Here is a 57,671-nt window from a genome sequence, read left to right as displayed (position 1 = left end):
GAGAAGTTGATGCTGGCTCATCGAGTAATTCTGACAATGAAGTGCTGGACTCTTGATGAGATAGTACGGCTGGTTCATTGAGTAATTCTGATAAGGAACCAGTGAACTCATCTGTTGGTAGTTCTATATCGAATACTATTTCTGGAAAATTGGGGACTGAGGGATAAGGAGTATTAACAACTGCGACAGGTGCTTCTGTGTCCCATACTACTTCGCCACAGTCAAGAGCAATTGTTTCAGCGGAAGTATCCAGGTTATTTGTATTACCTTCGATAGTATTGGTTTCTTTTGCAGTTACGCTTACTAGACTACTTTCTAAAGTTTCAGCTTCTGTGAGAGTGAGATGTTCTTCTGTATTAGATACGATTGTGGTTGTGTTTTGAGCTAAGTGAGATGTGCCATTAGTTATGGCGGCGTTATTCACAGGGGGAATAATGCTGTATTCATCTGATGTGCTTGGTGGAATAGTTGTGCTGGAAATAGATGTTTCCAGGCTATCTTTCGATCGCTTTCTTTTTCGTAACCACCAAGTTAAAAAGCCTCCTAAACCAACAACTGGCAGCAATGATAACAGCATCAAAAATATTACATTCCGATTATTTTCCACCGGATTCACAAACTGCTGCTCATTACCTGCATTAGCTGTAGTATTGGGTACAGGTATAGCCTCTGGCGTGACGCTTGTAGAAGTTTCTGTAGTTAACATTTGTAATGCACTAGCTGCGATCGCAGATGCTTCTGCATCTCTAGCTGCATCTATTGTTTTTTGACCTACCGGTGCGGTTGTAAAGCCGAGAAAGCTGGCTACTGCTGAACTGGGATTTTGCTTGTAAACATATACTAACGGCTGGGAAAAGGGATATTTAGAACTATCTGGTGAGATTTCCTGTACTTTTAAAGTTCGCACATCTTGCAATTGTGAAACTTGATTAGCTATCACATAACTGATGCCGTCTGTACCCAATTGTTTAATAATTTCGGCAGTTTTATCTTCGCTTACTTGGATAGCATTAGCACCCGTGGAAAATTCGCCGGACTTAAAAACTGGATAGTCACGAAAGGAATTACGAGTATCACTAGTTGAGGGATGATCAATAAACCGAATTTTGCCGGATTTCCCTCCTAGTTCTGACCAGTCAGTAATTTCTCCCCGGAAAATTTGGGCGAATTGTTCACTAGTTAAACTTCCTTGAAAGGGATTGTTTGCACCAACTATAATCGCAATTTTTTCTCGACGTAAACGCACTTGCTCTAAACCTTGCAGTTTTTCTTCTGGGGTTAGTCCGCGTGCGATCGCTGCTATATCAATTTTGCCATCTAGCAAAGCTTTGAGTGCAGCATCAGTACCATTGACTCCCAATTCTACCTGCGTACCAGAAAACTGTTTTTCAAAGTTATCTTTCAAGCTTTGGTTGATTGTCGCCAAGTTTATGGAACCATCAATCCTTACTATGGTTCCATTCTCCACTGTTTGCGGTTGTGGGAACGTGTTAACATCAGCTGCTGATTCTGCCAATACAGGTGCTGACACCAATAGATTTGCTGTCAGTGGGGTGGTAGCTAAAGCCAGCGATAACGCCAGACGAATGATTACACTATCTTTTTTTTCTTCTTGCCACATATGCCCCTTATCAAGGTAAAAGAAATAGTCAAGCAGGCTATTACTCAAGATGTTCTTTTTTATAGAGAAGACGGGCTAATTATACATCTTTGTTATCGCTATCCCCAGTAACTATAGCAGAGTGCTGAATCCTGTGAGGGGTAGCGTGGCGTTTAGCCAGTGCTGAGTATAAAGTTATTTTTTGTAAGGCTTTGAGTAACCAACACTGTTCTAACATTTAGTGACTACAGTTACAAGTTTACTTAAATAAATCTATACTCCTGTCTATGTGATTTAATATGACAACAATATTTCAAGTTGTTGATTTTGAGTAAGGATTCAGGATACAGAATATTTGATATTAGCAAGGAACAGGGAAAAAAAGAGAAAAATATTCTCCCTTCTTCTGACTCCTGAATTCTTACGATTTTGATTTTGATGATGATTTTTTATCACCATTTAAAGTCTACACTTCGGTTTTCAAAAGGGATGAGGTTTAATTTGCAACTTTACCATGAGGACGCTGAATAATAGTTTCCACTACTCGTCGCTTCACCTTGGGATCAACTCCTACTAAGCGCACATATTCACCACTGTATTCAGTTAAACAAGATTCCAAAGTAGAAATAGCATCTGATTCAGCATCAATCTGAATATTATCGCAACTTTGCCAAGAACCAGTGCGGAAGCGGCGTTCATCTACGTGTTCAACGCCAATTTTATAACCTTGGGCTAAAATTTGCCGGACTTGTGCTTGTGTATCTAAGCTTAAATGGGTAATTGATGTTGCTGCTTGTGGAATTGGAGGTTGAATACTGGGTGTTTCTGTTAAATTTGACCTGGGTTGAGAAGCTGTCCCTCGATTTAAACGATTATATTCATCAACCAAATGAGAAGTTTCGACTCGTTTTTGTTCACCTACCATTAATTTACCGGACTCGATTAAATGCGATAGGTTGAAATTAGGCTTTTTAAACTCAGGTGGCCCTTCCAAACTGTTAACTACCCGCTGGGATATTTGCTCAAAACCAACTTGATGAATAAAATTGCGGATTTGTTGATCATAAATGCGCGATCGCAAGGAACTAAAAAAATCAATGGATTGATTTGCAAAAACATCAACTAACTCTTCAATTTCCCGCTGCGAAAATCCATCAGGTGCAAAAATTCCCCCCACTATCCCCACTTTGTCGTCACGGTTGGGTTCCCAGTAGAATTTCTCCATTCGTCCATCACGAATCAATGGAGCATAAAGGGTGCTAAAGTCATTACCTGTGACAATAATCGGTACACGATGCAAAGGAGTTGAATCATAACTTCCAGGTAACTGCACATCTGTAGGATTATCAGCGATATTCATCAGTGTGGCATTTACTAACTGGGTATTAACAGTGTATTGAGTACCTTCGTCAAAACGTCCAGCACCTGCATCTAAATCATTAATCATTAATACACACATTTTGCCGCGTACCTTGATTAATTCTGCTGTTTCTCGATAACGCAGACGAATTAACCGTGCTGGATCTCCTGCATCTGGACTTTCTAATTCCCCTCCAGATATCAAAGTTACTTCAATACCCATTTTTTCAAAGGCTAACTCACACTGAAAAGTCTTCCCTTCTCCTTTGCGTCCATGAATACCTAAAATTAAGGGAACTCGCACACCAGGAAGATGTAAGAAATTTTTGGTAATGTGAACAGCAAGTTTATCAAGAAAGCTGGGAGCGATATAGTAACTCATAAAAATTATCACTAGCGATGGCTTATGAGAATCATCGTAAGTTTTTTTGGCACATATTGTTTATTTATCTTCGGCAGGATAGGGAATTTGGTACAAATATAAGTTTTCCCGATTTGTATAATTAAATCCAATCATACTTTCAATTAGGTGGTGGAATAAAATACTGATATCGGCTAATGCTTCCAGAATTGTAAGAATTCAGGAGTCTGGAGTCAGGAGGAAGAGGAAGAAGAATATTTTTCTCTTCTGTTCCCTATTCCCTGCTATATCAAATATTCTGTATCCTTACCCAGAATTGGACAAGAAATGATGATATTATCCAAGAATAATCAATTTTAGCTATATGTCTTTTTTCGTTGCCAAAATGCTGTAATGTAATTAATAACACTTTTATAACAGGAAGAAATGGTTATTAATATGCAGATAAAGAAACTGGTGATTGCATCTTCTATCTTAATAACTAGTCTGACTTTACCTAATAGTGCAATCGCACAAAATCGTGGTACTCCAGGTAAATTTGATTTTTATGTACTAACTCTTTCCTGGTCTCCTGATTATTGCGCTAAAAATGGTAATCGTGATCCACAACAGTGCAAACCAGGGAAAAAGTATGGTTTTGTCTTGCATGGTCTTTGGCCACAGTACCAAAAAGGTTATCCGGCTAACTGTTCAACTGAAAAATTGCCACCATTAGTTAAGCAAAAGTTTAGAGGTTTGTTTCCTAATGAAAAACTTTTTGATCATGAATGGGAAAAACATGGAACTTGTTCAGGGAAAAAACCTGTAGAATATTTAAATTTATCTAAACAGTTAAAATATTCTCTTGCTATTCCTACAGCTTATAATCGTCCTGACAAACCTTTTCGTACTACAGTTCAAGATTTAAAAACTGCTTTTGTGAGTGCTAATAAGAATAAATTTACTGCTAATGGAGTAGCACCTTATTGTTCTGATTCAGGTCGTTTTTTGCAAGAAGTTTTCTTTTGCTATTCTAAAGATGGTAAACCTGGTATTTGTAGCGAAGAGATTTTGAGACGTTCTCGAAAAAGTTGTGGACAGGCTAATTTTTTGGTGAGAAATGTTAGGTAAAATTGAGGGTGGGGAAACCTCACCCCTACAAGTTTGGTATACTAAAAACGGGTTAAAAGTGTCATTCTGAACGAAGTGAAGAATCTCCGAGATACTTCGCTGCACTACGTTACGCTCAGTATGACATAAGTCCAAATTTCACCCGTTTGCAGTATAATTTACTAACTTTATCTAACTGATACAAGGGACTTGCAAATAAAAAATATTCCAAAAATAATGCAAAATTATCTTAATTATTACGAAATATTACAATTATGTCCTATATTGATATTTGCACCTGTGTTTTGGGTGTCTATCTGCGTATAACTGTAAAATTATTTACACCCATGAATCAAATAATCTGGATAGCACGACACGCCAACCGACTGGATTTTGTCAACCCTGATTGGTTCCTCACAGCGGAAAAACGCTATGATCCACCTTTATCAGATGATGGCATGATACAGGCAGAACAGTTAGCAAACAGACTCAAAGGTGAAAAAATATCCCAGATATTTGCTTCTCCATTTCTGCGAACAGTGCAAACAGCTCATGCGATCGCAGAAATTCTAGATTTACCGATTAAACTAGAAACAGGTTTAAGTGAGTGGTTGAATCCAGAGTGGATGACTGAAGAACCAGAAAGACTCTCAACTCTAGATTTAGCAGCATTATTCCCCAGAATTGACACCAGTTACACGTCGCGCATTGCGGCACAATATCCCGAAACCCATGAAAAAGTGCGAGAACGTTCTGGACAAACTGCAAGATGTTTAGCGTCTGAGTTCTATCCAAATGATATCCTACTAGTAGCGCATGGTGCTTCGGTGCTGGGTGCAGCGATGGGATTAGTAGGAGAAATTGCCAAAACTGAAGTTAAAGCTACTTTATGTTCTTTAGTGAAAGTGGTGCGACAAGAATCAGAATGGTTGCTAGAACTAAAGGGAGACACTTCCCATTTAAGCAAAATAGAGGAAGTAGTACGATTTGTTTAAATCTCTAAATTAGGGATTTTAAATTAATGGCAACTTGATACTAAGCAAAAATAACTAACTGACTGATATTTTTTATGACCTTGTTATTAGCAGGAGACATCGGCGGGACGAAAACAATTTTGCGATTGGTGGAATCCTCAGACTCAGCAGCGTTAAATACCCTGTATGAACAGAGTTATCGCAGTGGGGATTTTCCCGATTTAGTGCCGATGGTACAGCAATTTTTGGCAGCAGCTAAATCCTCCACACCAGAAAAAGCCTGTTTTGCGATCGCAGGACCAGTGGTAAAAAATACCGCCAGGTTAACCAATTTAGCCTGGTTTTTAGATACAGAGCGTTTAGCCCAAGAACTAGGAATACTGTCCATCATTCTGATTAATGACTTTGCGGCTGTGGGTTATGGCATTTTCGGTTTAACTAAACAAGATTTGCTGACTTTGCAAGCTGGTAAACATCAACCAGAAGCGCCAATAGCAGTTATTGGTGCGGGAACTGGGTTAGGACAAGGATTTTTAATCAAACAGGGGAATCAGTATCAAGTTTTTCCCTCAGAAGGTGGACACGCAGATTTTGCACCCCGGAAGGAGTTAGAATTTCAACTTTTAAAATACCTTTTGGATAAACATGATATTCAACGAGTTTCTGCGGAAAGAGTAGTTTCTGGGTTGGGAATTACTTCAATTTATCAATTTTTGCGCGATCGCAAAGTAGGCATCGAATCACCGGAAATCGCCCAAGTTGTCAGAAAGTGGGAACAAGAAGCAGGACAACAAGAAAAAACTGCTGATCCTGGTGCGGCTATTGGTAGTGCAGCCTTAGCTAAGAGCGATCGCATTTCCGAACAAACCATCCAACTTTTTATTGAAGCCTACGGTGCAGAAGCCGGAAATCTAGCGCTGAAACTATTACCCCACGGTGGATTATACATTGCTGGTGGCATTGCCCCTAAAATCCTGCCTTTGATGCAAGATGGTAGTTTTATGTTAAATTTTACCCAAAAAGGCAGAATGCGCTCCATCCTCGAAGAAATCCCTGTTCACATTATTCTTAATCAACAAGTAGGATTAATTGGTGCTGCTTTGTGTGCCTCTAGGTTATAAATAGCAGCAACAGTGAAAACCGCATCTGCGAAGGCTACAAATATGACTATCAAATTTTTACTACCATTTATTGCAGCCACTTTATTATACAGTGGTTATGTTTCAGCCGAGGCGCGTCAACCTAAACCAGTGGCTTCTCCTACTAAACCACCTGTTCCTCAAGTAGTGCAGCCACCATGGAAGATATTCACTCCCCCAGACAAGAGTTTTCAGGTATTAATGCCAGGAAGACCAAAACCGAAAACTCAAATTCAAAAAACCTATATGGGAGAAATAAAATTAGAAATATTTGTAGCCCAACCACCAGAACAGGAAGTTGCATATTTAGTAAGTTACAATGAATTTCCTTATAGCTATGCTCAAATGACCAGCCCGCAAAAAATATTGAGTCAAGCCCAAGCTAATACATTAAAAGCTACTCAAAGCAATTTAATTAGTCAGCGTAATATTCGCAGTTCTAATGGTCATCCAGGTAAAGAAATTCAGTATATAGATTCGGCTGGTAAGGTAACAACAAATAGGATGTATGTTGCTGAAGGCAGACTATATCAAGTCATGGCAATAGTTTCTAAAAAACAGCGTCCGACTTTAACTAAAACCATCACAGGTTATTTGAATTCCTTTCAGTTAGTTTTGAGAAAGTGATATAGCAAGTGACTGAGTTGAAGATATCCTAAAAATCACCCTCAGATTATAAATCTGGGGCTATACAAACAAAGCCCGCCTGCGCGGGCTAACTCTATAAATGAGATACTGAATTATCTAATCTAAAATTAAATTATTTTAAAGCTTCGTTAAAATAAAATCACCTGCTGTCACAATATAAATTTATGACTTACAGCCCTCCCAAACTTCTCACTTTCGAGCAATTTCTAGTTGAGTATGGAGACAACTCTCGTTACGAACTCATTGATGGAGAAGTGCGTGATATGGAACCAACTGGACCTCATGAAGAAGTTTCAGGAAATATTGCTGGTCGAATTTATGCTGAAATTCTTCGTTCTAATTTAAACTGGTTGATTCCAAAAACTTGTTTAATTAAACCACCTGCTGCGGAAGCAACAGCACTCCGTCCAGATGTTATTGTTCTAGATAAAACAAAACTTAGCCAAGAACCACTTTGGCAAAAAGAGCCTATTATTTGTAATGGCAATACTATTCAGTTAGTTGCTGAAGTGGTGAGTACCAATTGGCAAGATGATTATGCCAGAAAAGTTGAAGAATATGCTTTTTTGGAAATACCAGAATATTGGATTGTAGATTTTCGTGGTTTGGGTGGTTTGCAATTTATCGGTAATCCCAAACAACCTACTTTCACAATCTGTAAACTAGTTAATGGAGTATATCAGCAGCAACAATATCGCTTAGGAGATGCTATTTTCTCTTCTCTGTTTCCCAATTTACAACTCAAACTCGATGATATTATGTCGTAATAATTCGTAATTTTAAGATCATACAAGCCCATAACTTTTAGTTTTGGAAACTCAAAAAATATGTTTAAAAAAGCTGAAAAGGTGAAAGTCTTCTCTCACCTTTTTTTACAAATACAGAAATTATCTAGGTGATGGAGATGTCACTGCTTTTGGTTTTGCACGTTCTTGTTGATAAAAACGGACAACTTTCTGCACATAATCACCAGTAAAACCTTGATTGCAACCTGTATAAAGTCCAGTCATCCACCAACAAGCTGCACCACGTACAGCAGCAGTTTCATTATTATTTGTAGCTTGAAACTGATTAGTTAATTCACGTTTTGTAATGCAAGAAATAACTTGACGGGCTATTTTTGGATCATTTTCAAACTGAGTCGGTGTTAATTCTTTTTTCAGACAAGTTTTTGACCAACCTTTGAGAGTTCCTGGTTTAACTTGCCATGCACTGTAATAGCCACTATTTGGCTTTTTTGTCTGGGGTGCAGCAAGTCGCAAAGCTTCTACCATTGCAGCAACTTGGCTATCAGAAACAGGTTGTTGTGCTTGGACTAATAATGGTGAAAATCCTAAACTGATCATAACTCCGGCGAGTAGCGATCGCGCTTGGCGTGCCGAAGGCAATCGCATTGGTTTGTTAATCATGATTTTGTAATTATTTTGGAAATTCTAACAAATCTTCTATATCATCAGCTTGAGTTGGTAATGCGGCTGTTAAAACTTCGCTACCTGATTCTGTAACTAAGACATCATCTTCAATGCGGATTCCACGCACATCGGCAAATTGTTCTAAGCGTTCCCAATTGACTAAATATTGATATTGAGAACGAATTTTCGGATCATTTAAAATGGCTGGAACTTGGTAAAATCCCGGTTCAATGGTGACAAGCATTCCCGGACGGAGAGGACGATTCAAGCGTAGATAACTTAACCCAAAGCGGCTACTCCTTTTTCTCCCCTCATCATACCCTGCTACATCCCCCAAGTCTTCCATATCATGGACATCCAAACCCAATAAATGCCCAATTCCGTGGGGAAAAAACAACGCATGAAGATCCATTTTCACCAAATCTTCCGGTTTCCCTTGCAAAATCCCCAAATCGACTAAACCTTCTGCGATCGCAGTTGCAGCTAAAAGATGAATTTCTGCATATTCCACACCAGGGGCTATCTTTTCAATACAAGCATCATGAGCCGCTAAAACAATATCATAAATATCCCTTTGGGTAGATGAAAACTTCCCAGAAACAGGCCAAGTACGGGTAATATCAGCAGCCCAACCTGTCTCAGTTTCCGCACCCACATCAGCTAAAAGTAAATCCCCTGGTTGTAGCGAGTGATAATAATGCCCATTGTGTAAAACTTCACCATGTACCGTTACAATACTAGTGTAAGCAGTCGTCATATTATGACCCATAATTACTGCTTCCATTGCTGCACGGACTTCCGCTTCTAGCTTCGCTTTCGGTGTCGCAGCCATACCCGCCTTATGTGCTTGGACACTCACAGCCGCAGCTTTGCGTAATTCCACTAATGCTGCTGCATCCTGGGTGAGACGTAGAGAAACAATAGCTTTAGCTAAATTTAAATCAATTCCTTCAGGTTGATTGGTCGGTAAAACCCATCTATCGAGTAATTGTGTTTGTTGTGTCCAAGTTGCCGCATCTTGTACCGACAAAGTAGCCGCATTTTCTAAATAATCTGCTAATTCTGCCATTGGTCTGGCATCATCCGCACCTATTTTTGCAGCAATTTCTTCACGAGTAGGGGTTTCACCGTGCCAAAGGGCGCTACTGGGTTGGGGGTCATCTATAAATAGTTGTAGATTGCCACCTTCTAGACGAATAGCAGCATTTTGGAGAGAAATTCCCGCAAAATAAAGGAAATGGCTATTAGCGCGGTAGGGGAAGGTATTAGCAGGGAAATTGCGGGGACTGCTACCACCAGACCAAAGAATAGCAGGAAAATCAATCAGTTCAGCTAGTTTTTGACGACGTTGACGGAGGGTTTCAGGTAAGGTAGTGTCTTGGTTGTGCATAAATTCAAATTCTGAGTTATGACTTAATTAACAAAATATACATTTCTATACTTTTAAAACATCCTCTTAATACACCTCATCATGTGTACCAATATCAATTAAAATGATCATCTCCTTAAAATAGATTCTACATACTAAACTATATGAAAAAAATTATTACTCAAGTCGATGCTTTTACCAATGCACCATTTAAAGGCAATCCTGCGGCTGTCTGTATTTTAGCAACTCCCCAGCCTGAGGAATGGATGCAAAAAGTCGCTCAGGAGATGAATTTATCAGAAACAGCTTTTTTAGTGAAGCAAGATGATGGTTTTAATTTACGTTGGTTTACACCGACTGTAGAAGTTCCCCTTTGTGGTCATGCAACTTTAGCCAGCGCCCATGTACTATGGTCTGAAGGGCATTTATTACCTGATGAAATCGCACGGTTTTATACTAAAAGTGGAGTACTAATTGCCAAGTTACAAATACATTGGGTTGAGTTAGATTTTCCCGTTAATCACTCTCAACCCGTAGAAGCGCCAGCAGAACTAAGCCAAATTCTGGGAATACCTTATAAATCGGTTTATCAAAATTCTTTGGGTTATTTAGTAGAAGTGGAATCTGAGGAATTAGTGCGAGAAATGCAACCCAATTTCCAGCAGATGAAAACCTTACCTATTGCTAATTTTATTGTTACTAGCATAGCCAAGTCCGGCTCTGAGTATGATTTTGTCTCTCGCTTTTTTGCGCCGGGTTTAGGGATTAACGAAGACCCTGTAACTGGTGCGGCTCATTGTTGTTTAGCACCATTTTGGCGGGAAAAATTGGGTAAAGATAAGTTCTTGGCTTATCAAGCTTCTAGTCGTGGTGGGGTGGTAAAAATTAATTATCCAGGTGAAAATCGTGTTTTTCTTTCTGGACAAGCAGTAACCGTTTTGCGAGGTGAATTAATTACAGGTTAATTTTCCAGTCAGCTTAAACTGAGTTTTAGAATAAGATTATAGCAGTTTTGTCTTCCTTCGCCTCTATGCTTGAGATAAAAAAATGACCACTAAACAGACAAGTAATAGAAATTTCTTCCAAGCTGGTAATTGGCCTATTGAACAATTACCTGGACTAAACCAAGAAGAACAATCCCAACTCCAAAATTGTGGCATTACTACCACAGGAGAACTAGTGAAACAAGGAAAAACCCCAGAAGCAAAACTAGTATTGGCAAGTAAATTACAGGTAAATATTCAAAATGTCAATAAATGGTTAGCTTTGGCTGATTTAGCTCGTATTCCCAGTATTGGTACTCAATATTGCGGTTTATTACTCCATGCTGGTGTGATTTCTGTGGCACAATTGGCGGAAATTCCCATTCATAGATTACATAGACAAGTTATGCGTTTACAAGTAGCAACATTACAGCGTCGTGATTTATGTCCTGCGGTTGAGTTGGTACAACAATGGAGTCAACAAGCAAAAATTTTGGCCAGTGTTAAGTTTTGAACGGAATACTACAGAATGCATAAGCATTGACATTCTACATTAACCGTATAAATCCTCACTGCCTACATCTTTTTTAACAGAAAAATTGACAAAATCTAGGAATTGTGAGGTCTCCATAGCAATACCCTGACTTCAACCAAAGTCAGTCAATGAAACAGCCTTGGAGGTTAGGGGAAATCTCGATACAAGCGTCGCGAACGCAGAATGTGTAGTTACCATTTAGTAAAGGTTTCCGACTTTGTGAAAGGTTGGTTTATTTACGCCGTGCTGTACTAGTTAAAGAATGAAATAAATTTCAGTAAATTCCGGTATTTTTCTTAAATGTATTTTCGTAGAATTACCATGAAAGCCAAAATAGTTATGGTGTGAAAATTAGGTATTTCTAGAACAGCTTTTTATGAATTTCTGGCGAAATATCCACAAATAACTTTATGTAAAACTGCTGTAGCACTACCCAATAGATCATGCTATTATTTATATATGATTAGATATATTTATCTAAAAATATGAAAATACCGAACAATAAAAAAACACAGAATATTAGTTCTGATTTTGAAGAATGTTTTTCTCAAATCTCTCCAGAAATAGCAGTTACCTTTACAAAAGAACAAATTGAAGCCATTCAAAAAGGCTTTAGTCACCGTGAATGGAAACAGCATTCTTTAGATTTGCGGATATCTGTTCCTATTCCACTAATCCGTTTTTATTTAGTGCTATTAGCAGGTGAAGAACGCAGGTCAAAACAACGCTGGCAATATGAAAAACAGTTATATCCTTTTTGGACTTTTGGTAATATTTTATTTTTAATGGCACTCTCATTTATTTTTATAGTTGGGAGCATTTCAACATTATTTTTAATGAAATCTTTGATTCCTAAGCAATCAAATTCAATCTTTCCTACCTCATTACCTTGGATACAAAATGAAACTCAATGTAAAAGAGCTAACAAAAATTGGAGTGATGATAGATGTTGGGATAGTGAACATAATCCTACATTTTGAAGCAAAAATCTAATCATTAAAAATTATCAAACATAAAATCATAAAATGTTTAATAAACGTTCAACTCAAAATCATTTGCCAAATGATCCTTTCGTACAAAAAATTTTAGCTCGTATTCCTGCTCAAACAGCCGCAACTTTCACTGATACTCAACTAACAGAATTAAAAAGGGTATTTATAGACCGTGTTAGTAATCCATCACCAGTAGATATAAGGCTTTCTATACCATTTTTTAAACGCAGATTTTATCTAGTATTATTAATAGGTAAAGAAAAGCGTTCACAACAACGGTTAAAAAATTCAAATTTTCAAATTGTCAATGGGTTTTTAAGCACAATCTATAGTTTAGCTATCATTAGTTTTCTCCTGGGTATGTTGTATTATATAGGAAGAGAATTGAAAATTAATGCCTTTCTATATGACCAAGTACAACATATTAATAGACCCTTTCAGAGATAAACTATAAGTATAAATAAATTGGGGGTTTTCGGATTTTTGACATAGCCTATTAGTAGGTTTCATCAGATTTATAAAGTGTGTAAATTATTGTCGAATTAATTATTGAGTCTGATGCGCTTTATAAAACACTGAACCCCAGATTTCATATTTGGTTGATTGGATAAATGCATAATTACTAGACAATACCTTTAGCAAAATAAGAGTCTACAAAATTTTTGCCAAATAAACCCATATATAAGCGTTTGGCTATACTTACAGCAATTCCCAATATTCTGAGGTACAAGAACCCCAGGGCTGTTTCATTCCCTAAAAGGCTCTGATTTACAAGCGTCCAGGTCAAAAAAATCAGGTGATTACAAATCTGATTAGACCATAAAATGGCGATTGCACAGAAATTTACTCGTTGAAATGGTAATTTTTTGATTACTAACTTCCCCAAATTTCTCGCTCATACTGTTGACAAAATCTCTACCTTATCGAATGAAACAGCCCTGACAAGAACCCCACTCCCAACCCACAGTGGAAAACCGAGTGTTCACTCCATTCTCAGTGAAGGTAAAGAATTTATCATTGAAGTTCAGGTATAATTATTGTCGATTTTGATAAATAACTTCAGGTATTAGATAATTCTAAGTATAGAAGCCTTAAGGATTTAGCAATATGGTTAGCACTCTTGTCAACATTCCCGGATTTCGCATTATTGAAGAACTCTATAATAGTTCCAGAACCATAGTATGTCGAGGGTTCCGAGAGACTGATTCATTAAGAGTAGTGATTAAACTGCTGAAAAATCCTTATCCCAGTTTTAGTGAATTGGTACAATTTCGCAATCAATATACTATTGCCAAAAATCTCAACTCACCTCTAATTATCCAAACTTATAGCCTTGAACCTTATCAAAATGGCTATTTTTTGGTAATGGAAGATTTTGGAGGAATTTCTTTAAAAAAATGGAGATTGATCGCAAGAGAAAATTCTTTACAGGAGTTTTTAACTCTAGCGATTTCACTATGCAATACATTAGATATATTATATCGAGAGCGTATTATTCACAAAGATATTAAATCTGCTAATATTCTCATTAATCCTGAAAGCAAACAAGTTAAATTAATCGACTTTAGTATTGCATCTCTACTACCAAGAGAAACGCAAATATTAATTAATCCTAATGTGTTAGAAGGGACACTAGCTTATATTTCTCCAGAACAAACAGGCCGAATGAATCGAGGAATTGACTACCGCACAGATTTTTATTCTTTAGGTGTGACTTTCTACGAATTACTTACAGGAGAATTACCTTTTTCATCGAATGAAGCAATGGAATTGGTGCATTGTCATATTGCTAAAGCAGCACCATTAGTACATGAAATTAACCCGCAAATTCCATCAGTAATTTCCAAAATTGTCAACAAATTGATGGCTAAAAATGCCGAAGACAGATATCAGAGTAGCTTAGGACTGAAGTTAGATTTAGAAAATTGTTTACATCAGCTACAAGAGACTGGTGAAATTCAGAGTTTTGAAATTGCCCAAAGGGATCTGTGCGATCGCTTCATTATCCCCGACAAACTCTATGGGCGAGAAATTGAAGTAAAAAGCCTCCTGCAAGCCTTTGTTCGCGTAGCATCTCCCCAGGAGATAGTTGGTCAAAGTACAACAGAAATGATGCTGGTAGCTGGGTTTTCCGGGATTGGTAAAACAGCAGTTATCAACGAAGTTCATAAACCAATTGTGCGGCAACATGGTTATTTTATCAAAGGTAAATTTGACCAATTTAATCGCAATATTCCTTTCAATGCATTTGTGCAAGCCTTCCGGGATTTAATGGAGCAATTATTAACCGAAAGTGATGCACAGATTCAGCGATGGAAAAATCAGATATTAGCGGCTGTAGGTGAAAATGGACAGGTAATTATTGAAGTCATTCCCGAATTATCAAAAATTATTGGTGAACAACTATCTGCTACAGAATTATCAGGAACAGCAGCACAAAATAGATTTAATTTATTATTTCAAAAATTCACTCAGGTCTTTACCAGTGTCGAACATCCTTTAGTAATATTTTTAGATGATTTGCAATGGGCTGATTCAGCATCACTGAAGTTAATGCAGCTATTGATGGCTGATACAAATCATCTGCTTATTATTGGTGCATATCGTGATAACGAGGTAAATCTAGCACATCCATTAATGTTGACTTTGAGTGAAATTCAAAAAAACCAAGCAACGATTAATACAATTAATTTAGCACCATTAAGCCAAGTACAAATAAATCAATTAGTTGCCGATACCTTAAAATGCTCTGAAAATTTAGCATTTCCTCTTTCTCAGTTAATTTTTCAAAAAACTCAAGGAAATCCGTTTTTTGCTACCCAGTTTCTCAAATCATTGCATCAAGAAAATATTCTTCAATTTGATGGGAAGTTAGGCTTTTGGCAATATGATATTGCAGAAGTCAAAACTCAAGCAGTTACAGATGATGTTGTGTCTTTTATGGCATTGCAATTAGGCAAACTCCCGCCATCAACCCAACAGATATTGCAGTTAGCAGCTTGTGTTGGCAATCAGTTTGATTTAGCAACTTTGGCAATTGTTTCTGAACAATCGGAGATTGAAACGGCTGCTGATTTATGGAAAGCATTACAAGAAGGATTGATTTTACCATTTAGTGATCTTTATAAGTTTTATGTCGGGCAAAAAAACCAAGCATTTACTCAAGAAAATTCTCAGCCTGTTACCTACAAATTTTTACATGATCGCATCCAACAAGCTGCTTATTTATTGATTGATGAACAGAAAAGGCAAGCAACTCATCGAATGATTGGGCAACAATTACTGCATCATGTTCCTTCACAACAACGGGAATCTAGAATTTTTGAGATTGTCAATCAGTTAAATGCAGGGATGGGAATACTCACTCAACAGCCTGACAAAGATGAATTAGCCAGACTCAATTCAATTGCAGGATGCAAAGCAAAAGCAACAGCCGCTTATGAAACTGCATTAAAGTATTCAACAATTGGATTAGATTTATTAGTCCCTCATGATTGGCAAAGCCAAGATAAATTACTGCTATCACTGTATGAATTGGCCGTAGAAGCAGCTTATCTGACTGGTAACTTTGCACAAATGGAACAGTTTGCTGAAGTGGTGTTAGAGAAAACTACTTCATTATTGGATCAAGTCAGAACCTATGAAGTTAAAATTCAAGCTTGCATGGCTCAGAATCAGCAGTTAGTAGCCTTAAGCATTGCCAAGGATGTTTTGCAGCAATTAGGTGTTGATTTGCCAACGCAGCCAACAACCACCGATATTGGGCAGGGACTTCAGGAAATACAAATACTTCTAGCAGAAAAACCCATTGAGACATTATTGGCACTACCACAGATGACTGCATCTGCACAACGGGCGGCTATGCAGATTCTCTCTAGCATTATTTCTGCTGCCTATCAGGTAGATCCAGCCTTACTACCCTTTGTGGTGTTTGCTCAAGTTAGGCTGTCCATACAGTATGGGAATGCGCCTGAATCAACTTATGGGTATGTCTTTTATGGGCTGATGCTTTTGATCTTTGCCGGGGATATAGATTCTGCTTATCAGTTTGGCAGACTAGGCATAAATTTATTAGAACATTTAGATGCTTCTAAGCTGGCAGCAAAGACCATTTTTGCATTTAACTGTATGCTAAGACATTGGAAAGAGCCGATCAAAAATGGCTTAAAAGACTCTTTCCAAGCCTACCTGATTGGCTTAGAGACTGGTGATATTGAATATGCTGGATTAAGCCTTTGCAATTGTGGCTTGATTGGGTTGTTTAGTGGGCGGGATCTGCGGCTACTCAATCAGGAAATGGAGGCGCATTACAAGGCTATTGAGCGACTACACCAGTATGGAGTTCTATCTATACAAAGTCTTTACTACCAGGCAGTTCTCAATTTAATTGAAGCTCCTACGGAACCTTATCTCTTGCGAGGCGATCGCTATGATGAAGAGAAGTTAATTCCATTACACATCAAAAACAGTGAATTGACGATGCTCTACCAGTGTTATGTCATTAAGCTGCTACTCAGTTATCTCTTCCAAGAATATGAGCAAGCTTTAGAAAATATTAATTTGGTAGAAAAGTATGTAGGAGCAGGACCAGGACTACCTTTTTTGTCAATCTTCTATTTTTATGATTCACTGACTCATTTAGCTATTTTTGCTAATGCTACTGAACTAGAGCAGGCTACGATTCTGGAACGAGTCAGTACAAACCAGGAAAAAATGAAGTTGTGGACATATCATGCCCCAACAAATTATTCCCATCGCTATGAGTTGGTAGAAGCAGAACGGTATCGGGTGTTAGGTAATAAAAAAGAAGCTATAGAAAAATACGATCGCGCTATCTCTCTGGCCAAGGAAAACGAATACATCAACGAAGAAGCCTTAGCCAACGAACTGGCGGTCAAGTTCTACCTCGACTGGGGTAAAAAGCGCATCGCTCAAGAATACATGATGAACGCTTACTACGGCTATGTTTATTGGGGTGCTAAAACCAAAGTCGCTGATCTGGAAAGACGTTATCCCCAACTGCTGTCCCTCATATTACAGCAAACCCATTCTCCTCTCTCTACTAGCGAAACTATCTTTGCCTTAGAGACTATCACATCCACCATTTCTACCACTGCCAATAGTGGTGGTAGTGTCTCAGATTCTCTGGACTTAGCTGCTGTTCTCGAAGCCTCCCAAACTATTTCTGGCGAAATCGAACTAGAAAAACTACTATCCTCGTTGCTGGCAATTGTCATCAAAAATGCCGGGGCTGATAAATGTGTATTAATGTTGTTGCGAGACGAACACCTGTTGATTAAAGGGTCAATTAGCGTGGGGATAGAGCCAGTTGTTTTGCAGTGCCTTCCTGTTGAGGACAGTCAGGATATTCCCCTAAAGTTGATTTATAAAGTCAAGCACAACAGGCAAACGGCGGTGATGTGGGATGCAACCCTTGATCCGACCTTAGCAAATGATCCGTATATCGTGCGTCAGCAGCCCAAGAGTATTTTATGCAGCCCAATTTTGCATCAAGGGAAGTTGCTGGGCATTTTATATCTGGAGAATAATTTAGCAACGGGGGCATTCACGAGCGATCGCATCGAACTCTTAAATCTACTTTGCGCTCAAGCTGCTATTTCCTTAGAAAATGCCCGACTTTATCAGCAATCTCAAATTAAGAATCAAGAGCTAGAGGAATCAATCCGAAAACTCCAAGCCACCCAAGTCCAACTACAATCATCCCAGGAGTTCTTACGATTGGTGATCGATAATATTCCACAATTAGTCTTTTGGAAAGACCGTAACTCCACCTTTTTGGGTTGTAATCTCAGTGCGCTTCAAGCTACAAATCTCCAGTCACCAGCACAGATTGTAGGTAAAAATGATCATAACTTTTTTATTCAGGAAGAAGCCGACTGGTATCAACTGTGCGATCGCCGCGTCATGGAATCAGGAGAAGCCGAACTCCACATCATCGAAACCCAACTAAGAGCCGATGGCATTCAATACTGGCTCGACACAAACAAAATTCCCTTGTGTGATTCAGACAACAACGTCATAGGTATTTTGGTGACAATCGACGATATTAGTGATCTCAGACGAGCGGAAGCAGAGCGAAAAAAAGCTCAAGAAGAACTACAGGAAAAAGAGCAGTTTCTGCGTAGTATCTATGATGGAGCCGAAATTGTAATTTTTGTCGTGGATGTATTGGCAGATGGTAACTTCCACTATGCCGGGTGGAACTCTGCCGCAGAAAAGATAACTGGAGTTCGTAGCGTTGATATTGTAGGGAAAACTCTCACAGAAGTCATGGGAGAAGCAGAGGGTAAAAGGTTGCAACAACTGTTTACCGAGATTGTCACAACAGGGCAAAAGGCTGCTTATGAAGAGCATATCAACTTTCATGGACAGGAAAAATGGTGGTTTGCCAACCTCAATCCCATCAAGAATTTAGAGGGGCAGGTTGATCGGATTATTGTCACAACATTTGATATTAGCGAACAGCAAGCTGCACTTCGTGAACGCAAAGAAGCAGAACTTGCCTTACAACAAAAATCCCAAGACTTAGAACAAGCCCTAAGCAATCTGCAAAAAGCCCAATTACAAATGGTGCAAAGTGAGAAAATGTCTGCATTGGGTAATTTAGTAGCGGGGATAGCCCACGAAATGAATAATCCTCTGGGCTTTATTTATGCTAGTCTCCAACAAGCTAAACCCATCATCTCTGAAATTTTTGAACACTTGAAATTATATCAAAAAAGCTTTCCCCATCCAGGTGCAGAAATTCTCGACCATGCCGAAACAATCGACTTAGATTATAGCTTAGAAGACTTTCCTAAAATCATAGATTCGATGACAATAGCCTGTGATAGGCTAACAAATATCAGCACCAGTCTTCGCACTTTCTCCCGTGCTGATAAAGATTACAAAGTACCATTTAATATTCATGAAGGTATTGATAGTACCATTCTTATTCTCAAACATCGTCTCAAAGCTAACGAAAAACGTTCCGCTATTGAAGTGATTACAAACTACGGTAATTTACCTCAAATCCAATGTTTTCCTGGTCAATTGAATCAGGTATTTATGAATATTCTTGCCAATGCCATAGATGCATTAGATGAATCAAGCCGAGGATGGGATACTGAGACAATAGGAGAAAATCATAACAGAATTATAGTTACAACCTCAATCGAAAATCAGCAGGTAAAAATCACTATCGCTGATAATGCTAAAGGGATGAGCGAACAAACCAAACAGAAAATATTTGACCACTTATTTACAACTAAGAGCATAGGTAAAGGTACAGGATTAGGATTAACGATTGCCAAGCAAATTATCGAAGAAAAACATCAAGGTAGCATCACTGTCAACTCCGCTCCTGGGGAAGGTACAGAGTTTATCATCTGCCTATCTGTATTTCATCAGCTCTGAACCAAAGGTTTGCGAAGCGTCTCCTGACTCCTGAATTCTTATACTGCAAACGGGTGAAATTTGGACTTATGTCATACTGAGCGTAACGTAGTGCAGCGAAGTATCTCGGAGATTCTAGAGCCTACGGCACGCTACGCGAACACTTCGTACCCTACGGGAAGCAAGCTACAGAATGACACTTTTAACCCGTTTTTAGTATACCTATTGACTTTATCAATACCTTGTCCATTTTTTGTAGGTTGGGTTAAGCGACAGCGCAACCCAACGCATTTGTTGGGTTATGCCTCCGGCACACTATGTGAACGTACCTCAACCCAACCTACAAATCAAGGTATTGTTTATTGGTTAAGATTCCTTCACTAAAACTCCATTGAGGAAAATATCAGCGAGTCCTTCGGCCATTTTTTGCATTTCTTGGGGTGATGCGTTAGGTTCCAGGAGTGTATTATCGGAGAAGCCAGCGATCGCAAACATTCCTAAAAATACCTTAGCCACTAGTTTGGCATCTGTTTGGCGATAGATACCTTTATCCATTGCTGTTTGGAAGAAAGCTTCCGCTACATCCGTCATTTTATCAATAACTTCGGTTTGAATGCGATCGCGCAAATCTGGATGAAACTGCACCTCCATGAAACAAACTCGCATCATTTCCACATTTTTCTGCATATTCCACATTCGCCGACGCATCACCTGAGCTACAGCTTTATAACTACCCATTTCACTCAATTCTGTCAACAAATCTGTGAGAATTTCCACCCAGCCACTAGTTGCTACTTCGACCAAAATCGCCTTTTTATTAGAAAAATGACGAAACAGAGTACCCTCAGCTACACCTGCTGCTTGTGCTAAATCGCGGGTGGTTGTACCATCAAATCCCTGAGCAGCAAATAACTTTTGCGCCGCTTGCAGGATACGGGTGCGCGTCTGCGCCTCTGACGGTGGGGGAGAATTAAAAACTCGCATAATAATAGTAGTTATTGCTATATCTCAGGAACACGACTTGTAGCAATATTGTCTAACGTTTAGCCCAAAAAGCCTAAAAAGCTTAATACAAGATTAACGCTCTGTTTTTTAATTAGTCGATTTCTCAAGAAGTGTAACTTTACTTTAATTTTTGCTATGAACCATTGGATTTTAGATTTTAGATTTTGGATTTTAGATAGGTTAATCGGTGATGCGAAGAGTTCCCAGTCCTCAGTGTTACGTCGTCTGTTAGCAACTGCTTTGGCATTGATGATATTCTGTTGGGGCTTAATGCCAGAAGTCGCCATAGGGCTGCAATCTCAGCAAACTTCAATTCAACCTTATTTAGATCGGGTAATTAAGCAGTTAACAGAATTTCGTCTTGATAATGGCTTAAAATTCATCATTTTAGAACGACATCAAGCGCCAGTAGTCTCATTTCTCACCTATGCTGACGTTGGTGGTATTGATGAACCAGTAGGACAAACAGGTGTAGCGCACTTTTTAGAACATTTGGCTTTTAAAGGGACAAAGCGCATTGGCACAACAGACTACAAAGCCGAAAAACCATTACTAGAACGCTTAGAACAGCTAGATAAAGAAATTAGAACTGCTAAAGCTGAAGATAAAAAAGACGATTTAGCGAAATTGCAAACTGAATTTAAATCAGTAGAAGCTGAAGCAGTCAAACTAGTTAAACAAAACGAAATCGGACAAATTGTTGAGCAAGCAGGGGGTGTAGGTTTAAATGCTAATACTTCTAGTGAAGCTACCCGTTATTTTTACAGCTTTCCTGCTAATAAATTAGAACTGTGGATGTCTTTGGAATCAGAACGATTCTTAGATCCTGTATTTCGGGAGTTTTATAAAGAAAAAGATGTAATTTTAGAAGAGCGACGAATGCGAGTAGAAAATTCTCCCATTGGGATGATGATAGAGAAATTTAATGATACTGCTTTCAAAGTTCATCCCTACAAACGCCCGGTGATTGGTTACGACGAAGATATCCGCAACTTAACACCGTCAGATGTGAAAAAGTTTTTTGACACTTACTATGTTCCTAGCAATTTAGCGATCGCTATTGTCGGCGATGTTAACCCCACAGAAGTCAAAAAATTAGCACAAGTTTACTTTGGCCGCTATCAAGCTAAACCCAAACCACAGCAAAAACTTTCCCCAGAACCAACGCAAACCGCAACTAGAGAAGTTACCTTAGAGCTAAATACTCAACCTTGGTATTTTGAAGGTTATCACCGTCCCGCTGTCACCCACCCCGATAATGCAGCGTATGACATCATCAGCAGTTTATTAAGTGATGGACGCACTTCACGACTGTATAAGTCTTTGATTGAAAAACAGCGTTTAGCATTGGCTGCTCAGGGTTTGAGTGGCTTTCCTGGAGATAAATACCCCAATTTGATGTTATTTTATGCTCTCACGTCTCCTGGTCACACAGTCGATGAATTAGCTATGGCTTTGGGTAAAGAAATTGAAAAATTGAAAACTGAACCTGTCTCTGAAACCGAGTTACAGCGAGTGAAAACCCAAGCCAGAGCAGGTTTATTGCGGAGTCTCGATTCCAATATGGGTATGGCCAAGCAGTTGTTGGAATATGAAGTAAAAACAGGTTCTTGGCGAAATTTGTTTCAGCAGTTGGAAAAAATTGCCGCAGTGACTCCTGCGGATATTCAGCGTGTCGCACAACAGACATTTACGCCGGAAAATCGGACAGTTGGTAAATTGTTGTCGAAGAAAGCATAGGACTTTACGGAAAAATGAACCGCAAAGAAGCGTTCACGAAGTGTCTCGAAGAGAAGAGCGCGTTTGCGTAGCGTGCCGAAGGCATAGGTAAGAGGCTTGAAAAGAGATTTTGCGTAAGTCCTGTTACTCCCTTCCCAATTTAAGATTACTGAATCTTCCTTCTTCCTTCGCGTCCTTTCCTTCGGAACGCTGCGCGAACGCGCCTTCGCGGTTCATTATAATCCATATTTTTTAATAGAAAAAGAGTAGAAAGATGAAAGGTAAAAAATTGAAATTTTCTAAAAATTGGCGTTTTATTTCGGTTTTGGTGATTGCTTTACTGTTGACGTTTAATTTTTCTAGAGTAGCGACAGCAGCAGCGAAACATTATACAGATTTACAATTTGCACCTTTACCAGAGGTGAAATTACCAAAGTATGAACGGTTTGTATTAGATAACGGTTTGATTGTCTATTTGATGGAAGATCACGATTTACCGTTGGTGAGTGGAAATATACTTGTAAAAACCGGCAGCCGTTGGGAAACAGGTGATAAAGTTGGGTTAGGAGAAATTTTTGGTTCGGTAATGCGGACTGGTGGAACTCTCAAACATTCGGCTGATGAGTTAAACGAGATATTAGAACAAAAAGCAGCGGCTGTAGAAACTGATATTTCTGAAACTTCTGGTAGTGCTAGTTTTGACAGTTTAACTGAAGATGTAGAAACGGTGTTTGGGTTGTTTGCTGAGGTATTGCGAGAACCAGCATTTGCTCAAGAAAAATTGGATTTGGTGAAAAGTCAGGCTCAGGGTGGTATTGCTCGACGCAATGATAATCCTAGTGAGATTGCGAGTAGGGAGTTTAAAAAATTAATTTATGGTCAAGATAGTCCTTATGCACGCACAGTAGAATATGCGACATTGGCTAAAATTTCCCGTGAGGATTTGCTGAAGTTTTACCAGGAATATTTTCATCCTAATAAGATGATTTTAGGCATTGTGGGAGATTTTAACTCTACCAAAATGCGATCGCTCATTCAAAGCAAATTAGGTGACTGGAAATCTGATTCCCAAATTGCTACAACTCAGTTACCGCAAGTATCACCAGCTAATTTAGGCGGTGTATTTATGGTTAATCAACCCCAACTCACACAGAGTAATATTCTCATGGGACATTTGGGCGGAAAGTTCGACAGCCCCGACTATCCAGCCTTAAATGTCATGAATGGAGTTTTAAATGGATTTGGGGGACGTTTATTTAATGAAGTGCGATCGCGTCAAGGTTTAGCTTATAGTGTATACGGCTCCTGGAGTCCCCGCTTCGATTATCCAGGAATGTTCATCGCCGGCGGACAAACCCGTTCTGATGCTACAGTCCAGTTTATCAAAGCCTTACAAGCAGAAATTCAGCGACTGCAAACTCAAAAAGTCACAGCAAAAGAACTAAATTATGCCAAAGAATCAACACTTAATTCCTTTGTATTCAATTTCCAAGACCCCAGTCAAACATTATCCCGATTAATGCGTTACGAATATTACGGCTATCCCGCTGATTTTCTGTTTACTTATCAAAAAGGTATCACCGCCACCACCACAACAGATGTGCAAAGAGTAGCCAAAAAATATCTCAAACCAGAAAATTTAGTGACTTTAGTAGTGGGTAATCAAACTGCCATTCAACCTCCATTAACCCAGTTAGCAGCCACGGTGACACCAATAGATATCACAATTCCCCCTACTGCAACCCAAGCAAATAACTAAGGAATCACCAAAAAATCAAGTCCCCAATTTTGTAGAATGGGTATCCTGCCCGTCCTTGATCATTAGCGAGCAAGGATGCCCACACCACAAGAAACTTTGATGAAATCTTGGTGTAGTTTGATAATTTTATGATCGCTTACATACCAGGAACAAAAGTTAAGGCTACTGGAGTCATAACTGGCAGGTAGTCAGGGAAGAAAGCGATCGCACATTGGCAGTGCATAAAAATGGATTAATTTCAGTCTGTTTAATAAATGGCTATTAATCAGACTTAATTCTTTACAGATTTTTACTGTATCCAGTAGCCTTAATCAATTAGTTTAAGTTCTCATTCCCAAGGTATTTAGTATGATTCAAGAAAATTTTGAGCAAAAACAACAATTAGATCCAATATTTAAACACTCACAATTTCAACAAATTATCAAAGCCATTATCCTGGGTAAATATTCTTGGGCTTGTATTTTATTCCTTCATTTTTCTGGATATGATCCTCAAGACTACATACCTCAAGAAACCTACCATAAATTACTCCAAGAAAACTTTATTTTAACTGAAGTAAATCATCCTCCAACTCATCATAGAAAATTAAAATTTCCTCGCCTTCATCTTGGGCGGACAATCAATGCCCACCCTATAAATTACTCAACCTTTGCTGACTTACTAAAAATGCGATAGTACAACCATGTACTCAATTCTTTCACCGGAAACAGCAAATAGGTCAGCGGGTTTACAGTCACAATAATATTTCTAAAATCCCGTTTGGCTAAAAACACAATACCCTTGGCAACTTGGGTTGCTGACATCACACCATAAGGATTGAGTTGACTTTTAAATGGTCCTAAAATCAACTTGCGAATTACACAAACCCCGTCTAACCGCTTGAGAGTAATAAGATCACCTAACGCTCTTTTGCTGAGTTCATACAGGGGACTCAAGGCTGGAGAAACCTCTGCTTCTGAGGTATTCACCCAAATTTCCTTAGTGGCTTTAGCTTCTGGACCTGTGACGGTGGTAGAAAATATATCTATCAACCGCAAAGCTGAAAAGGTATTGACTTGATAGGAGTTTTGAATTGCATCCGAAGTGCGATCGCTATAAACGTTCACTCCATGATTGATAATTAAAATATCCACTTTATCTAGGCTTTGTTTCAGCTGCGCTTCATTACCCAATTCCCAAGCCAGCACTTTTAACCCAGTTTGTGCCTGTATTTTATCAGGATTGGTACTTAACGCTACAACTTTAGCATTGTGTTTGAGTAATTCCCTTACCAAAGCTTGTCCTAAAGCACCTGACGCACCAGTTAAAGCAACGGTTTTACCTTTGAGGGAAAGTCCTGTTCCTAATATTTTATCCACGAGAGGAAAAACACCACTGTAATAAGCGTTAACATCATCAAAATGATGTCGCCAATGGTAAGTTCGATTTACCAACCAAACAGAAGGAATTTTTTCTAAGGGGCCGGGTAAATGATTATAGTCTGTATCTATAGTCCCTTGGAAATATCGCAAAGACGCACCATACAAAAAAGTTACCGCATACGCAACTCCCAACCATAATCCCCATTGCTGGGCAACTAAGGCTACTGCTATTAACATAACCACCAGTATAATCGACTCGACTATATCGTGATACAACTGGGAATCTATGTAAGCCTTCTGGGAAACTAAGGTTAAATCCCGACGGTAAGCCGCATGGTGCTTATTATGCCATTTAGCCAGCCAGGTGACTTGGTGACACAAAGCATGGTAACTATCTCTTAATATTTCCGTCAGCAACAGGGAACAACACCCCCAAAGAGTAAACTGTACACAGGTATTTATTAAAACCCAGTCCATTGTTAAGTTTTCAGCCAGTCTCATCACGTTTTTATTCACACAACTTAATAAAGATGGTATATTATTTAGTCCTTAAAAATGTAACCCCCTAAAGAAAAATTCTGATATTGACTGAAAGATGGAAAAGACTATAAAGATTTTTTGAAAGCAGTGATGAATAATGATCTTTCTCAGAAGTGTTCAATAAGTACAAATGATAATTAAAAAATATTTAGTGTTATTCAAAAGAACTTTAAATTTATTTATAGCCAGGAGAAGAACTGCAAAAATTATGAAGATAGTTATATAGTTCTCGAAATAAAGGACATTTGCGTTGCACTTCGTCTGGACGAATCTCTCTTAACAAATCGGGTGTATGAGATTTTTTAGAGAATGGTTGTAATTCATTATTAATATCTTCCTCGAATTTTGTTGAATCAATTAATGCATCTGAAAGTTTTTCTCGACAAGAATTTTTATTTTTATCGTATTCACTAAATGATTCTGGATTATCAAAAGGTATTTTCCTTTTGGTACTCAACCACCAACGCATCCTTTCATGTCTACTGCGGAAATCTGGATGTTTAGCTATTGTGTTACTCCAATCTGCAATAATCCAAGACTCTAATTCAGGTGCAGCAAAACTAATAAGTTTATTGATATTATCACATTCTGGAATTTTGCTTATTGCTGCTAAATATTGTTCTCTTATTGCATCTAATATTTTTTCTCTATCCATATTTTTATATTTTTCTGTGTCTGTATCTCGACAATCCAAATCATCTAATACTAAAATCAAATCACATTTATTTTGTTTATTTTGTAAAGCTATAGATAATTGTTTAGTGATTTGCACAATTAGACTATTACCCGTACTACCGTAACTAACTACTTTACCAGGCTTAGGACCCAGTTTTTGACGTATTGGTGTGTAGCGTTTAAATCTACAACCAGGAAAGTTTTTTTCTAAAAATGGAATTAGTCCTGCAACTTCGGACTCACCACCACCGGCAAAAACCCATACTACCACGGCCATCCTCCAACATTAGGATCACCAACACGATATAAATCCCCTAGTTCCCATCCTTCTTCCAGACTGGGACTAAGGATTTCTTTTGAAAGTGTTTTCATAGTAAAATGGGATTTATCTTCAGAGTAAAAACAATAAACATTTTCTAAACAATCTGTGAAATGATCTAAAAGATCAGGGCTGTGTGTAGTAACAATTATTTGAGTTTTTCTTGCTGCTTGTTTAATCCATTCAGCTAAAATCCGCATCCATGAAACGTGCAAACCTAATTCTGGTTCGTCAATGACTAACAATGAAGGAAGTATAGGAGAATATAATATAGTAGCCCAACATAACATTCTCACAGTTCCATCTGACATTTCACTCAGATAAAATGGTTCTTTACTATCTTCAAAATACCATTCTACTGTTAAAGATAAGCGACCAGAACGGATAGAACGAAGACGACGAGTTTTAGGTAATATCGACTTCATCGCTTGATTAATACTATCTTCAAAGTCGATATTTTCCTGAATTAAATTCTCTAAAACTAAAGGTAAGTTATCTCCTGATGTAGATAAATAAATATCACTTCCTCCTATTTTTGGTTCTGAGGTTCTAATTTGATTTAAATCCATATTATTGGCATTATAAAATTGCCATTTGGAAATAAATTCTACTAATTCTCGTCTCTTTTTATAGGCAGGTGTCCTTTCAGGTGAATATTTGCTATATTCAAGCAATTTCGGAAGTGTAGTCAAACCTAAAGAATTAGTGGGTATGTTATCTAATGGTTGCAAGTTGAATTTTATTGTTTGTCCACTACCATCATCAAATGTTACATCCCCTTTACCTATTTCTCTGTCATGAAATTGATAGTAGTAAAAAACTCCTGAAGGTGGTAAATCTCCTGTCTTTAAATTTCGTCCACCCAATAAAGACTCTTGCGAAATAATTACTTTATTTTTCTCTCTTTCGGCAAAAAGAGTTAAAGTCAGCATTATGCTAAATTCTTCATCGCACGGTGATAAATTGTGAGAAAAACAATATTGAAAATTAACACGGGCAGGACTTTCAACACTATTATCTAAAATTCTATCAGCCCCTAATTTGCCAACTGCATCCTCAAAGCTGGTGACACCACGACTTTCATCGGGAATAGTGGTTAAACAATCTCTTAAAAATTTCAAGCAACTGATAAAATTGCTTTTACCTGAACCATTAGAACCTATAAAAATATTGAGGCTATTTAACTTTACTGGCAGAGGTAAAGACAAATTTTTATAATTTTTAGTAACAATAAATTGCAGAATAGGTTGATTCATAATTTTTCAAACTTATCTATATCTAACTGGCGTAACTACTTAGAGACTTCCAAACAAAAGATGATCCCATAGTTTTGATAGCGTAGCGTGACGTAAGTCATGGGCAGAGGGGAGGAAAAGTTGTTTTGATTCTGTAAAATTGGATCATCTTTTTTGTGGAGTTCTCTTACCTAAATAATCAAAGCAGTTTGACTTGTACACAAACTTATTTTTAATCTCCCCTTCTCCCTCTAGGATAGAGTAAACAAGACTGGTTGTTTCCATCAAAGATATCTCCTTTCAAGTGGAAGCAGGGGAAATAGTGAGTTTATTCTCTCATTCTCCCACCCACATCTATATATAGTGTAATTTCCCATTCACCCCTTAGAACAATCAAACAGATGTAATCCCAAGCGTTGCGACAGTTCCTCACAAACTTTCACTCCCCGCACACTGTTACCCCGCACATCTAACAGCGGTGAAAACACTCCTATCCCCATTTGTCCAGGAACAACAGCAATAATTCCCCCACAAACGCCGCTTTTTGCTGGAATACCAACATTGTAAGCCCATTCACCAGCAAAGTTATACATCCCACAGGTGTACATCACACTCAAAATATCTTTGATATAACGGTTGTCCACCGCTTTTTCTTTAGTAATGGGATTCATACCTTTATTAGCGAGAGTAGCCGCCATCACAGCCAAGTCTCGACAATTAACCATCACAGAACATTGTTGAAAATATAAATCCAGGGATTCCTCAATATTTTGGTCAATCATGCCAAAATTAAGCATCAAATGCGCCATAGCACGATTGCGATGTCCTGTACTGCGTTCTGAAGTAAATACAGATATATCTACAAATACATCCCGCCCAATATAGCGCCGATACATATCTAATAATCGGTTTAAACGTTCAGTTGGTCCAGAACCTTTAATTAAACTACTAATAGCGATCGCACCCGCATTTACCATTGGGTTATAAGGTCGCTTCGATTGCTCATCTAAAATAATCGCATTAAAAGCTTCCCCCGTCGGTTCTACCCCCACCCTAGTCAAAACATAATCCCGTCCATGATCTTCCAAAGCCTGACCATAAACAAACACCTTGGAAATTGATTGAATTGTAAATAGTTGCTGAAAATCCCCAACTTCATAAATTTGACCATCTACAGTCACAATACAGATGCTAAATAAATCGGGGTTTACCTTCGCTAGTTCGGGAATGTAATTAGCTACTGTACCTGCTTCCAGGGACTTGTAATGAGAATGCAAATCTTTGAGAACTTCTAAAAATGGTAATGAAGCTATTTCTAAATCTCCAGAGTTGGCCATAAGGCTGATAACTTGCTAATAGATATTATACTTGACTTTCTAGTGAATAACGATAATGTAGGTGATTTTTGATACACCCAAGATTTGTTTTTATTCACTGACGAGAATTTTTATTCTCCCATCATGACTTTTTTTTTGACAAGAAAAAATACTTAAGGAAGTGATAGCGGATTTTATTCCTGTAAATATACTGGAAAATTTTATTTTAAATAATACTCTTAGTATCTAAGTCGATCTCGCAATCTGTGTATTAAATATAACCAATAAATTACCGTCGCTTTAGTCTAGTTATCTCAGATGATTTTTTTAGATAATCATCAATTGATTAAGTTTAGCTGAATTTTCATACTCATAACTTCATTAAGCATAAATACTTAAGCGCGAAACTTAAAGATATAATTCTTAATAAAAATCCTATTGAATACTGGTTAAATATAGCACCTCAGTACAGTTGATATCTAGCGACTCATCAAGATAGTAGCCACCTCAATAAATCATCGCCTGATATTAATTCTTCATAAGAAATTATTGACGTTCCGAAAAAAAATGTTACAAAGCCAAAAACCTGATTTGAAAAAGGTTTGACCTGAAAAATCCACCTGGGAATTGGAAGGTTGGAGAAAACCCTACGCTAAAACCCTGATCCCCAAGCCAAAAGGTTCATGTTACTCTGTTGCAGTTATAAACAAAAAGTGAAAGCGGAACAGGTTCGAGTTTTAGGGAATATCATAATCACTTGTGAAAAACCCACCAATTATAAAACTTCAGTTCTATAGTCGCTTTAAAAATCGGAAGCATGAATCAAAGACATTTGTGGACTACTGCCGCCTTGTTTCTGACCGTTTTGGGTACGCCCTCAGTCGGTCTGGCTCAAACAACTGAGGAAAAGACTCCAATTTCCCAAGCATCGGCTCTAACTGATGTAGAGAAAGTAGGAGAATATCAATCCCCAGTACAGAAACCTACCTTGAATGCTGTGAAAACGGACATTCATCCTCACAGTATTGGAGGCCGTCAGGCAGCAACCCTTTACATCCGGAATATTCCTGTTCTTACCTTTCTGAGTTCTGCACCAGTTACTAATGCAGAAACCAAAGTTGGTGCAGTTGGAAATGGAAATGGCGTAAAGTCATATGCCCTTGTTTCTAATAATTCAGCAAAGGTAGCCAGTATTGGGAACGTGATAGATGTGAGCAAATCTCCTAGCTCCATTGCCGATGACCCAGTTCAAAGAGCTAGTGTGGTAGCATCGAGAATCAATCAGCTGATTCAGAATAATGTAGATGCCAGCCAGATTACCGTAAGTTGGAAAACAGCAGACAAATCTCCAGTTAATCATAAAGCCCAAGACAAAGAACTCTCTGTTAAACAGCAGCTAGATCGCTACACCATTAAATTTGATGGTCAAGAATTGGTGGAAATCAATCAAGGTACGCAACTAGCAGATAGCACTAAAGATTTAGCACAAGATGCCTTGCAAGCAACCAATCGTCTAAGAAGACTCATTGGTAATGCATCTCCTATCAGCAAAATTGCTAATTTACCAGTTAGTACATCAGCATTGACATCAAAGCTGCCACAACAGATTGCCCGTGGATTTAAAATCAACTTCCAGGGTATAGCTTCTTGGTACGGTTATGATTGGGCTGGCAGAAAAACTGCCAATGGGGAGAGATTTAATCCTGAAGCAATGACAGCAGCTCACCGCAGTTTACCTATGGGGACAAAAGTTCGTGTGACTAACACTCGGAATAATCGTTCTGTGGTTGTGCGAATCAATGATCGAGGCCCATACATCGGTGGTCGAATTATTGATGTTTCTATTGGTGCAGCCAAGTTATTAGGGATGGTTGGCAGTGGAGTTGCTCCAGTGCGTATTGATATTCTGGGAAGGTAGCCTCTTTTCTAGTCCTTTTTCGCTTTTCACTTAAATGCCTCTAGTTCAACCATCTCTTATACTGCAAACGGGTGAAATTTGGACTTATGTCATACTGAGCGTAACGTAGTGCAGCGAAGTATCTCGGAGATTCTAGAGCCTACGGCACGCTACGCGAACACTTCGTTCAGAATGACACTTTTAACCCGTTTTTAGTATACCTCGATTATGGCTTGTGCCATGCTCCGCTATCAGATATAAACTAACGGGGGAGAGGATAGATAAGAACTAGGGGTATTTTGTGCGCCTGCTGACAACAGTTGCAGCTTTACGCTGTTATTTAACCCAACGTCGCCGCAAGGCGGCCAGACTTACTTCTACGGAAAGCAATCTGATGCTTCCAGAGGAGCTATTAATTGATGATCAAACTACTTGGTATTTGACAGAAGTTGGTTTAGTCCCAACTATGGGAGGTCTGCATCAAGGTCATTTCAGTCTCATTGAACGAGCTAGGCAAGAAAATTCTACGGTGATTGTCAGTATTTTTGTTAATCCCTTGCAATTTGGCCCAAAGGAGGATTATCAACTCTATCCCCGTACTTTAGAGCAAGACCAAAAACTTTGTGAACAAGCTGGAGTGGATGCGATTTTTGCCCCTACTCCGGAAGAAATGGGAATTGCTCAGAATATTACACAAGAAACTTCAGTTACACAAGTTATCCCTCCATCTGGTATGATAAATAGCTTGTGTGGTAGTTATCGGCCTGGTCATTTTCAAGGTGTGGCGACGATTGTCACCAAGCTTTTCAATTTGGTTCAGCCTGACCGAGCCTACTTTGGTCAAAAAGATGGTCAACAACTGGCAATTATTAAACGGCTAGTGGCTGATTTAAATTTGCCGATAGAAATTGTTGCTTGTCCAACGGTGCGGGAATCTTCTGGCTTGGCTTTGAGTTCTCGCAATCAATATTTGACTGCAACGGAAAAAGAGCAAGCTACGGTGTTATTTAAAGGCTTGCGGCAAGCTGAGGCGGCGTTTCGTGCTGGCGATCGCAACAGCAGCCAGCTGATAGCATTGGTGTGGCAAGAAATCGCAAAGGTCAGCACTATCTATGTGGAATATATTGAATTGGTTGAACCGAATACATTGATGTTTTTAGCAAAAGTTGAGGAGGAAGGAATGCTGGCGATTGCAGCCCGTCTTGGTTCTACACGTTTGATTGATAATACCATCTTGCACGATGTCTATGACGGGCTACGGGAACCGATCATCGCCATTGATGGTCCTGCGGGTGCTGGTAAATCGACAGTGGCTCGCCAAGTAGCAAACCAGTTAGGTTTAGTGTATTTAGATACGGGCGCTATGTACCGGGCTATTACTTGGCTAGTGCTACAAAAAGGTGTTGCTATTGATGATGAATGTGCGATCGCTGAATTAGCTAACCAGTGTAAAATTGAACTTACTCCCAGTCAAACCCTGCAATCTCCTGTACAAGTGTTGATTAATGGTAATGATGTCACTCAAGAAATTCGCACCATTGAGGTAACATCACAAGTTTCAGCCATCTCCGCCCAAAACGCAGTTCGGAAAGCACTAGTCAAACAACAACAAATCTGGGGTAAACGAGGTGGTTTAGTAGCTGAAGGCCGGGATATCGGTACTCACGTCTTCCCCGATGCCGAAATAAAAATCTTTTTAACTGCTTCTGTTGGTGAACGCGCACGTCGTCGTCAGCAGGACTTTACAAAACAAGGTCAACCTGAAGTTAGTTTAGAACAGTTGGAACGAGATATTGCAGAACGCGATCGCAAAGATAGCACTCGCAAAATTTCTCCCTTGCAAAAAGCGGCAGATGCAGTAGAAGTTCAAACAGATGGACTCAGCCCTTCGCAAGTAGCCACCCAAATCGTTGATTACTACCAAAAACACTGTACAGAATCGTAACTTTTGTATTTTTTCTCCTTGGCTGTTGATATTGAAATCGAACAAATTAAATAGGTTACGAGCTATCAATTTGCATCTGTGGGTTTAGCAATGCTAAACCCCTAATTTTGAAAACTATTTGCCAACAAAATATAAATCGTTTATAACTGCAAAGATGCAAAGATAATAATTTATTTAAGACTAATTGATTAAATATAGCTTTTTGATACTATCAATTATTTAAATAATTATTCATCTAACTAAAGATAGATTTTAAATATATCAATTTATATATAAAACTAACTCGCTAAAAACTCAGTAATTAGCTCAATAGGTAGAAATAAAATCCCTGCAAATAATTATAATTATTTATAGTTAGTCCGCATCACATAAATAGAGCATACACCACTTCCCGGTGTTATGAAGTACAAGAACCCAACCCCCTCCCCGCAAGCGATGAGGGGGCTAAGATGTACCTCATAAGAGCGGAAACCGCTGTATCTACAAAAGATTAAAGAATTAACCTGTTTTTAATCTCTCCTTGAGTAGAAGCAACTATACTAAAAATGTGTATATTTGAGACTAAAAGGTTTATGGTTATCTGCTCATAGCGCCTAATTAGCTCCGCAGATGAAGAATTAGAACGTTCTATTGAAAATCATAAACTTGGCAAAATTTGACTTACTGGTCGAACTACTTTGACTGAAGTTTCATTTTGGTAGTAAAATGACTAAGTTAAGTTTTATATCCCAATATAAGGATATAAAATTGAATCAATACAAAACCTGTAGTTTTCTAAATTTAGGCAATAGCTTTAAACTAGAAAACAGTAAAGAGAGGATTTCAAAATATGGCATTTTCACAACTTCCACTACCCTTCGACTTTAACGCTTTAGAAGCTTATGGCATGAAGGGTGAAACCTTTGAATATCACTATGGTAAACATCACCAAGCTTATGTAAACAACCTCAATAAGCTCACCGATGGTACAGAACTTGCTGATAAGTCCCTCGAAGAAGTAATTCAAATTTCTTTCAAAGACTCCTCTAAAGGTGGTATCTTCAACAACGCTGCTCAAGTTTGGAACCATACCTTCTTTTGGAACTCTTTGAAACCCGCTGGTGGTGGCGCACCCACAGGCGCACTAGCCGCTAAGATTGACAAAGATTTTGGTAGCTTTGACAAATTCAAAGAAGAATTTTCTACTGCGGCTTCAACTCAGTTTGGTAGCGGTTGGGCTTGGTTGGTTGATGATGGTGGTACGCTGAAGGTGATGAAAACACCAAACGCAGAAAACCCACTAGCGCATGGTAAAAAAGCACTTCTCACCTTGGACGTTTGGGAACACGCTTACTACATCGACTACAGAAATGCTCGTCCAGCATTCATCAAGAATTATTTGGATCAATTGGTTAACTGGGAATTTGCTGCTGCAAATCTAGCTGCTTAATCAACCGTTGATAGAAAGCTTTCATTGATATTCCCCATGCCTAACCAGCAGGGGATTTTTAATCAAGCCATCTCAGACGTTTATGCCTCATATGGCTTGATCCCCTGTTATTGGTTCAAATCCTCAAAATTTAACTCTCCACAGCGTGAAAGTAAAATTGGGGTGCAATTTGATCAAATTTACTACAACTTGCTCGCCTGGTCTTTAAACCACCGTTGACTAGTTTTATGGTTAGTTGGTGGTTTTGCCTTGATTACCCTGATTTCCAAAGGCTTTATTCCCAAACTTGACCAGGGCGAGTTCAATATAGTCTCTACTTCTGCCTTGCCTAGTGTTCCTGATCCCCGACTATTGGCGCAAGCAGGACAAGAACAACGAGGAGAACCAGGAAGGCTACCGGAACAAGGAGAAACGAACATAAGAGGATAAAAAAATTCCTCTTCGGCTGCGGCGATTCCGGCTTTATCATCTCCAATTCCTATCCAATTCCTATTCCTATTCCTTTAAATGATTCTCTGGATGTTGCGAAGAAACTGGAATTAGTGGTGAGAAAGTCTCCCGAAGTGGAAACTGTGTTTATTATTGTAGGTTCCCGTGTAGGTGAGCCGAGTGAAGAGAAGCTTGATGTGAATCTGAAAAAAGACAGAATTATGACAACAGCTGCACTGTAAGACCAACTGCGCTACTATTGGCATTGCGATCGCACTCCATGAGTCCATCATCCACAACGCAGGATATAGTCATTTACAAAAATGTCCAAAATGTAGGCCATTAATGTAGCATGACAAATGATTGTGTCAGCGGCAGGATGATTGGTTTTCCAAGATGGAACAGACTAATAGCTCAAAATCAGCACGCGAAGTTTTTAATATATCCAGATGGGCAATTAAATTTTCGTGGTTGACGGTATGTTTTTGGATAGCGGTGACAGTAGCGGGCGTTCTCGCTTTCGGTTCTCTCAAATACGCTTTGTTTCCAGATATTACCTTTCCGGTGGTGGTGGTAAATGCCCAAGCACCATTAACTTCGGCTTTAGATACAGAAACCAAGTTAACGAAACCATTGGAAGAAAGCCTCAAATCCCTGGCAGGAATTGAAAATATCCGTTCCTCAACTTATCCGGGGCAAAGTGCTGTTAGCCTGTTGTTTGCAGTTGGTACAGATTTAGAAACATCTACTCAAGAAACTACAAACGCACTGAAGGGGTTAAAACTCCCGGAAGGAGCTAATTATCAGATTATTCCTTTAAACCTGAATGAGTCATCAGTCATTAGTTATGCCATTGAGAGTCAGTCAGGAAATTTGAGTGATTTGCAAAAATTGGCCAATGATAAAATTTTACCTGCGATCGCAAAATTGCCAGGAGTTCTCAAAGTTTCACTATTAGGCGCTGCTCCAAAATCACCTCCTCTCAATCCCAGTAATGCCTCTACAGCTTTAACCGGGGGAGCAAATTTAGTCAGATTTAATGGTCAAGATGTACTCGCATTTCAAGTCATCAAGCGTGGTGATGCTAACGCCTTAGAAGTAGTCAATCGAGTCGAACAGGAAGTAGAAAACCTGCGTTCTACCTTAAAAGATGTCAAACTTACCCTAGCGGCTACCCAAGCAGAATATATCCGCCAAGCCACCAAATCAACCATAGATGCGTTGATAGAAGCCATCATCTTGGCAGTAGTGGTAATTTTCCCATTTTTATGGAATTGGCGAGCCACATTAATTTCTGCATTGGCAATTCCCACATCGTTGTTAGCGACGTTTATCGTCATGGCGATTTTCGGCTTCAACCTAGAAACAATTACGTTGTTAGCCTTAGCTTTAGTGATTGGTAGTGTCATTGATGATGCCATCATTGATGTAGAAAATATCACAAGGCACATCGAAGAAGGTCAAAGTCCCCGTGAAGCGGCCTACTCAGCTACTGATGAAATTGGCTTAACTGTCGTCGCCACAACTGCCACATCTGTTGCTGTTTTCTTACCTATTGGTTTAATGGGTGGAGTCGTCGGGCAGTTTTTTGAGCCGTTCGGAATTACGGTTTCTGCTGCCTATATTGCTTCTACATTGGTAGCTCGGACTTTATCACCTGTTTTATCTATTTATTGGCTCAAACCTGTTCAGAAAAATTCCAAGAACGGAGAATTGAACCGCAAAGAACGCGAAGACAAGAGTGTATCCAAGAGTTCTTGGGTAAGTCTTGCAAATATTGGAGTTTATTTTACCGACGCTTATCGAAATTTACTCTCTTGGTCTTTGAACCATCGCAAAATAGTTATTGCCTTAGCCGTACTCAGTTTTATTGCGGGTATTGCCATAATTCCCTTTATTCCCAAGGGTTTTATCCCCAAACTAGATCGCGGTGAATTTAACATTACCTACACTGCACCTCTGCCGAAAATACCGGAAGGCAGGGGAGCAGGGAGCAGGGAGCAGGGGGGAAATAACTTCCCAGTCCCCAGTCCCCAGTCACCAATACCTATTCCTAATCCTCTCAATGACTCGCTGGAGGTGGCGAAAAAACTAGAAGCAGAGGTGAGAAAATTCCCAGATGTGGAAACAGTTTTTACTACTGTCGGTTCTCGTGGGGGTGAGCCAAATAAAGGAACTCTCTATGTCAAACTCAAGGAAGATCGCACAATTAAAACGGCAGAATTACAAGATCAATTACGCCAAACTTTACCTAAACTTCCTGGTGTGACTACCAGTGTGGAAGATATTCAATTTGTGGATACTGGTGGAGAAAAACCTTTACAGATAGCACTTCGCGGTAATGACCTCAAAGCTTTGAATCAAGCTGCTAAGACTATTAAAGACCGCATTACCAAAATCCCAGGATTTGCAGATGTCACAGTTACGGGAGACACAGGCAATGCAGATCAGGTTTTTCAAATTGAACGGCTAAACCAGGAACGGGTAGCATACATCAGTGCTAATTTGGGTCAGGGTTTAACTTTGGGTGATGCTACAGATAAAATTGTTGCGGAAGCGAAAGGAGTTTTACCTGTTGATATCACTTTAGGTTTAGGTGGAGATTCTGCCCGACAAAACGAGGTTTTTGGTAGTTTTATTTCAACTTTGATTTTATCGGCTTTGTGTATCATTGTTGTGTTAATTCTACTATTTAGAAGTTGGGTAGATCCTTTGGTAATTGGGGTTTCTCTACCACTGGCTGTGGTGGGGGCGATGTTAGCATTACTCTTGACTAAGAGTGATTTTGGCATGATTTCGCTAATTGGGTTTGTGTTCTTGCTGGGACTGGCAAATAAAAACGCTATTGTTTTGGTTGATTACATTAATCAGTTACGCCAAGCAGGTTTAGAACGCAGGGAAGCAATCCTCAAAGCTGGGCCAGTCAGACTCAGACCAATTATGATGACCACTGTATCTACTCTTTTAGGGATGTTACCCATCGCTTTGGGTTTTGGTGCGGGTTCAGAATTGCGATCGCCTATGGCTGTGGCTATTGCTGGCGGTTTGGTGACTTCTACTATCCTCAGTTTGATTGTTGTCCCAGTTGTTTACGCGATTCTAGATGATTGGTTTCCCAGAAAGAAGATGACTCAATAACAGCTTTTAGGGTGCGTCAATTTTGGCTCTTCATTACTTGTAAATAGGTTATGGGTTAAAAATTACCTTGACCCCAATGAAGAAAAACTACAGTTTTTATCTTAGATGAGGTTTAGATTATCTTAGATACTTAAAAACGATTCCAGTTAGACTTTATGGATAACACGCTGCAATTATTAACCCCTGTACAACTTGGTACGTACACCTTACCGAATCGTTTGGTGATGGCTCCTTTAACCCGCTGTCGTGCTGCGGCTGGCAACGTTCCCTACGAACTCCATGCCACCTACTATGCACAACGAGCAACTGCTGGACTGATTATTTCCGAAGCATCCCAAGTCTGTCCCCAAGGACAAGGTTATCCCGCTACCCCCGGCATCCATTCCGCTGAACAGATTGCTGGTTGGAAAAAAGTTACCCAAGCGGTTCACGACAAAGGTGGTCGCATTTTTCTGCAACTCTGGCACGTTGGGCGCATTTCCCATCCTGATTTTCAGCCAAATGGTGAATTACCCGTTGCCCCTAGCGCGATCGCCCCAACAGGAGAAATCGGAACCTACGAAGGCATGAAACCCTACGTCGCACCCCGCGCTCTTGAATTAGAAGAAATCCCCAGCGTGATTGACCAATATCGTCAAGGTGCGAAAAATGCCCTCGAAGCAGGTTTTGACGGCGTTGAAGTACATGGTGCAAATAGTTATCTGATTGATCAATTTTTGCAAGACTGCACCAACCACCGCACCGATGCCTATGGCGGCTCAGTGGAAAATCGATCGCGCTTTTTGATGGAAGTTCTGGAAGCCGTGATTGAAGTCTGGGGTAGCGATCGCGTTGGTTTGCGATTATCTCCTTCCGGCAGTTTTAACGACATGGGCGACTCAGACCCCAAGACTCTCTTCAGCTATGTCGTGCAGGAACTCAACAAATTTAACTTAGCCTACCTGCACCTCATAGAACCCCGTCTCAATGCGAACCAAGATACCCTAGAAAATCTCAGTAGCGACCTCACTGCTGGTTTTTTCCGTCCCCTGTTTAAGAGCAAAATTATTGCCGCTGGTGGATTAAACCGTGAAATTGGCGAACAAATTATCTCTAAGGGCGAAGCTGATCTAATTGCCTATGGTCGCATCTATATTTCCAATCCTGACCTTGTGAAACGTTTTGCTCTGAATGCGTCGTTAAATCCCTACGATCGCAGTACCTTTTACGGCGGCACAGAAAAGGGCTACACCGACTATCCCTTTTTAGAAGAAGCGTAAAGTTATGACCTCGGAGTGCCGATTTTAAGAGTTGCTCTAGCTTGGTGATTGTAACTACCCCTGTTAAGGGGTACTGTCCCCTTTTAAAAAATTCCAGTTCTCAACCTTCACGAGGTTTAATTGGAAGGATTTTAACGTTTTCAAATTTCAGAAAAATTTGTTTTCTGAGATTTAAAACTGTTGATTTTTTGCTATTGAGTATAAACCGATTTCATCACCAAATCTATTTGTTGTAAAAGTGATTCTAAAGTTGAGGAATTATTTAAAACCACATCAGCACGCGCTGCTTTTTCAGCAATAGATAATTGACTATTAATTCTAGCTACAGCTTGTTCAGTAGTTAAATGATTTCGCTGAATTAATCTTTCTTGTTGCTGTTCTGGTGAACAAAATACAACCCAAATTTCATTAACTAAATTCTCTAAACCAGCTTCAAATAACAGAGGAATAACTAAAACTAAGGTATTTGCAGATGATTCATTAATAGCTTGAGAAAAACAATTCCTTACATAAGGATGAATTAAATTTTCTACCCAATAACGTTCTTCTGGCTGATTAAAAATAATTTCTCCCAGTTTAGAACGATTTAAATTACCATCTGATAACAAAATTTCTTGGCCGTAACGTTGGGAAATTTGTGTAATGATAAGTGAACCAACAGATACTGCATCTCTAGCATAAATATCTGCATCTAAAATTGGTAAATTATAAACAGTAGCTAAATAATTAGTCACTGTACTTTTACCTGTAGCTATACCACCAGTTAAACCGATTAAACGTTTTGTCATTAGCCATTAGCAAAAGTCTTTCTCTAATCCTCAGTTCTTAATACCCAATTACCCTTTCGACCATTTTATAATTGCCTTAATTAAACCATCTACAGTATATTCCTCAGCTTCAATATCGACACGTCCAAATAAATTAGAGCAAATTTTAGAAGTTTGTGGTCCAATAGAAGCAATGCAAATTTCGTCGAAATAAGGTGTCATCCCATTTGTCAATTTACTAGTTGCTAATAAATAGAAAAACTGCACAGTTTTAGAACTAGCAAAGGTAATTACATCTAGGGTACGATTTTGCAAAGCTAATTCTGCTGCTGGGGGAATACTCTGGGGACAACAAGATTCATAAGCAGGAACTTCGATAACTTCTGCACCTTTTGTGGTTAATTCTTTAACTAAAAGTTCTCTACCCCCGGTTTCAACTCTAGGAAATAAAATCTTTTTACCTGCTAAGTCTTCAGGAAAGTTGTCCACTAAGGAGTCAGCGATAAAATGAGGAGGAATAAAATTAGGTCGGATATTGTGTTTTTTAAGACTTTGGGCTGTTTTTTCACCAACAACGGCAATTTTAATCTTTTTTAAAGTAGTTTTATTTTTACCTTGGGTGTGAAGTCTCTGAAAAAAGTAGTCTACAGCGTTGCTGGAAGTGAGAATTAACCAGTCGAAAGTCGATAAATCAACAATTGCTTGATCTAAAGCTTTCCAGCTGGAAGGGGGTCCAATTTCTAAAGCTGGCATTTCAATTACTGTAGCACCTGCTGCTGACAAGCGATCGCCAAATTGGCTTGACTGTCCAACCGAACGTGTGACTAGAATGGTTTTACCTGAAAGAGGAAGATTGCTTGACATAGTTGAAATATAAGAGTTTTGGCTATTTAGAAGATATTTGTTTTCAGGTAATATCATGGTTGCTTATGAGCTTTGCTGCCCGTCAAATATACAATTTGTTTGACATTCTCAGGGCGAAAGCCGCTAAAATTATTAATCAAGGACATGGCTTGCTCAGGCAGGATTGCTCCAACCTGAGTTAAGTAATTATACTATAAATATTTGCGTAATCGGACAACTTCACCGATGACAATTACTGCTGGGGAGAGAGTTAAACCCCCAGTTTGTGCTATAATATTGCCTAATTCACCTATGTAGATTTCTTGATTGGGAGTTCCTGCCCAACGGATAATAGCAATTGGTGTGGAGTGGGATTGGTTATGGCGTAGCAGTTGATAAACGATTTCTGCTAAATTTTTCCCCCCCATCAAAATTACCAAAGTTTCTAATCTTGATAATGCTTCCCAGTCCAAAACATCCGGCTCATGTGCTGTCAATACAGCAAAACAGCGACTGAGAACGGTATCTGTCAGAGGAATTCCGGCAAGTAAAGGTGCTGCTAAAGCTGAAGAGATTCCTGGTATAACTTCAAATTCACAACCAGCAGATTTTAAAGCTTCTATTTCGGAAATACAACGGCCAAAAATAAAAGGATCTCCTGATTTCAGCCGAATAACTTGTTTACCTTCTTGACAATGCTTAACTAGTAAATTGTTAATTTCAGCTTGGGGAGTGCTGGGTTTACCACCACGTTTACCAACATCTAATTTCAGACAATCAGGTGGTACACAATCTAACAATTGAGAATCTACTAAAGCATCATAAACTAATACCTGGGCAGATGCCAAGAGACGATAAGCTTGGACAGTTAAATATGCTATGTCTCCAGGGCCTGCACCAACAAGGTAAACTTTACGATTAGTCATTAGTTACTTTTTTACCTGTTCCCTCTTCCTTTTTACCTCCTATTTCCTGGAGAATTTTATCTATTGTTTCTACTTTTTGAGGTTGGCGCTGTTTTTGAAATAAATCTTTGGCTTGTTGGAGGTTATTTATTGCTTCTTCTTCATTTTTTTGAAGTAGCAAAATATTCGCCAAGCGGAGGTAAGCATTAGGATTTTTGGGATTAAGAATAATTACTTCGCTGAATAATTCTTTGGCTTGATCAATTTCGCCTTTGTGGTTTAAAATATCTCCCAATAACAATCGCACCATATCATTAGTAGAGTTGATGGCAATTACTTGACGAAAAGCTGCTTCTGCACCTTCGTAATCTTTGGCTTGAAAAAGCTTGATGCCTTTTTGAAACAGGTTTGAGGTAATTAATGTTCTCCAGGCAAAATAAATGAGAGTCCCAATACTGACAATTACTAAAGATATAGCAAAAATATTACTAACTGGTAAAGTTTCTAACATGATTTTAAGCCAAAATACACGCAAAGGGGAAAATTAGATATTCGATGAAAAACAGTTTCCAGATAAACTGATAAAAACTTGCGATCGCACTTTTATCTTGCAAGTCTACTTTTCTACTTTGCCACCACATGACAATTAAGGCTACTATATGGGTGATAAATATAAATATGGCATTTACTTCGGCTAAACCTAATACAGCTACCATAATCATTCCTACATAACAAACAGTTAACACCCAAAGGGCAAGATTGAATATTGCTTGTTGTCCCAGTTGCAGGGTAAATGTAGTAATGTTGTAAAGTTTATCACCTTCTATATCAGGGATATCTTTAAAGATAGCGATCGCAAATGTAAACACTAATATAAACGCAGTCAGCGCCCATACAGCACCTGGAATACTTTGGCTTTTTTGAAATAACCAATTAAAGTGCAAAAATAGTCCTAAATTAACAATTGTTCCTCTAACAGAAAAGATACACAGTGCAGCCCAAAAGGGAAACTGTTTTAAGCGAATTGGCGGTAAAGAATAAGCTGTACCAATTGCCAAACTAATTGCCACCATTCCCAATAAATAAGGGCCGTTTAACCAAGCTGTAATCAGTGCTAAAATTCCGGTAATAATGACAATTAATTTACCTTGTTCTTTAGTAAATTCACCTGATGCTATGGGTAAATGAGGTTTATTAATTTTGTCAATATCCACATCTTCTAATTGGTTTAAACCAACAATGTAGATATTGCCAGATATACAAGCAATCCAAGTTCCTAAAATTTGACCGAGATGAGGATTAGAAAAGTTGGTGGAAGTGACACCAAGGGTAATTAGATATAAACCCAATACACTTAAACTTGTGCCGATAATTGTGTGCGGTCGGGAAAATTTCCAAAAGGCATAAAGCCAGTTTACCGAAGAAATCGGAGAATTCTGTTTATAAAATTGATTCATTTTTTACTCTCTACGTGGAAACTACAAAAGAATTACTAGAAGTACTAGATTACAAAGGGCGGGGAGACCCCACCCCTACAAGGCTTTAAAAGGTGCTTATAGCGGTATGCACCTATGAGGTACAGAATTCACGAAACAAGCCACATAGCAAAAGACTCTTAAATCCTGAATCCTGAATCCTGAATCCTGAATCCTGAACTCCTGAACTCCTGAACTCCTGAACTCCTGAACTCCTGACTCCTGCCTCCTACCTCCTGCCTCCTACCTCCTGCCTCCTGCCTCCTACTATCATTTATGACCGCATAATAAGCCAAACCGAATTAACCCCCGTTCATAACCCCGACGCATTAGACCCAAGGAAAGCGCCCCTTGAATTGTACTCCAACCAGAAATTAGTAACCCAAATACTGCTTGGGGAGTGAATGCTGAATCAATTACCATGTTCCAAAATGGGGCGACAGCGGTTGACCAATCGGCGGTGCGGATGTTGTTTAATGGTAGTTGACGTGCGATCGCTTCATACTCTGGCAACGAAATCACGTAAGGTAAACAATAAACCCGATAAATATCATCTAAATGCTTCTGTTCATCTGCATTTAGTGGTTTTCTATCAATTGGTCGATGACACCAAGTCACCATAATCAAAGTACCACCAGGCTTTAACACCCGATAGCACTCTTGCAAAAACTTAGTCTTATTTGGCATATGTTCACCACTTTCTAGCGACCACACCAAATCAAAAGAATCATCAGCAAAAGGCATTTCTTGAGCATTGGCCACAAGGAACTGACTTCTCTGGCTCAAATTAGCCTCCCTCGCTCTAGCCGTCGCTCTAGCCGCTTGTACAGGACTCAGTGTAATCCCTGTTGACTTAGCATTAAACTTGTTAGCTAAGTATAAAGAACTGCCACCAATACCACAGCCCACATCCAGAATATTTTCCGCACCCTTAACCCCTGACCATTTCAGCAGTTCTTCGATTAAATCAATTTGGGCTAAACGGCGGTCTTTCCTCTGGTTCCCGTCGGGACCATAGTAACCATGATGCATATGTTCTCCCCAAATTTGTTCCCACAAACCAGAGGAAGCATCGTAAAATTGTTGAATTTGCTGATAAAGTGTTGTACTCATGAGTCACCAGAGAAGACAAAGCCGAATTTCAAAAAACATATTGTTAGGCTACCATCTGTGTATTTAATTAGATAAGGCGATTTTGCTTACGACTTTGCTTCCAGAAGAAAATTGTAAATTACTTTATGACTGTTGCTCGCACAATCTGCTTGGGATTTATGGCTGTCATCCTGCTAGGAACTATCCTGTTAATGATGCCTTTCTCAACTAGCAATGGTATGTGGAATGACCCAATTGTAGCACTTTTTACCTCAACTTCCGCAGTTTGTGTAACTGGTTTAGCTGTAGTTGATACTGGTACTGATTTTTCCTTTTGGGGTCAATTGTTTATTCTCATGTTGGCTCAAATTGGTGGGTTGGGGTATATGACAACTACGACCTTTTTGATTTTGTTAATTGGACGTAGATTTGACTTGCGGCAAAAAGTAGCAATTCAACAAGCTTTAGATCGCCCTGGAATGAGTGGTAGTTCACAAATTATCCGTTCAATTATTGCGACAACACTAGTTTTTGAAATTACTGGTATATTCTTATTGATGGCAGTTTTTGTTCCCGAATATGGCTGGTATAAAGGAGTTTGGTTAGCGGTATTTCATAGCATCAATGCTTGGAATAATGCAGGTTTTAGTTTATTTAAAGACAGTTTAATGGGCTATCAAAGTTCTGGATTAGTAGTTTTTACAATCACAGGCTTAATTATTTTTGGAGGAATTGGTTATCAGGTAATTTTAGATATATATCTTTGGTTACGTGATAGAATTTTGAAAAAACCCAATGCTATAATATTTTCTCTTGATTTTAAAGTAGCAACCAGTACAACTTTAATACTTTTAGTATTGGGAACAATAGCTTTTTTATCTATAGAAATTAGAAATCCTCGAACATTTGGTAATTTAAGTTTTACTAGCCAATTATTATCGGCTTGGTTTCAATCAGTTACTCCTAGAACTGCTGGATTTAACACCATTGATATTGGGCAAATGACGGATGCTGGTTTATTTATTACCATTGCAATGATGTTTATTGGTGCAAGTCCTGGAGGCACGGGAGGAGGTATAAAAACAACAACGCTAAGAGTTCTGACTAGTTGTACAAAATCTATCCTTCAAGGAAAAGAGGAAGTTTTATTGTATGATCGGAAGATAGCCATATCACTGATTTTAAAAGCTGTCGGCGTAGTTTTTGGTTCTCTAGCTACTGTGATTGGGGCAACAATTTTAATTAGTCTCACAGATCCTAAATTAGAGTTTATTAAAATCTTGTTTGAGGTGGTATCAGCGTTTGGTACAGTTGGTTTGTCTACAGGTATCACGGGTGGTATTTCCACAGCAGCAAAACTAATTTTAATTGTCACAATGTATATTGGTAGAGTTGGTGTTTTATTATTGATGTCAGCTTTATTAGGAGATCCTCGTCCGAGCAGAGTTCACTATCCTGAAGAGAATTTACTCGTAGGATAGTCTGGAAAGATGAAGAAATGGGGGAAATTACCAATTATTAATTACCAATTACCGATTACCAATCATGAATCTTTCATCATTAAAGTTTTTTCGCAGTTTACGCCAAGATAACCACCAATTTGCTGTAATTGGATTAGGTCGCTTTGGCCGTTCTGTTTGTTCTACACTGCATAATTTAGGTTATCAAGTTTTGGCTACAGATGTTGATGAAAAGCTAGTTTCAGAAGCATTAACTGATGAAATTGTTAGCCATGCTGTGCAACTAGATTCAACTGAACCTGCGGCACTTAAAGAAGCTGGTATTTTTGAATTTGATACAGTAATTGTAGCAATTGGTAACTATATTCAAGAGAGTATTATCACCACTCTTAATGTCAAAGAAGCTGGTGTGCCTCATGTAGTTGCCAAAGCTTCTAGTGAAGTTCACCGCAAGTTATTAAAACGAGTGGGAGCAGATCATGTTGTTTTTCCAGAGTTTGAAGCTGGTTGTGCTTTAGCTAGAACACTCACTAAACCATCAATTCTAGACCGATTTGACCTCGACCCAGATCATAGTATTGTTGAGTTGATTGTCCCTGATGAATTTCATGGTAAAACTGTTGCTGAAATCCAACTTCGTAATCGTTATGGTTTGAATTTGTTGGCAGTGAGTCAGGATGGTAAATTTAAGATTAATCCTGACCCTACTAAGCGTTTAGAACGCGGTACAGCAATGGTAGTTATTGGCTGTAACAAGGATATTAATCGCTTGCCAATATAAATACCTTGTTTCTCTCATTTCTTCTAGGGTGTTTTTGGCTGTTGTTCTACATTGTTAGGCATATCAGTAGAGTTGACGGGCATTATTTCTTCAGGTGCGGGTAATATTACATCGTTGTTAGGAGTGGGGGTTGTGGTTTGTGTGGTTTGTGGTTTTTTAGGTGTTAAATACTCAGTAATTTTCTGTGTCATTTCGTCAATTTTTGCGGTTTGCTCAGTATTTCCTTGTTCGCTATACTCTTGACGAGAGCGTTTAAATGCTTGATTAGCTGTCTTGAGATCGCCTTGATTATATAAAGTTACTCCTAAGTTGTAGTAAGCTAAGGCATTTTTGGAATTTTGGCGAATGGCTTTTTGATAAATGGCAATAGCCTCTAAGGGTTGATTTTGAATCACGAAGAGACTGCCTAAATTGTTGTAAGCTACGGTATTTTCAGGATTTAGCATTAAGGTTTGGCGATAGGCTGCGATCGCATTTTCTACTTGTCCTTCTTGTTGGAGTGCGATCGCTAAATTAAAATAAGCATTGGCATTGCTACCATCTAAATTAATCGCTTGTTGATAAGCCGCAATTGCTTCTTCTCGTTGTTCTTGTTCATACAAAACAACTCCCAAATTATACTGTGCTGCCGCCATTGTCGGACTAACTACCAAGGCTTGACGGTAAGCACTAATTGCTGCTTCTTTTTGTCCCTGTTTTTGCAGAGCTAACCCCAAATTGTAATAAGCTTCGCCAAAATTGGGATTAAGTTTAACCGCTTCCCCATATTCTTGTACAGCTAAATCTAGGCGATTTTGCTCCATCAAGATATTACCTAGATAATTTCGTGCTAACCCAATATTAATATCTCGCTGTAAAGCTTGTCTAAAGGCAGATTCAGCACTTTTAAAGTCTTTGCGGTGATAGCGGGTAACTCCCAATTGATACAAAATAGCCGCGTCCAAATCCTGAGAAACCACATTCTGCGCCAACAGCTTACTTTCTGGGAAATCAATAATTGTCGGTAAACCCAACACCAAAAATGCCGAAGCAGCAAACAAAAGTCCTAATCGCTGTGCAGAACTTTTATAAAAATTGGCTGGAAATGAACTGTGTACGCACTTTGTAGGTAGATTTTTTTTAGCCATAACTTGTAACCGTATATTTGTAATTAAAATCTTGACACAATCAGAGTACCCATAACTACATCAAAAATCCACAATTTAATTCGTAATTATTACTCAATACTCGGTACTCGGTACTCAATACTCGTTACTCCTTCTGGCAAAATAAGCATGGCATCCCCAAAGGAATAAAAACGATATTGAGATGCGATCGCTTGTTGGTAAATTTTCAATAACCTTTTTCTCCCAATCAAGGCGCTGACCAGCATCAGCAAACTAGAACGAGGCAGGTGAAAATTAGTAATTAAACCTTCTACAACCCGCCATTGAAAGCCAGGATAGATAAACAAATTTACCTTGCCGACATAAGGCTGTAAATCGCCAAATTGAGCCGCACCTTCTAAAGCACGGACTACCGTAGTTCCCACCGCTATAATCCGCCCCCCAGCGGCTTGAGTAGCCCGGATTTGCTCAACTGTAGCAGCGCTGACTTCAATCCATTCTTCATGCATTTGGTGAGTAGTTACATCATCGACTTCCACAGGGCGAAAAGTCCCCACACCAACGTGTAGAGTGACAAAAGCTTGATTAATAGAGCGATCGCGCAAATTTTGTAAAAGTTCTGGTGTAAAGTGTAATCCAGCCGTTGGTGCTGCGATCGCTCCTTGTGCTTGAGCATACACCGTTTGATACTGTTCATCTGTGGAATTAGAAGCAGTGATATAAGGCGGTAAAGGAATTTCGCCAAACTTCTCCAACACCTGCACCAAGGATTGATTTTCCGGTACATCAAACTGCAACAACCGTCCTCCAGTTGCTTCATCCCTGTCTATGACTGTAGCTACCAGTTCAGTCCCTAGAGTTTTATCCCCATCAAAAATAATCTGAGTTCCTAACTTGAAATGTTTTCCCGGTTTCACCAAAGCTAACCAACAATTATCCTCTCTTTCCTCTAACAGCAATACTTCCACTTCCGCACCCGTAGACTTGTGGCCATACAACCTGGCGGGAATAACTTTAGTGTTATTCATAACTAATAAGTCACCAGGTTTCAGTATATTCAACAAATCCCTGAAAATGTGGTTAAGTGCTGGTTTTTCTTTCCCTGTATCAGGACTATCTATCACCAATAAACGAGAACTATCTCTAGGAACAGCCGGGTTTTGGGCAATTAATTCCGGGGGAAGCTCGTAATCATAACCAGACAATGAACGGTCTAAATCTACACCTTGTATCTCTAAGTCAGACATTTCCTTAAAAGCTCAGTTAAAACCCACGTGTATTGGTTGGAAATCGTTAATTTCCCATGTTTTCTCTTATAAAATAAGGGTTTAGCAATGCTAAACCCCTACCAGATTTAATCACATTTTTTATATATAATTCTTCCTTATCAAGGATAAACTAACTAATCTCAAATCCATTGTCAACCCCCTCATGCTCTTTTTTTGCTGTTGTTTGGGAGTAAGTTAAAAATAAATTAATACCGTTGATGATTAAATAAATTAACAATATTTTCAAATATTTTTCAGGCTAATAAAACTGATATATTGTTGAAAACCCAGACTTTATAATAGCTATCAGATCCCCGACTTCTTTAAGAAGTTAGGGATCTCGGAAAAGTATTTTTAAGCAAATCTAGCTAATAATTCCTCACGGGATAATTGTAGAAGCAAAGGAGTAAATTCTTCTCTATTCATAGCAATGAGAGGATTGATAATTGTTGCTAACTGTGAATCAACTGCCCCAAAACGCACTTGCAAGATACTTTCAATCATAGCGCGTCGTTCTCTTTCTATCCCTTCACGTTGTCCTTCTTGAAGTCCTTCTTGTCGTCCTTCTTGTCGTCCTTCTTGTCGTCCTTCTTGAAGTCCTTGTTTTTTAAGTTCTTCTAATTGTTGTTGATACATTTCCGATAATTTCATAATTAACTCCTGATCATCTTTATCAATATTTTGTTCTTGACGTTGACGAGCCGATAACACAGCAATTAGGTTATGTACTAATTGTATAATATCCGCAAGGAACGGACTATTATTTGCTAGTGCTTCTAATTCTTCTACTGCTTGTCTTTGTACTTTCCCTTTTCCTAAAACCCTCAAAAACAGTGTTTCGGGTGTACTGGGTAGCTGATGAATCGCCACAATTACGGTTTTAAATAATTTTGGTACAAAATAGATGCCTTTACCCCAGTTTGTTTCATCCAGAGTACCATTACAACTCTCTAGTATTTCTACTGATGCTGTAGGCGTAAAAATCCATAGTTGGGGTAATTCAGATTCATTGATTCGCGTATCATTGCGTTTTGCTTGCCGTTCTAAGTCTGCATGAACGTCAAATAATTTACCCATACAACTACGAATTTCACTTTTGCTGACAGGGTTACGGAATGGTTCAAATATGGCATAATTTGCCGCCATTTTCCCCAGTAATCCCAGTGTTTCTAGACTTTGTTTTGGTTGGGGGGAAGGTATAAACAATATATCAACTTGTCTAACTTCTGCGGTGATATCTTTACTGGTTTCTACTTGTCCGTAAGGTGTTAATAGTTCTGTTAGATATTGTTTTGCAAATTGATCATGTATAAAGCGAGTCATTTATGCTGATTTTGGACTAATACAGAAATATTAATTTAACATTTTTTGGATCATCGATCGCTGTTTGTTCGATACTAAGCAATCGGACAAAATTAATTACACACATTGTCTTCCCTGTTCCCTATTCCCTGGTCATAACGACAATTTTTAACGCCACGTAACTGACAACTGACAAAATTGGGTAAATCTCCCCATATAAAAACGGGTGCTTTTACCCTACCAGGAACTGTACTTTATTCACGAAAATAAAGAAGTAGGATTGGATTTGCTCCCAAACACCATCATGGAATATTTATACTATCTGGCAAATGCCAGCCTGACACTTAGAATAGTTCAACATCTGCACAACAGACCCCAAACCCCTGTTTCCTTCATCAGCGTAATTCATCAAATTGATGGTTGGGTAGTGAGAATCAAACTCAGAGATCCAGTTTCAGCCCAGGAAGATGGAGATTTACGGGCTTTCTTCAATGAACTAGGAATTAGTTATGAACCACCTATGAGAGTGCAAATGGCACTTTGGAGCTTGGAAGCAGGACAGTATCCTGTGGATGTAATGCGCCGCTACCAAGTAGCAATTGTATCTCATGGTAGCTCGGAAAAAGAAGAAATCGAAGCATTCCGTCAACAATTTGTCCGAGGTTTGGGCTATTGTCCAGAAACATTGGCTTAACAGTGAGTAAACCTGTTCTATTTTTAATTACAAATTGACACTATCAAAAGCTGCGGCAATATACTCTTGCAGCGTTAACTGATACCCAGCAATTGATAAACTCGCTGGGGATTCTGGGGTAACTATAGCCCCAACAAGCTTTTTTGATAACCGTTGACAATAAACAAGAGCTACATCAAAGCGACAATAACAATCAGCCTTTTCAGGATACTGAGATAAAAATATTTGTGCCGTGCTACAGAGTTTTGCTTGCTTTTGTGGGGTGATGGCGGTTCTGCCCCCTGCATCCCAATTGCCTGCACTGCGGGTTTTTACCTCGACAAAGGCTAGTGTTATCTCCTGTTGATTGCCATTTCTCTGGGCTGCTGTTACTTTTTGATCGTGATACTGGGCAATAATATCAATTTCTCCCCAGCGAGAAGAAAAGCGACGGTGCAGAATTTCCCAACCTGTAGATTGTAACCATTGGGCTACTAGGTCTTCTCCTAAGTCACCGATATCTAGATAATTAGATGGTGGATGTTTAGGCATTAAATTAAAAATATCATGAATACTAAGTATCGGATTTTATCACTCATACTCAGTTTATCCCTTTGGGCAATCATTCCCATTACAGCATTAATAGGTTTAGCACCAACGGCTTTAGGACTCGAATACAACAAAGAAATCTTGATTGCAGCTGATTTTTCAGGACGTGATTTAACAGACTCTAGTTTTACTAAAGCTAATCTGCGTCAGAGTAATTTCAGTCATGCGAACTTGCGTGGTGTGAGCTTCTTTGCAGCCAATCTAGAATCGGCCAACTTGGAGGGGGCTGATTTAACTAATGCTACCTTGGATTCGGCTCGTCTGATTAGAGCCAATTTAACCAATGCAGTTTTAGAAGGAGCATTTGCAGCTAGTGCCAAATTCGATGGTGCTATTATTGATGGAGCAGATTTCACTGATGCACTGCTGCGAGGGGATGAGCAAAAAAAATTGTGCAAGCTGGCTAAAGGTACTAATCCTGTGACTGGTAGAGATACACGGGAAACTTTATTTTGTCCCTAGAACTTTTTGATTTTGTCGCTAAATCAAAGGAGTAATAATTATTCTTTGAATCCTGCTAATCCTGATTCAGACATTTTTATCATCAGAATCAGGATTAACTAGATGTGAGGATAAACAAGATTCAGTGTGAGTAAATTACTTCTTAATCCTATACATCCTGTAAATCCTGATTCTGACAGTTTTCAAATTACCCTCTACCAAACACAGTCCCTAAAGAACGGGCTATATTTTGTGGTTGCATAGCATCCATTGCTGCGGTTGGTTCGTAACCACAATGAACCATACAATCAGCACATTTAGGATTACCACTAGCGCGTCCATATTGACTCCAATCAGTCTCATCTAATAACTGTTTGAAGCTTGTATAGTATCCTTCATTCAAGAGATAGCAAGGTTTTTGCCAACCCAAAACACTATAACTAGGACTACCCCAAGGAGTACATTCATAGTCTTTCTCACCAATGAGAAAATCTAAAAATAGAGGGTTGTGATTAAAGTTCCAGTTCTTCTTTCCAGATGTGTAAGGTGTGAGAATTTCTCGGAATAAAGCACGGGTTTGTTCTCTTTGCAGAAAATGATCCTGATCTGGGGCCCATTCATAACCGTAACCAGGAGAAATCATCATTCCATCAGTACCAAGAGTTTCTAGAAAGTCGAAAAACTCCTGCATTTCTTGGACATCACAACCTTCAAAAATAGTCGTGTTGGTAGTGACACGAAAACCTTTAGCTTTGGCGGCGCGAATCGCTTGGACAGCAGTATCAAAAACGCCTTTTCTGTCTACACATTTATCATGCCATTCTCGCATTCCATCGAGGTGAACGCTAAAACTCAGATAAGGAGAAGGTTGAAATTTATGGAGACTCTTTTCTAATAACAAACCATTGGTACACAAGTAAACATATTTCTTGCGTTCAACTAAACCTTTAACAATTTCATCAATTTGGGGATGTAATAGGGGTTCTCCTCCAGGAATAGAAACTACAGGTGCGCCACATTCTTCTACTGCTGCAAAACACTGTTCTGGAGTCAGGTTTTGTTTGAGTATTTCTGTAGGATGTTGGATTTTTCCACAACCTGTACAAGCCAAGTTGCATCTAAATAGAGGTTCTAACATCAATACGAGAGGGAAGCGTTTTCGTCCTAATAGACGTTGCGTTACTAGATACTTACCAATATCAATTGCTTGTTGTAGATTAATCGCCATTTAACTATTCTCCTCTCTTGATAACACCACTTACTCAAAGACCTAACCCCCAACCCCCTTCCATCTTAGGGAAGGGGGCTTATTTCCCCTTTCCTTGTAGGAGAGGGGTTAGGGGAGAGGTTTTTCATTTGACATAACCATTAGATACAAACCAATCAACAGCGTCCTTGAGTGCTACACTCACAGGGGACTGAGGTAGAGCAAGTTCGCGGACGGCCTTGGAAGCATCATAATACATTGGTTGCTGTGCCATGCGGACACCATCTATGGGAACTGTGGGGGTTTTCCCTAAAGGTGCGAGAATTTTTTCTTCTATCCAAGCCACAGTTAGAGGTAACAAAGCTGGAACTGATATTTGCGGTGCTTTTAATCCTGTGATGTCGGAGAGTATTTCTAGCAGTTGTTTGAGGCTGAGATTTTGATGTCCTAAGATATAGCGATCGCCTCCTTTACCTTTTTCTAAAGCCAGCAAGTGTCCTCTAGCCACGTCTCGCACGTCAATGAAGTTCAAACCTGTATCCACATAAGCCGGCATTTGTCGCCGTAAAAACCGCAGGATTATATCTCCTGTGGGTGTCGGTTTAATATCCATAGTTCCAATGGGACTACTAGGATTAACCACGACTATATCTTGACCTTGTTTTGCAGCGTCCATTGCTACTTGTTCCGCTAGGAACTTGGACTTTTTGTAGTCTCCCACCAATTTCTCTACAGGACTCTGATGGGTTTCATCAACAACTTGACCCGATTTTCCCACTCCAATAGCCGCGACGGAACTGGTGTAAACAGTGCGTTCAATCCCCGCTTTTTGGGCTGCTGCTAAGAGATTGCGCGTTCCTTCCACATTATGACGATAGAGCAAATCGCGGTCTTTTTGCCATAGGGAATAATGGGCAGCAACATGAAACAGGTAGTTACAATCCTGCATCTGTTTCCAGATATGCGGATCATTTAAATCACTTTTAACAAAATCTACCTCTAAACCGTGTAAATTACCTAAATTACTATGCGATCGCACCAAGGCTGTAACTTTGTATCCTGACTCTAAGAGCGATCGCACCACATGAGAACCAACAAATCCTGTACCACCAGTCACAAAAGCCCGCATTCAATCACCTTTCATTCCTCAATATTTCATTATTATCTGAATCAGGATTTACAGGATTAAAGGATTTACAGGATTTATACTAAAACCGGGTGGCAACTTTACTTTTAAAATCGCTAAGAGTATTGATATACAAAGATTTTTCCCAGACAAAAGTCTAGTAATTATCCGTTTTGAGTATATCAAAAAACTGGGTTATCTTCCCTGATTAATAATTTTGGTTTATGAAAAATCAATTCCCGCTCTTCCTGAGAGCGAATGACGCAATGTATCGTTTCAATCCCTAATAGGGAGTAATGGAAATTGCAATATTTCAGTTTCTCCCTTAGCCAGATTAATGTCAGCAGGTGTTTCAATCCCTAATAGGGAGTAATGGAAATTGCAATCTTTAGCTACAGCTAATTCAGCTATTAGTAAAGCCGTTTCAATCCCTAATAGGGAGTAATGGAAATTGCAATACCTTTTATAAGATTCACTGCATCTTGAGGTGAAGGAGGGTTTCAATCCCTAATAGGGAGTAATGGAAATTGCAATCATCATTTACCCACTTTCCAGGCATTTGCCCATTTAAAATGTTTCAATCCCTAATAGGGAGTAATGGAAATTGCAATTCGGAACACAGAAACGAACCGATGCTAACCAAACAAAAGTTTCAATCCCTAATAGGGAGTAATGGAAATTGCAATAAAATACCAATCGCACTGCTTTTACTCTTTTTAACGTTTCAATCCCTAATAGGGAGTAATGGAAATTGCAATTATAAACAAACGCCACGGGGCAAAAACCGTACCATGTTTCAATCCCTAATAGGGAGTAATGGAAATTGCAATATCACCATGGATGATTACTTTATCCGTGCCTTGCAATAGTTTCAATCCCTAATAGGGAGTAATGGAAATTGCAATTTCCCTGATTGCTGCCAGAGAGTCCGACAAGCTAAGTGTTTCAATCCCTAATAGGGAGTAATGGAAATTGCAATTCATCAGGATGTAACTGAAATAGTAGTACTTGCAGTTTCAATCCCTAATAGGGAGTAATGGAAATTGCAATCTCTGGATGATTATCATCGCGGCGGCATAAGTTTGCCCCGCGTTTCAATCCCTAATAGGGAGTAATGGAAATTGCAATTTCGCTTAGATTCTTATCGCTTCATGACTTCTCCCTGGTTTCAATCCCTAATAGGGAGTAATGGAAATTGCAATTACACTTAATAAATTAAAAGAAGAGTTAAATCATGTTTCAATCCCTAATAGGGAGTAATGGAAATTGCAATAAATGTCTGAAATTCAAGAGGGTCTTCTGACGTTTCAATCCCTAATAGGGAGTAATGGAAATTGCAATTTTATCTTTAGCTAAAACGTTAGAAGGTTGGGATAAGTTTCAATCCCTAATAGGGAGTAATGGAAATTGCAATTTCCTGAATGCAGCTATTCTTCCTGATTTAACTGTTTCAATCCCTAATAGGGAGTAATGGAAATTGCAATCTGGAACTTGTGCAGATAGGCTGGCTAAGTTTAGTTTCAATCCCTAATAGGGAGTAATGGAAATTGCAATGCTCAACTTGAAGCACAATTAAATGGTACTGTAGGGCAGGCGTTTCAATCCCTAATAGGGAGTAATGGAAATTGCAATCAGAAGGTTGAATGGCTCAAGCAGGTAAAGGATGAGGTTTCAATCCCTAATAGGGAGTAATGGAAATTGCAATCTGAAAAATTGGATTCTGATGGATACGCAATTAATGTTTCAATCCCTAATAGGGAGTAATGGAAATTGCAATATTTTGTTTTTCGTAGCCATTGTGTGACGTGGCAAGTTTCAATCCCTAATAGGGAGTAATGGAAATTGCAATTCCTCAATTAAAGCCAAAATCTCTTCAATTTGGGGTTTCAATCCCTAATAGGGAGTAATGGAAATTGCAATTAAAAGCTTTTCAGTTTTTAAAGTAGCATCATATTTTGTAAGTTTCAATCCCTAATAGGGAGTAATGGAAATTGCAATTAAATATATACTCATATTTATAATAAAATTCTTTAGTTTCAATCCCTAATAGGGAGTAATGGAAATTGCAATGATACCTCCCAATAAGCAGAGGGAAGATTAGAGGTTTCAATCCCTAATAGGGAGTAATGGAAATTGCAATTAATTCTTTATCCTTTTTTTTCTTAATAGGAAAATAGTTTCAATCCCTAATAGGGAGTAATGGAAATTGCAATAGCGGGAGGCTGAAAGCCTATATATATGTAGTTTTCAAGGTTCAATTGCGCGGACGATATCATCATAGTCCATTTCAGGAATCGTGTCAAGAGCAAAAATCGCTGAAACCCTTACACAGTAAGGTGCGCGAGGGTGTAGGCAGAAGAAAACCAGCAAAGCCTTGCCTAGAAATGATTTCAGGCATTTTCTGAGAAACTGGATTTTTCACACCCACCCCCTCGCGCATTAAGCGAAGAAAATACTGGTTTACCACCCAAGTTGCTAGTTATCTAGTTGAGTCTGGTAATGGGTAATTGGTGATAAAACTCCATCCAGACTTCATCCTTAAATCCTGGAAATCCTGTATCTCTTACGGGAGAGTAAGCCATATCTGACAGTTTGCCTAATTAGCAACTTACGTGATTACAAATTAAGAGAACTCCACAAAAAAGATGTACTGCTTGCAGCAGCGCTAGTTCCCTCCGAGACGCTCCGCGTAGCAAGATCCCGTAGGGTACGCTATCCCAGTTCACCAAATCAA

The 57,671-nt window shown here is 39.0% G+C and carries 42 protein-coding genes, 1 pseudogene and 1 CRISPR repeat array (1 of these 44 running past the window's edge); of the genes and pseudogenes, 23 read left to right on the top strand and 20 right to left on the bottom strand.

What is annotated here, in order from left to right:
* Both VB713_RS21910 and VB713_RS21905 read right to left on the bottom strand, forming a co-directional pair.
* Positions 1 to 1,621, bottom strand: the 5' portion of a protein-coding gene (locus VB713_RS21910; protein ID WP_323313617.1) for a substrate-binding domain-containing protein. It extends 1,088 nt beyond the left edge of the window; only the first 1,621 of its 2,709 coding nucleotides appear in the window; the start codon lies at positions 1,619 to 1,621; the stop codon falls past the left edge of the window.
* Positions 1,622 to 2,096: 475 nt separating this feature from the next.
* Complete coding sequence (locus VB713_RS21905; RefSeq protein ID WP_323313616.1) at positions 2,097 to 3,341, bottom strand: ribulose bisphosphate carboxylase small subunit; 1,245 nt, start codon at positions 3,339 to 3,341, stop codon at positions 2,097 to 2,099.
* Between the two features lie 417 nt (positions 3,342 to 3,758).
* Between VB713_RS21905 and VB713_RS21900 the strand changes: the two genes are divergently transcribed.
* The 5 genes from VB713_RS21900 to VB713_RS21880 all read left to right on the top strand — a co-directional run bounded on the left by VB713_RS21900 (position 3,759) and on the right by VB713_RS21880 (position 7,937).
* The gene (locus tag VB713_RS21900; protein ID WP_323313615.1) at positions 3,759 to 4,430 is read left to right on the top strand and encodes a ribonuclease T2 family protein; all 672 of its coding nucleotides are present in this window, start codon (positions 3,759 to 3,761) and stop codon (positions 4,428 to 4,430) included.
* Positions 4,431 to 4,756: 326 nt separating this feature from the next.
* Positions 4,757 to 5,404, top strand: coding sequence for a histidine phosphatase family protein (locus tag VB713_RS21895; RefSeq protein WP_323313621.1), 648 nt, complete (start codon positions 4,757 to 4,759; stop codon positions 5,402 to 5,404).
* 74 nt (positions 5,405 to 5,478) lie between these two features.
* On the top strand, positions 5,479 to 6,504 hold the full coding sequence (locus VB713_RS21890; RefSeq protein ID WP_323313614.1) for a glucokinase: 1,026 nt from the start codon (positions 5,479 to 5,481) through the stop codon (positions 6,502 to 6,504).
* Positions 6,505 to 6,546: 42 nt separating this feature from the next.
* Positions 6,547 to 7,149, top strand: a complete 603-nt coding sequence (locus VB713_RS21885; RefSeq protein ID WP_323313613.1) for a hypothetical protein — start codon at positions 6,547 to 6,549, stop codon at positions 7,147 to 7,149.
* A 185-nt stretch (positions 7,150 to 7,334) separates the two neighbouring features.
* Positions 7,335 to 7,937: a Uma2 family endonuclease gene (locus tag VB713_RS21880; RefSeq protein ID WP_323313612.1), complete on the top strand. Its 603-nt coding sequence runs from the start codon at positions 7,335 to 7,337 to the stop codon at positions 7,935 to 7,937.
* A gap of 120 nt (positions 7,938 to 8,057) precedes the next feature.
* Here the strand turns inward: VB713_RS21880 and VB713_RS21875 are convergent, their stop codons facing one another.
* Positions 8,058 to 8,579, bottom strand: coding sequence for a hypothetical protein (locus VB713_RS21875; RefSeq protein WP_323313611.1), 522 nt, complete (start codon positions 8,577 to 8,579; stop codon positions 8,058 to 8,060).
* Between the two features lie 10 nt (positions 8,580 to 8,589).
* Positions 8,590 to 9,972 carry an aminopeptidase P family protein gene (locus VB713_RS21870; protein ID WP_323313610.1) on the bottom strand — a complete coding sequence of 461 codons (1,383 nt, stop codon included), beginning with the start codon at positions 9,970 to 9,972 and terminating at the stop codon, positions 8,590 to 8,592.
* A 143-nt stretch (positions 9,973 to 10,115) separates the two neighbouring features.
* Here VB713_RS21870 and VB713_RS21865 point away from each other — a divergent pair, with 143 nt between their 5' ends.
* From VB713_RS21865 to VB713_RS21845, 5 genes are all read left to right on the top strand, one after another.
* The gene (locus VB713_RS21865) at positions 10,116 to 10,916 is read left to right on the top strand and encodes a PhzF family phenazine biosynthesis protein (RefSeq protein ID WP_323313609.1); all 801 of its coding nucleotides are present in this window, start codon (positions 10,116 to 10,118) and stop codon (positions 10,914 to 10,916) included.
* Between the two features lie 82 nt (positions 10,917 to 10,998).
* On the top strand, positions 10,999 to 11,448 hold the full coding sequence (locus VB713_RS21860) for a DUF4332 domain-containing protein (RefSeq protein WP_323313608.1): 450 nt from the start codon (positions 10,999 to 11,001) through the stop codon (positions 11,446 to 11,448).
* Between the two features lie 506 nt (positions 11,449 to 11,954).
* Positions 11,955 to 12,449, top strand: coding sequence for a hypothetical protein (locus VB713_RS21855; RefSeq protein ID WP_323313607.1), 495 nt, complete (start codon positions 11,955 to 11,957; stop codon positions 12,447 to 12,449).
* A gap of 45 nt (positions 12,450 to 12,494) precedes the next feature.
* Positions 12,495 to 12,908 carry a hypothetical protein gene (locus VB713_RS21850; RefSeq protein WP_323313606.1) on the top strand — a complete coding sequence of 138 codons (414 nt, stop codon included), beginning with the start codon at positions 12,495 to 12,497 and terminating at the stop codon, positions 12,906 to 12,908.
* 660 nt (positions 12,909 to 13,568) lie between these two features.
* Positions 13,569 to 19,877 carry an AAA family ATPase gene (locus VB713_RS21845; protein WP_323313605.1) on the top strand — a complete coding sequence of 2,103 codons (6,309 nt, stop codon included), beginning with the start codon at positions 13,569 to 13,571 and terminating at the stop codon, positions 19,875 to 19,877.
* A 345-nt stretch (positions 19,878 to 20,222) separates the two neighbouring features.
* Here VB713_RS21845 and VB713_RS21840 read toward each other — a convergent pair whose 3' ends face one another.
* Positions 20,223 to 20,840: a TetR/AcrR family transcriptional regulator gene (locus VB713_RS21840; RefSeq protein ID WP_323313604.1), complete on the bottom strand. Its 618-nt coding sequence runs from the start codon at positions 20,838 to 20,840 to the stop codon at positions 20,223 to 20,225.
* Between the two features lie 156 nt (positions 20,841 to 20,996).
* On the opposite strand from VB713_RS21840, the gene VB713_RS21835 reads away from it, so the two are divergent.
* The 3 genes from VB713_RS21835 (at position 20,997) to VB713_RS21825 (ending at position 25,014) form a co-directional block, all read left to right on the top strand.
* A complete protein-coding gene (locus tag VB713_RS21835) occupies positions 20,997 to 22,601 on the top strand; it encodes a pitrilysin family protein (protein WP_323313603.1) in 1,605 nt (534 codons plus the stop codon).
* A gap of 253 nt (positions 22,602 to 22,854) precedes the next feature.
* A complete protein-coding gene (locus VB713_RS21830; RefSeq protein WP_323313602.1) occupies positions 22,855 to 24,339 on the top strand; it encodes a pitrilysin family protein in 1,485 nt (494 codons plus the stop codon).
* Positions 24,340 to 24,687: 348 nt separating this feature from the next.
* Entirely contained in the window at positions 24,688 to 25,014 is a 327-nt protein-coding gene (locus VB713_RS21825) for a HetP family heterocyst commitment protein (protein ID WP_323313601.1), read from the top strand.
* On the opposite strand, the gene VB713_RS21820 is transcribed toward VB713_RS21825, so the two are convergent.
* The 4 genes from VB713_RS21820 to glsA all read right to left on the bottom strand — a co-directional run bounded on the left by VB713_RS21820 (position 24,978) and on the right by glsA (position 29,815).
* Positions 24,978 to 26,201, bottom strand: coding sequence for a bifunctional sterol desaturase/short chain dehydrogenase (locus VB713_RS21820; protein WP_323313600.1), 1,224 nt, complete (start codon positions 26,199 to 26,201; stop codon positions 24,978 to 24,980). The two genes, VB713_RS21825 and VB713_RS21820, sit on opposite strands and share 37 nt — an antisense overlap.
* 214 nt (positions 26,202 to 26,415) lie before the next feature.
* Positions 26,416 to 27,186, bottom strand: coding sequence for a DUF4276 family protein (locus VB713_RS21815; protein ID WP_323313599.1), 771 nt, complete (start codon positions 27,184 to 27,186; stop codon positions 26,416 to 26,418).
* The gene (locus tag VB713_RS21810) at positions 27,180 to 28,490 is read right to left on the bottom strand and encodes an AAA family ATPase (protein ID WP_323313598.1); all 1,311 of its coding nucleotides are present in this window, start codon (positions 28,488 to 28,490) and stop codon (positions 27,180 to 27,182) included. Before VB713_RS21810 ends, VB713_RS21815 begins: the two co-directional genes overlap by 7 nt.
* A 356-nt stretch (positions 28,491 to 28,846) precedes the next feature.
* Positions 28,847 to 29,815 (bottom strand): glutaminase A, encoded by a 969-nt coding sequence (gene glsA, locus VB713_RS21805; RefSeq protein WP_323313620.1) that lies wholly within the window; start codon positions 29,813 to 29,815, stop codon positions 28,847 to 28,849.
* A gap of 787 nt (positions 29,816 to 30,602) precedes the next feature.
* Between glsA and VB713_RS21800 the strand changes: the two genes are divergently transcribed.
* The 6 genes from VB713_RS21800 (at position 30,603) to VB713_RS21775 (ending at position 39,882) form a co-directional block, all read left to right on the top strand.
* The gene (locus tag VB713_RS21800; protein WP_323313597.1) at positions 30,603 to 31,703 is read left to right on the top strand and encodes a septal ring lytic transglycosylase RlpA family protein; all 1,101 of its coding nucleotides are present in this window, start codon (positions 30,603 to 30,605) and stop codon (positions 31,701 to 31,703) included.
* A 280-nt stretch (positions 31,704 to 31,983) separates the two neighbouring features.
* On the top strand, positions 31,984 to 33,627 hold the full coding sequence (locus VB713_RS21795; RefSeq protein ID WP_323313596.1) for a bifunctional pantoate--beta-alanine ligase/(d)CMP kinase: 1,644 nt from the start codon (positions 31,984 to 31,986) through the stop codon (positions 33,625 to 33,627).
* 829 nt (positions 33,628 to 34,456) lie between these two features.
* Positions 34,457 to 35,056 (top strand): superoxide dismutase, encoded by a 600-nt coding sequence (locus tag VB713_RS21790; RefSeq protein WP_323313595.1) that lies wholly within the window; start codon positions 34,457 to 34,459, stop codon positions 35,054 to 35,056.
* 249 nt (positions 35,057 to 35,305) lie between these two features.
* The gene (locus VB713_RS21785; protein ID WP_323313594.1) at positions 35,306 to 35,485 is read left to right on the top strand and encodes a hypothetical protein; all 180 of its coding nucleotides are present in this window, start codon (positions 35,306 to 35,308) and stop codon (positions 35,483 to 35,485) included.
* A 396-nt stretch (positions 35,486 to 35,881) separates the two neighbouring features.
* Positions 35,882 to 38,623: an efflux RND transporter permease subunit gene (locus tag VB713_RS21780; protein WP_323313593.1), complete on the top strand. Its 2,742-nt coding sequence runs from the start codon at positions 35,882 to 35,884 to the stop codon at positions 38,621 to 38,623.
* 155 nt (positions 38,624 to 38,778) lie between these two features.
* Entirely contained in the window at positions 38,779 to 39,882 is a 1,104-nt protein-coding gene (locus VB713_RS21775; protein WP_323313592.1) for an alkene reductase, read from the top strand.
* A 191-nt stretch (positions 39,883 to 40,073) separates the two neighbouring features.
* Here the strand turns inward: VB713_RS21775 and coaE are convergent, their stop codons facing one another.
* From coaE to VB713_RS21745, 5 genes and pseudogenes are all read right to left on the bottom strand, one after another.
* On the bottom strand, positions 40,074 to 40,670 hold the full coding sequence (gene coaE / locus VB713_RS21770) for a dephospho-CoA kinase (RefSeq protein WP_323313591.1): 597 nt from the start codon (positions 40,668 to 40,670) through the stop codon (positions 40,074 to 40,076).
* A 48-nt stretch (positions 40,671 to 40,718) separates the two neighbouring features.
* Positions 40,719 to 42,418: pseudogene (gene cobA, locus VB713_RS28310) on the bottom strand (uroporphyrinogen-III C-methyltransferase).
* Positions 42,411 to 42,908 carry a tetratricopeptide repeat protein gene (locus VB713_RS21755; protein WP_323313589.1) on the bottom strand — a complete coding sequence of 166 codons (498 nt, stop codon included), beginning with the start codon at positions 42,906 to 42,908 and terminating at the stop codon, positions 42,411 to 42,413. Before VB713_RS21755 ends, cobA begins: the two are co-directional and overlap by 8 nt.
* A 4-nt stretch (positions 42,909 to 42,912) precedes the next feature.
* The gene (locus VB713_RS21750) at positions 42,913 to 43,854 is read right to left on the bottom strand and encodes a homogentisate phytyltransferase (RefSeq protein WP_323313588.1); all 942 of its coding nucleotides are present in this window, start codon (positions 43,852 to 43,854) and stop codon (positions 42,913 to 42,915) included.
* A gap of 288 nt (positions 43,855 to 44,142) precedes the next feature.
* Positions 44,143 to 44,985, bottom strand: coding sequence for a methyltransferase domain-containing protein (locus tag VB713_RS21745; RefSeq protein ID WP_323313587.1), 843 nt, complete (start codon positions 44,983 to 44,985; stop codon positions 44,143 to 44,145).
* A gap of 125 nt (positions 44,986 to 45,110) precedes the next feature.
* On the opposite strand from VB713_RS21745, the gene VB713_RS21740 reads away from it, so the two are divergent.
* Positions 45,111 to 46,445 carry a TrkH family potassium uptake protein gene (locus VB713_RS21740; RefSeq protein WP_323313586.1) on the top strand — a complete coding sequence of 445 codons (1,335 nt, stop codon included), beginning with the start codon at positions 45,111 to 45,113 and terminating at the stop codon, positions 46,443 to 46,445.
* A 64-nt stretch (positions 46,446 to 46,509) separates the two neighbouring features.
* A complete protein-coding gene (locus tag VB713_RS21735; protein WP_323313585.1) occupies positions 46,510 to 47,205 on the top strand; it encodes a TrkA family potassium uptake protein in 696 nt (231 codons plus the stop codon).
* A 23-nt stretch (positions 47,206 to 47,228) separates the two neighbouring features.
* On the opposite strand, the gene VB713_RS21730 is transcribed toward VB713_RS21735, so the two are convergent.
* The 3 genes from VB713_RS21730 to VB713_RS21720 form a co-directional block, all read right to left on the bottom strand.
* A complete protein-coding gene (locus VB713_RS21730; protein ID WP_323313584.1) occupies positions 47,229 to 48,332 on the bottom strand; it encodes a tetratricopeptide repeat protein in 1,104 nt (367 codons plus the stop codon).
* Between the two features lie 89 nt (positions 48,333 to 48,421).
* A complete protein-coding gene (gene queA, locus VB713_RS21725) occupies positions 48,422 to 49,558 on the bottom strand; it encodes a tRNA preQ1(34) S-adenosylmethionine ribosyltransferase-isomerase QueA (RefSeq protein ID WP_323313583.1) in 1,137 nt (378 codons plus the stop codon).
* Positions 49,559 to 49,933: 375 nt separating this feature from the next.
* Entirely contained in the window at positions 49,934 to 50,902 is a 969-nt protein-coding gene (locus VB713_RS21720) for a hypothetical protein (protein WP_323313582.1), read from the bottom strand.
* 283 nt (positions 50,903 to 51,185) lie between these two features.
* Between VB713_RS21720 and VB713_RS21715 the strand changes: the two genes are divergently transcribed.
* Positions 51,186 to 51,575: a hypothetical protein gene (locus VB713_RS21715; protein ID WP_323313619.1), complete on the top strand. Its 390-nt coding sequence runs from the start codon at positions 51,186 to 51,188 to the stop codon at positions 51,573 to 51,575.
* 27 nt (positions 51,576 to 51,602) lie between these two features.
* Here VB713_RS21715 and VB713_RS21710 read toward each other — a convergent pair whose 3' ends face one another.
* Positions 51,603 to 52,106: a YraN family protein gene (locus VB713_RS21710; RefSeq protein WP_323313581.1), complete on the bottom strand. Its 504-nt coding sequence runs from the start codon at positions 52,104 to 52,106 to the stop codon at positions 51,603 to 51,605.
* Between the two features lie 15 nt (positions 52,107 to 52,121).
* Between VB713_RS21710 and VB713_RS21705 the strand changes: the two genes are divergently transcribed.
* Complete coding sequence (locus VB713_RS21705) at positions 52,122 to 52,625, top strand: pentapeptide repeat-containing protein (RefSeq protein ID WP_323313580.1); 504 nt, start codon at positions 52,122 to 52,124, stop codon at positions 52,623 to 52,625.
* A gap of 187 nt (positions 52,626 to 52,812) precedes the next feature.
* On the opposite strand, the gene hpnH is transcribed toward VB713_RS21705, so the two are convergent.
* Together hpnH and hpnA are read right to left on the bottom strand one after the other, a co-directional pair.
* On the bottom strand, positions 52,813 to 53,832 hold the full coding sequence (gene hpnH / locus VB713_RS21700) for an adenosyl-hopene transferase HpnH (RefSeq protein WP_323313579.1): 1,020 nt from the start codon (positions 53,830 to 53,832) through the stop codon (positions 52,813 to 52,815).
* Between the two features lie 124 nt (positions 53,833 to 53,956).
* Positions 53,957 to 54,940 carry a hopanoid-associated sugar epimerase gene (gene hpnA, locus VB713_RS21695; RefSeq protein WP_323313578.1) on the bottom strand — a complete coding sequence of 328 codons (984 nt, stop codon included), beginning with the start codon at positions 54,938 to 54,940 and terminating at the stop codon, positions 53,957 to 53,959.
* Between the two features lie 270 nt (positions 54,941 to 55,210).
* A CRISPR array of direct repeats spans positions 55,211 to 57,150; the repeat unit is 37 nt; unit sequence GTTTCAATCCCTAATAGGGAGTAATGGAAATTGCAAT.
* Between the last annotated feature and the right edge of the window lie 521 nt (positions 57,151 to 57,671).

Source organism: Anabaena cylindrica UHCC 0172 (genome assembly GCF_034931625.1).
Classification (GTDB): domain Bacteria; phylum Cyanobacteriota; class Cyanobacteriia; order Cyanobacteriales; family Nostocaceae; genus Anabaena; species Anabaena cylindrica_A.
Note: the sequence above shows the minus strand (reverse complement) of the source record. Positions and strands in the feature narration are given on the sequence as shown.

What these genes read in the sequence shown, in the direction of transcription:
- VB713_RS21905 (WP_323313616.1), bottom strand. Translation starts at nt 3,341, where the DNA reads ATGAGTTACTATATCGCTCCCAGCTTTCTTGATAAACTTGCTGTTCAC.
- VB713_RS21900 (WP_323313615.1), top strand. Translation starts at nt 3,759, where the DNA reads ATGCAGATAAAGAAACTGGTGATTGCATCTTCTATCTTAATAACTAGT.
- VB713_RS21895 (WP_323313621.1), top strand. Translation starts at nt 4,757, where the DNA reads ATGAATCAAATAATCTGGATAGCACGACACGCCAACCGACTGGATTTT.
- VB713_RS21890 (WP_323313614.1), top strand. Translation starts at nt 5,479, where the DNA reads ATGACCTTGTTATTAGCAGGAGACATCGGCGGGACGAAAACAATTTTG.
- VB713_RS21885 (WP_323313613.1), top strand. Translation starts at nt 6,547, where the DNA reads ATGACTATCAAATTTTTACTACCATTTATTGCAGCCACTTTATTATAC.
- VB713_RS21880 (WP_323313612.1), top strand. Translation starts at nt 7,335, where the DNA reads ATGACTTACAGCCCTCCCAAACTTCTCACTTTCGAGCAATTTCTAGTT.
- VB713_RS21875 (WP_323313611.1), bottom strand. Translation starts at nt 8,579, where the DNA reads ATGATTAACAAACCAATGCGATTGCCTTCGGCACGCCAAGCGCGATCG.
- VB713_RS21870 (WP_323313610.1), bottom strand. Translation starts at nt 9,972, where the DNA reads ATGCACAACCAAGACACTACCTTACCTGAAACCCTCCGTCAACGTCGT.
- VB713_RS21865 (WP_323313609.1), top strand. Translation starts at nt 10,116, where the DNA reads ATGAAAAAAATTATTACTCAAGTCGATGCTTTTACCAATGCACCATTT.
- VB713_RS21860 (WP_323313608.1), top strand. Translation starts at nt 10,999, where the DNA reads ATGACCACTAAACAGACAAGTAATAGAAATTTCTTCCAAGCTGGTAAT.
- VB713_RS21855 (WP_323313607.1), top strand. Translation starts at nt 11,955, where the DNA reads ATGAAAATACCGAACAATAAAAAAACACAGAATATTAGTTCTGATTTT.
- VB713_RS21850 (WP_323313606.1), top strand. Translation starts at nt 12,495, where the DNA reads ATGTTTAATAAACGTTCAACTCAAAATCATTTGCCAAATGATCCTTTC.
- VB713_RS21845 (WP_323313605.1), top strand. Translation starts at nt 13,569, where the DNA reads ATGGTTAGCACTCTTGTCAACATTCCCGGATTTCGCATTATTGAAGAA.
- VB713_RS21840 (WP_323313604.1), bottom strand. Translation starts at nt 20,840, where the DNA reads ATGCGAGTTTTTAATTCTCCCCCACCGTCAGAGGCGCAGACGCGCACC.
- VB713_RS21835 (WP_323313603.1), top strand. Translation starts at nt 20,997, where the DNA reads ATGAACCATTGGATTTTAGATTTTAGATTTTGGATTTTAGATAGGTTA.
- VB713_RS21830 (WP_323313602.1), top strand. Translation starts at nt 22,855, where the DNA reads ATGAAAGGTAAAAAATTGAAATTTTCTAAAAATTGGCGTTTTATTTCG.
- VB713_RS21825 (WP_323313601.1), top strand. Translation starts at nt 24,688, where the DNA reads ATGATTCAAGAAAATTTTGAGCAAAAACAACAATTAGATCCAATATTT.
- VB713_RS21820 (WP_323313600.1), bottom strand. Translation starts at nt 26,201, where the DNA reads ATGAGACTGGCTGAAAACTTAACAATGGACTGGGTTTTAATAAATACC.
- VB713_RS21810 (WP_323313598.1), bottom strand. Translation starts at nt 28,490, where the DNA reads ATGAATCAACCTATTCTGCAATTTATTGTTACTAAAAATTATAAAAAT.
- VB713_RS21800 (WP_323313597.1), top strand. Translation starts at nt 30,603, where the DNA reads ATGAATCAAAGACATTTGTGGACTACTGCCGCCTTGTTTCTGACCGTT.
- VB713_RS21790 (WP_323313595.1), top strand. Translation starts at nt 34,457, where the DNA reads ATGGCATTTTCACAACTTCCACTACCCTTCGACTTTAACGCTTTAGAA.
- VB713_RS21780 (WP_323313593.1), top strand. Translation starts at nt 35,882, where the DNA reads ATGGAACAGACTAATAGCTCAAAATCAGCACGCGAAGTTTTTAATATA.
- VB713_RS21775 (WP_323313592.1), top strand. Translation starts at nt 38,779, where the DNA reads ATGGATAACACGCTGCAATTATTAACCCCTGTACAACTTGGTACGTAC.
- coaE (WP_323313591.1), bottom strand. Translation starts at nt 40,670, where the DNA reads ATGACAAAACGTTTAATCGGTTTAACTGGTGGTATAGCTACAGGTAAA.
- VB713_RS21755 (WP_323313589.1), bottom strand. Translation starts at nt 42,908, where the DNA reads ATGTTAGAAACTTTACCAGTTAGTAATATTTTTGCTATATCTTTAGTA.
- VB713_RS21750 (WP_323313588.1), bottom strand. Translation starts at nt 43,854, where the DNA reads ATGAATCAATTTTATAAACAGAATTCTCCGATTTCTTCGGTAAACTGG.
- VB713_RS21745 (WP_323313587.1), bottom strand. Translation starts at nt 44,985, where the DNA reads ATGAGTACAACACTTTATCAGCAAATTCAACAATTTTACGATGCTTCC.
- VB713_RS21740 (WP_323313586.1), top strand. Translation starts at nt 45,111, where the DNA reads ATGACTGTTGCTCGCACAATCTGCTTGGGATTTATGGCTGTCATCCTG.
- VB713_RS21735 (WP_323313585.1), top strand. Translation starts at nt 46,510, where the DNA reads ATGAATCTTTCATCATTAAAGTTTTTTCGCAGTTTACGCCAAGATAAC.
- VB713_RS21730 (WP_323313584.1), bottom strand. Translation starts at nt 48,332, where the DNA reads ATGGCTAAAAAAAATCTACCTACAAAGTGCGTACACAGTTCATTTCCA.
- queA (WP_323313583.1), bottom strand. Translation starts at nt 49,558, where the DNA reads ATGTCTGACTTAGAGATACAAGGTGTAGATTTAGACCGTTCATTGTCT.
- VB713_RS21720 (WP_323313582.1), bottom strand. Translation starts at nt 50,902, where the DNA reads ATGACTCGCTTTATACATGATCAATTTGCAAAACAATATCTAACAGAA.
- VB713_RS21715 (WP_323313619.1), top strand. Translation starts at nt 51,186, where the DNA reads ATGGAATATTTATACTATCTGGCAAATGCCAGCCTGACACTTAGAATA.
- VB713_RS21710 (WP_323313581.1), bottom strand. Translation starts at nt 52,106, where the DNA reads ATGCCTAAACATCCACCATCTAATTATCTAGATATCGGTGACTTAGGA.
- VB713_RS21705 (WP_323313580.1), top strand. Translation starts at nt 52,122, where the DNA reads ATGAATACTAAGTATCGGATTTTATCACTCATACTCAGTTTATCCCTT.
- hpnH (WP_323313579.1), bottom strand. Translation starts at nt 53,832, where the DNA reads ATGGCGATTAATCTACAACAAGCAATTGATATTGGTAAGTATCTAGTA.
- hpnA (WP_323313578.1), bottom strand. Translation starts at nt 54,940, where the DNA reads ATGCGGGCTTTTGTGACTGGTGGTACAGGATTTGTTGGTTCTCATGTG.